This is a genomic window from Clostridia bacterium (genome assembly GCA_012841935.1).
Classification (GTDB): Bacteria; Bacillota; Peptococcia; order DRI-13; family DTU073; genus DUTS01.
Map to the genome: position 1 here is coordinate 1 of DUTS01000103.1, position 46,632 is coordinate 46,632.

At 37.9% G+C, this 46,632-nt stretch carries 46 protein-coding genes and 2 pseudogenes; 44 read left to right on the forward strand and 4 right to left on the reverse strand.

Annotated elements, in window-relative coordinates; translation table 11 throughout:
• Positions 1-686: 686 nt before the first annotated feature.
• Genes GX687_05540 through rsmI form a run of 5 tightly spaced genes read left to right on the forward strand, consistent with a single transcriptional unit; the run spans position 687 to position 3,972 of the window.
• Positions 687-1,142, forward strand: coding sequence for a YaaR family protein (locus GX687_05540; protein HHX96899.1), 456 nt, complete (start codon positions 687-689; stop codon positions 1,140-1,142).
• Positions 1,143-1,157: 15 nt separating this feature from the next.
• A complete protein-coding gene (gene holB, locus GX687_05545) occupies positions 1,158-2,117 on the forward strand; it encodes a DNA polymerase III subunit delta' (protein ID HHX96900.1) in 960 nt (319 codons plus the stop codon).
• Positions 2,110-2,778 carry a stage 0 sporulation family protein gene (locus GX687_05550; protein HHX96901.1) on the forward strand — a complete coding sequence of 223 codons (669 nt, stop codon included), beginning with the start codon at positions 2,110-2,112 and terminating at the stop codon, positions 2,776-2,778. The genes holB and GX687_05550 overlap by 8 nt, the downstream gene beginning before the upstream one ends.
• A 21-nt stretch (positions 2,779-2,799) precedes the next feature.
• The gene (locus GX687_05555; protein ID HHX96902.1) at positions 2,800-3,105 is read left to right on the forward strand and encodes a DNA replication initiation control protein YabA; all 306 of its coding nucleotides are present in this window, start codon (positions 2,800-2,802) and stop codon (positions 3,103-3,105) included.
• 12 nt (positions 3,106-3,117) lie between these two features.
• A complete protein-coding gene (rsmI, locus tag GX687_05560; GenBank protein HHX96903.1) occupies positions 3,118-3,972 on the forward strand; it encodes a 16S rRNA (cytidine(1402)-2'-O)-methyltransferase in 855 nt (284 codons plus the stop codon).
• A gap of 18 nt (positions 3,973-3,990) precedes the next feature.
• Here the strand turns inward: rsmI and GX687_05565 are convergent, their stop codons facing one another.
• Entirely contained in the window at positions 3,991-4,236 is a 246-nt protein-coding gene (locus GX687_05565) for an AbrB/MazE/SpoVT family DNA-binding domain-containing protein (GenBank protein ID HHX96904.1), read from the reverse strand.
• Between the two features lie 198 nt (positions 4,237-4,434).
• Here GX687_05565 and metG point away from each other — a divergent pair, with 198 nt between their 5' ends.
• From metG to GX687_05595, 6 genes are all read left to right on the forward strand, one after another.
• Positions 4,435-6,321 (forward strand): methionine--tRNA ligase, encoded by a 1,887-nt coding sequence (gene metG / locus GX687_05570; protein HHX96905.1) that lies wholly within the window; start codon positions 4,435-4,437, stop codon positions 6,319-6,321.
• Between the two features lie 4 nt (positions 6,322-6,325).
• Positions 6,326-7,102, forward strand: coding sequence for a TatD family hydrolase (locus tag GX687_05575; GenBank protein ID HHX96906.1), 777 nt, complete (start codon positions 6,326-6,328; stop codon positions 7,100-7,102).
• Entirely contained in the window at positions 7,086-7,913 is an 828-nt protein-coding gene (gene rsmA, locus GX687_05580; GenBank protein HHX96907.1) for a 16S rRNA (adenine(1518)-N(6)/adenine(1519)-N(6))-dimethyltransferase RsmA, read from the forward strand. Before GX687_05575 ends, rsmA begins: the two co-directional genes overlap by 17 nt.
• Positions 7,914-8,060: 147 nt before the next feature.
• Positions 8,061-8,663 carry a LysM peptidoglycan-binding domain-containing protein gene (locus GX687_05585; GenBank protein HHX96908.1) on the forward strand — a complete coding sequence of 201 codons (603 nt, stop codon included), beginning with the start codon at positions 8,061-8,063 and terminating at the stop codon, positions 8,661-8,663.
• A 113-nt stretch (positions 8,664-8,776) separates the two neighbouring features.
• Positions 8,777-10,135, forward strand: a complete 1,359-nt coding sequence (locus GX687_05590; GenBank protein HHX96909.1) for a class II fumarate hydratase — start codon at positions 8,777-8,779, stop codon at positions 10,133-10,135.
• Between the two features lie 16 nt (positions 10,136-10,151).
• Entirely contained in the window at positions 10,152-11,315 is a 1,164-nt protein-coding gene (locus GX687_05595) for an NADP-dependent malic enzyme (GenBank protein ID HHX96910.1), read from the forward strand.
• Here GX687_05595 and GX687_05600 read toward each other — a convergent pair.
• On the reverse strand, positions 11,298-12,089 hold the full coding sequence (locus GX687_05600; protein HHX96911.1) for a glycosyltransferase family 2 protein: 792 nt from the start codon (positions 12,087-12,089) through the stop codon (positions 11,298-11,300). The two genes, GX687_05595 and GX687_05600, sit on opposite strands and share 18 nt — an antisense overlap.
• Before the next feature lie 155 nt (positions 12,090-12,244).
• Between GX687_05600 and yabG the strand changes: the two genes are divergently transcribed.
• The 5 genes from yabG to spoIIR all read left to right on the forward strand — a co-directional run bounded on the left by yabG (position 12,245) and on the right by spoIIR (position 16,940).
• Entirely contained in the window at positions 12,245-13,132 is an 888-nt protein-coding gene (gene yabG / locus GX687_05605; GenBank protein ID HHX96912.1) for a sporulation peptidase YabG, read from the forward strand.
• Between the two features lie 127 nt (positions 13,133-13,259).
• Positions 13,260-13,553: a Veg protein gene (locus GX687_05610; GenBank protein ID HHX96913.1), complete on the forward strand. Its 294-nt coding sequence runs from the start codon at positions 13,260-13,262 to the stop codon at positions 13,551-13,553.
• A 734-nt stretch (positions 13,554-14,287) separates the two neighbouring features.
• Complete coding sequence (locus tag GX687_05615) at positions 14,288-14,647, forward strand: hypothetical protein (protein ID HHX96914.1); 360 nt, start codon at positions 14,288-14,290, stop codon at positions 14,645-14,647.
• Between the two features lie 88 nt (positions 14,648-14,735).
• Complete coding sequence (locus tag GX687_05620; protein HHX96915.1) at positions 14,736-16,283, forward strand: DUF3794 domain-containing protein; 1,548 nt, start codon at positions 14,736-14,738, stop codon at positions 16,281-16,283.
• A gap of 105 nt (positions 16,284-16,388) precedes the next feature.
• Complete coding sequence (gene spoIIR, locus GX687_05625; protein HHX96916.1) at positions 16,389-16,940, forward strand: stage II sporulation protein R; 552 nt, start codon at positions 16,389-16,391, stop codon at positions 16,938-16,940.
• 69 nt (positions 16,941-17,009) lie between these two features.
• Here the strand turns inward: spoIIR and GX687_05630 are convergent, their stop codons facing one another.
• The gene (locus GX687_05630; GenBank protein ID HHX96917.1) at positions 17,010-17,432 is read right to left on the reverse strand and encodes a L,D-transpeptidase; all 423 of its coding nucleotides are present in this window, start codon (positions 17,430-17,432) and stop codon (positions 17,010-17,012) included.
• A 25-nt stretch (positions 17,433-17,457) separates the two neighbouring features.
• Here GX687_05630 and GX687_05635 point away from each other — a divergent pair, with 25 nt between their 5' ends.
• The 12 genes from GX687_05635 (at position 17,458) to mgtE (ending at position 28,324) form a co-directional block, all read left to right on the forward strand.
• Positions 17,458-19,119, forward strand: a complete 1,662-nt coding sequence (locus GX687_05635; protein HHX96918.1) for a Na/Pi cotransporter family protein — start codon at positions 17,458-17,460, stop codon at positions 19,117-19,119.
• Between the two features lie 181 nt (positions 19,120-19,300).
• On the forward strand, positions 19,301-19,843 hold the full coding sequence (locus GX687_05640; GenBank protein HHX96919.1) for a Na+/H+ antiporter subunit E: 543 nt from the start codon (positions 19,301-19,303) through the stop codon (positions 19,841-19,843).
• 16 nt (positions 19,844-19,859) lie between these two features.
• Complete coding sequence (locus tag GX687_05645) at positions 19,860-20,138, forward strand: pH regulation protein F (protein ID HHX96920.1); 279 nt, start codon at positions 19,860-19,862, stop codon at positions 20,136-20,138.
• A complete protein-coding gene (locus GX687_05650) occupies positions 20,135-20,434 on the forward strand; it encodes a monovalent cation/H(+) antiporter subunit G (protein HHX96921.1) in 300 nt (99 codons plus the stop codon). The genes GX687_05645 and GX687_05650 overlap by 4 nt, the downstream gene beginning before the upstream one ends.
• 3 nt (positions 20,435-20,437) lie before the next feature.
• Positions 20,438-20,683, forward strand: a complete 246-nt coding sequence (locus GX687_05655; protein HHX96922.1) for a DUF4040 domain-containing protein — start codon at positions 20,438-20,440, stop codon at positions 20,681-20,683.
• Positions 20,680-21,432, forward strand: coding sequence for a hypothetical protein (locus GX687_05660; GenBank protein ID HHX96923.1), 753 nt, complete (start codon positions 20,680-20,682; stop codon positions 21,430-21,432). Before GX687_05655 ends, GX687_05660 begins: the two co-directional genes overlap by 4 nt.
• The gene (locus GX687_05665; protein HHX96924.1) at positions 21,429-21,794 is read left to right on the forward strand and encodes a cation:proton antiporter subunit C; all 366 of its coding nucleotides are present in this window, start codon (positions 21,429-21,431) and stop codon (positions 21,792-21,794) included. Before GX687_05660 ends, GX687_05665 begins: the two co-directional genes overlap by 4 nt.
• Positions 21,791-23,266: a monovalent cation/H+ antiporter subunit D family protein gene (locus tag GX687_05670; protein HHX96925.1), complete on the forward strand. Its 1,476-nt coding sequence runs from the start codon at positions 21,791-21,793 to the stop codon at positions 23,264-23,266. Before GX687_05665 ends, GX687_05670 begins: the two co-directional genes overlap by 4 nt.
• The gene (locus tag GX687_05675) at positions 23,266-24,783 is read left to right on the forward strand and encodes a monovalent cation/H+ antiporter subunit D family protein (protein HHX96926.1); all 1,518 of its coding nucleotides are present in this window, start codon (positions 23,266-23,268) and stop codon (positions 24,781-24,783) included. The genes GX687_05670 and GX687_05675 overlap by 1 nt, the downstream gene beginning before the upstream one ends.
• Position 24,784: 1 nt before the next feature.
• Positions 24,785-25,027: a hypothetical protein gene (locus GX687_05680; protein HHX96927.1), complete on the forward strand. Its 243-nt coding sequence runs from the start codon at positions 24,785-24,787 to the stop codon at positions 25,025-25,027.
• Entirely contained in the window at positions 25,020-26,738 is a 1,719-nt protein-coding gene (locus GX687_05685; GenBank protein ID HHX96928.1) for a Na(+)/H(+) antiporter subunit D, read from the forward strand. The genes GX687_05680 and GX687_05685 overlap by 8 nt, the downstream gene beginning before the upstream one ends.
• A 251-nt stretch (positions 26,739-26,989) precedes the next feature.
• On the forward strand, positions 26,990-28,324 hold the full coding sequence (gene mgtE / locus GX687_05690) for a magnesium transporter (GenBank protein HHX96929.1): 1,335 nt from the start codon (positions 26,990-26,992) through the stop codon (positions 28,322-28,324).
• A 27-nt stretch (positions 28,325-28,351) separates the two neighbouring features.
• On the opposite strand, the gene GX687_05695 is transcribed toward mgtE, so the two are convergent.
• Positions 28,352-29,605 carry a S8 family peptidase gene (locus GX687_05695; GenBank protein ID HHX96930.1) on the reverse strand — a complete coding sequence of 418 codons (1,254 nt, stop codon included), beginning with the start codon at positions 29,603-29,605 and terminating at the stop codon, positions 28,352-28,354.
• A gap of 327 nt (positions 29,606-29,932) precedes the next feature.
• Between GX687_05695 and GX687_05700 the strand changes: the two genes are divergently transcribed.
• The 16 genes and pseudogenes from GX687_05700 to GX687_05775 all read left to right on the forward strand — a co-directional run bounded on the left by GX687_05700 (position 29,933) and on the right by GX687_05775 (position 46,517).
• Complete coding sequence (locus GX687_05700; GenBank protein ID HHX96931.1) at positions 29,933-31,600, forward strand: S-layer homology domain-containing protein; 1,668 nt, start codon at positions 29,933-29,935, stop codon at positions 31,598-31,600.
• Between the two features lie 2 nt (positions 31,601-31,602).
• A complete protein-coding gene (gene trkA, locus GX687_05705) occupies positions 31,603-32,943 on the forward strand; it encodes a Trk system potassium transporter TrkA (protein ID HHX96932.1) in 1,341 nt (446 codons plus the stop codon).
• A 13-nt stretch (positions 32,944-32,956) separates the two neighbouring features.
• On the forward strand, positions 32,957-34,393 hold the full coding sequence (locus tag GX687_05710; protein HHX96933.1) for a TrkH family potassium uptake protein: 1,437 nt from the start codon (positions 32,957-32,959) through the stop codon (positions 34,391-34,393).
• Positions 34,394-34,445: 52 nt separating this feature from the next.
• The gene (gene ispE / locus GX687_05715; protein ID HHX96934.1) at positions 34,446-35,333 is read left to right on the forward strand and encodes a 4-(cytidine 5'-diphospho)-2-C-methyl-D-erythritol kinase; all 888 of its coding nucleotides are present in this window, start codon (positions 34,446-34,448) and stop codon (positions 35,331-35,333) included.
• Positions 35,326-36,012: a GntR family transcriptional regulator gene (locus tag GX687_05720; protein ID HHX96935.1), complete on the forward strand. Its 687-nt coding sequence runs from the start codon at positions 35,326-35,328 to the stop codon at positions 36,010-36,012. Before ispE ends, GX687_05720 begins: the two co-directional genes overlap by 8 nt.
• Positions 36,009-36,767 carry an NTP transferase domain-containing protein gene (locus GX687_05725; GenBank protein ID HHX96936.1) on the forward strand — a complete coding sequence of 253 codons (759 nt, stop codon included), beginning with the start codon at positions 36,009-36,011 and terminating at the stop codon, positions 36,765-36,767. Before GX687_05720 ends, GX687_05725 begins: the two co-directional genes overlap by 4 nt.
• 105 nt (positions 36,768-36,872) lie before the next feature.
• Complete coding sequence (gene spoVG / locus GX687_05730; GenBank protein ID HHX96937.1) at positions 36,873-37,127, forward strand: septation regulator SpoVG; 255 nt, start codon at positions 36,873-36,875, stop codon at positions 37,125-37,127.
• Between the two features lie 155 nt (positions 37,128-37,282).
• On the forward strand, positions 37,283-38,623 hold the full coding sequence (gene glmU / locus GX687_05735) for a bifunctional UDP-N-acetylglucosamine diphosphorylase/glucosamine-1-phosphate N-acetyltransferase GlmU (GenBank protein ID HHX96938.1): 1,341 nt from the start codon (positions 37,283-37,285) through the stop codon (positions 38,621-38,623).
• A gap of 1 nt (position 38,624) precedes the next feature.
• Positions 38,625-39,569: a ribose-phosphate pyrophosphokinase gene (locus GX687_05740; protein ID HHX96939.1), complete on the forward strand. Its 945-nt coding sequence runs from the start codon at positions 38,625-38,627 to the stop codon at positions 39,567-39,569.
• A 58-nt stretch (positions 39,570-39,627) separates the two neighbouring features.
• On the forward strand, positions 39,628-40,200 hold the full coding sequence (locus GX687_05745) for an aminoacyl-tRNA hydrolase (protein HHX96940.1): 573 nt from the start codon (positions 39,628-39,630) through the stop codon (positions 40,198-40,200).
• Positions 40,201-40,255: 55 nt separating this feature from the next.
• Complete coding sequence (locus tag GX687_05750; protein HHX96941.1) at positions 40,256-40,495, forward strand: anti-sigma-F factor Fin family protein; 240 nt, start codon at positions 40,256-40,258, stop codon at positions 40,493-40,495.
• 83 nt (positions 40,496-40,578) lie between these two features.
• The gene (mfd, locus tag GX687_05755; protein HHX96942.1) at positions 40,579-44,109 is read left to right on the forward strand and encodes a transcription-repair coupling factor; all 3,531 of its coding nucleotides are present in this window, start codon (positions 40,579-40,581) and stop codon (positions 44,107-44,109) included.
• A gap of 39 nt (positions 44,110-44,148) precedes the next feature.
• Positions 44,149-45,117, forward strand: a complete 969-nt coding sequence (locus GX687_05760; protein ID HHX96943.1) for a peptidylprolyl isomerase — start codon at positions 44,149-44,151, stop codon at positions 45,115-45,117.
• 179 nt (positions 45,118-45,296) lie between these two features.
• A pseudogene (locus GX687_05765) lies at positions 45,297-45,650 on the forward strand (site-specific DNA-methyltransferase).
• Between the two features lie 328 nt (positions 45,651-45,978).
• Positions 45,979-46,416 (forward strand): helix-turn-helix transcriptional regulator, encoded by a 438-nt coding sequence (locus tag GX687_05770; GenBank protein HHX96944.1) that lies wholly within the window; start codon positions 45,979-45,981, stop codon positions 46,414-46,416.
• Positions 46,413-46,517 (forward strand): annotated as a pseudogene (locus GX687_05775) (ABC transporter ATP-binding protein). The gene GX687_05770 and the pseudogene GX687_05775 overlap by 4 nt, the downstream one beginning before the upstream one ends.
• The last annotated feature ends 115 nt before the right edge of the window (positions 46,518-46,632 follow it).

Here is a 46,632-nt window from a genome sequence, read left to right on the forward strand (position 1 = left end):
TTGCAAATTGCCCTATTGTATATTGCTTCATTGTTTGTCACCTCCTGCTAATAATATAACACAAAAGTTATAGTTTAGCAAGCGGGTTCTATAATATTTTATAGTTTCATGTCAACAGCCCCTCGCCCCTTGTTTAAAATAATTATTTTTTTAAATAATGATGTACTAATTTGAAAAAGATATGTATATAGAGCAATTTTAATAAGATGCTACACAGAATATGCTAACACATTTTATTTGGAAAGTAAATTTTGAACTATCACTAGGCTATCCCTATAGTTCCTAAGGAAGATTGAAGGGCAATACTATTAATTTTTTTTAACTAGTAAGCCGCATTCGCTCGCTTCATTTTTGCAAGCATGGCTGTATGACATGCTTTGTTCACTAGTATAGACGTTTTACCTCCTTTAATATATATAATATATACTAAATATTGTCAATAGTATACATTTTAGGAGGAATGTAAAATGGAATCTGATGATATTAAGACTTTGAATGTATTTCTAAGCATTACGGTTGGCAAATCTATAAAATAGTCAAAAAGGAGAATTTGAGCTTCATTAATGAAGTGATTTTATGTTAGAATTAAAAGTAGAGAAAATTTGTTTGCACATCTTGTAATTTGCCCCTTAAAAATTATTTAATACTCATTTTTTTTAAGAAATAAATAATAGGGATGAAAAATTATGCGGATTCGTAATAAAAAAACAGAACGTGGTTTATGGGCAGCTGGAGAAAAAACAGTAGCAAAAAATAAGGCGGTTGCGGCTGCCCAGCATTCATTTAAAAATATTTTACAAGAGGAAAGTTCACTTTATTGGCAGGAACGTTTACAGCTATTATTGGAGAATTTAGATCAGCTGGGTCAGCGATTATTAAAAACTTTTTCCATTGAGGATTTATTAGTTTATAAACAATTACTTAGTAGTTTCCTAGATGAGGCTGTGGGGCAAATGTATGTTGTGAAAAAGGAAACTGGTTGGCTGCCATCTGGACGCCGTAAATTATATCAACGAGTGGAGCTATTGAATCAGGAAGTTGAAAAATTAACACAGTTAATTTTAGATGAACAAAAAGATTCAGTGCAATTAGTGGCTAAATTAGATACTATCCGCGGTTTGTTGGTCGATTTGTATTCATGAAGTAGGTGGTAAAATTTGAGTTTTGCCGATATTTATGGTCAAAAAAGGGCTATTAATTTATTACAAGCTGATTTTAAACAGGGGCGAGTTGGCCATGCTTATTTATTTTATGGTCCGGCAGGTGTTGGCAAATGTAAAACCGCCGCGGTTTTCGCAAAGCTTTTAAACTGTGAGCAACCGAAAAATCTTGAGCCTTGTGGTTTTTGTACGGCTTGTCGTAAGTTTTCTACTGGTAATTTCCCGGATCTTGCTATTGTAGAACCAGTTGGTCAATCCCTTAAAATCGAACAAATACGTGCACTTCAAGAAAAAATTTATTTAAAATCGTATGAGGGGAAATATAAGGTTATAATTATTAAAGAGGCGGACTTAATGACTAATCAGGCAGCCAATAGTCTGCTTAAGATTTTGGAAGAACCACCGCAAAAAACTGTTTTTATTTTATTGGTTTCTGATTTAAGTAAATTACCGGTTACCATTTGTTCTCGCTGTCAATTATTAGCATTCACTTATCTTTCTGATGAGATTTTAAGTAAGCTTCTTCAGGAAAAAGGTGAAAGGTCAGCTGCAGTTTTATTGTTGGCACAAGGTTCAGTAACTAAGGCTAGACAAATAATGCAAGCTGATTTTGGGGATAAAATAGAGAAAAGGTTTGAAGTTTTACAAAAAAAAGGCTATTGGGAATGGCTGCTTTGGGCTAAGGAATTGGCCGAGGATGAGAATTTAAGTGAATTTATGTTGGAATGGTTATTGATTGTTTATCATCAGAGATTGCTTGAACTTACGGTGGAAGAAAGGGAATTAGGCAAAATTAGTCAGGCTGTGGTTAAAGGCTGTTTTAAGGCCTTAGAAGAAATTAATCAAACTATATTTTATTTGCGTAATAAAGGAAATCGTCGTTTGGCTTGGGAAGTGCTGTTTTTAAAATTAAGTAAAATTGAGCAAAGTGAAGGGGGGGTAGCCCTTTATGGTTGAAGTAGTAGGAGTAAGGTTTCGACCTGTAGGGAAAATTTATTATTTTGATCCAATCGATTTTGTATTACCTAAGGGTACACCGGTAATTGTGGAAACAGTTCGTGGTGCGGAATTAGGGGAAGTGATTATAGAGAAACGCAGTGTCCTGACAGAGGATGTTATTTTGCCGTTAAAAAAGGTGCTTAGAATTGCTACCGAAAAGGACTTGCAGGACCTTGAGGAAAATCGGGCCAAAGAAGATTGGGCTGCTGAAATTTGTTTGGAAAAAATTAAAAAACATGGTCTACCAATGCACCTAGTGGATGTCGAGTATAGTTTCGATGCCAGTAAAATAGTTTTTTATTTTACGGCAGACGGACGCGTAGATTTTAGGGAATTAGTCAAAGATTTAGCCTCTGTATTTCGAACCCGTATTGAACTTCGGCAAATTGGGGTCCGGGATGAAGCTAAATTTTTAGGAGGGCTTGGTTCCTGTGGTCGAGAATTATGTTGTGCTACTTTTTTAGGTGATTTTGAACCAGTTTCTATTAGAATGGCCAAGGAGCAAAACTTATCATTAAATCCTTCCAAAATATCGGGAATTTGTGGTCGATTGATGTGTTGTTTAAATTATGAAAAGGTCTGTTATCAGGCTAAAGGAGAAACTGAAGAATCTAGTTAATTAGGAAGAGGTTGTTGTCAGATGAAATTAACGGAACGTTTAATTGAATTAGAAGAAAAACAGCAGGCTTTATTAGCTGAAGTAACTGCCTTAAAAATGTTAGCTTTTACTTTAGAAGAAGAAAATGAACGTTTGAGACGTTTGTTATGTAGTTATACTGATGAGGATAAAGCAGCTGTGGAAAAAAATGTGGCTAAAATTCAGGGCCAAGGTTATGATAACCTGCTTAAATTATATGAAGAGGGTTTTCATATTTGCCATCTGCATTTTGGGCAGGCCCGTCAAGAGGATTGTCTATTTTGTGTTGGTTTTTTACGTAAATTATAAGGAGCGGTTGTTTTGGGAAAAAATAAAAAGGGTACCTTATTTTTGGTAGGTACACCTATCGGGAATTTACAAGATATAACCTTACGGGCTTTAGAAACATTACGAAAGGTTGCTTTAATTGCTGCTGAGGATACACGGCATACTCAAAAATTATTAAATCATTTTCAAATTAAAAAACCACTGACTAGTTATCATGAACATAATAAAAATAGTAAAGGTCCCTATTTAATTGAAAAATTAAAATCCGGAATTGAACTTGCCTTGGTTTCAGACGCGGGTTTGCCGGGTATTTCCGATCCAGGTGAGGAATTAGTAAAATTATGTGTGCAAAATGAAATCCCGGTGATGGTTATCCCTGGTCCCACAGCCTGCCTTACGGCTTTAGTAGCTTCGGGTTTGGATTGTGGTAGTTTTGTTTTTCTGGGATTTTTACCAGTACAAAAAAAAGCAAAAGAAGAATTGCTCCAAGAACTAAAATGGGAAAAACGCACTCTTATTTTTTATATTGCTCCACATCATTTGTTAGCTACTTTAAAAACCCTAAAGGAATTTTTCGGGGAACGTAGGTGTTGTTTAGGTAGAGAATTGACCAAAAAATTTGAGGAATATCAATCTGGTTTTTTTGCTGATTTAATTAATTATTGGGAAAAACGTCCTCCCAGAGGGGAATTTACATTAATAGTTTCCGGGAGGGAAAATGTTTCTACACAGGAAATTACTCCTCAGGAAATTTGGGCAGTTTATTTGTTTTTTCGCCGTGAGGGGCTAAATCAAAAAGAAGCCTTACGGGAGGCCGCAAAGCTTCTAGGGGTTGCTAAACGTGAAATCTATAGGCTTGTTCATCAAAACAAAAATGGGGCTAAATAAGCCCCCATTATGTATTAATTATGCATTGGCAGACATGGCTTGTGCACATTCTTGGCAAACTAATTTGCCGCGGAAATATTGCACATTATCGGCACTACCACAAAAGACACAAGCTGGTTCATATTTTTTGAGAATAATTTTTTCTCGATCAACATAAATCTCCAGAGCGTCTTTTTCTTCGATACCTAAGGTTCGTCTTAATTCAATGGGAATGACAATACGTCCTAATTCATCTACTTTTCTTACGATACCAGTTGACCGCATCTCAGCATCTCCTTTCTTCGTCAAAATTCGACAATTGCACTCAGCTAAATGATAACAATTATGCCATTAAAAGTCAATGCTAAATATATTTTTTATTAATAATTTTGAGATTACCTCTTTTCTTTTGGGCTGCTTGACAAGCCCTGAAAAGGTTGCTTATACTGTTTGTAAAATAGTGGATGAGGAAGTGCTATTAAAATGGAAAAAGAAACATTTTATCTTACTACCCCAATTTATTATCCAAGTGCAGATTTACATATTGGTCATGCTTTAACAACTGTAATGGCCGATGCCTTGGTACGTTTCAAACGTTTACAAGGTTTTTCGACATATTTTTTAACTGGTTCAGATGAACATGGTTTAAAAATTGAGCAAAGTGCACGTGAAGCTGGAGAAGAACCACAGGAATATGTGGATAAAATTGTGGCTGGTTTTAAGGATTTATGGGAAAAATTAATGATTTCCTATGATGATTTTATTCGTACCACAGAAAAAAGACACCATCAGGTAGTACAAGCTTTATTTCGCAAAATATATGAACAAGGGGATATTTATCTTTCTACTTATGAAGGTTGGTATTGTACTCCTTGTGAAACCTTTTTTACACAAAGACAATTGCTTGCAGGCAATTTATGTCCAGATTGTCAGCGAGAAGTGGAATTAATCAAAGAAGAGGCCTATTTTTTTAGGATGTCAAAATATGCTCAGCCTTTATTGGAGCATATCCGTGAAAACCCTGAATTTATTCAGCCCATCTCGCGGCGTAAGGAGATGATTAATTTTATTACTAGTGGGTTGGAGGATTTATGTGTTTCGCGGACAACTTTTCAATGGGGTATACCGGTGCCCTTTAATCAAAAACACGTTATTTATGTTTGGTTTGACGCTTTAGTAAATTATATTAGTGCTTTAGGTTATAGCACTCGCGAAGATGAATTATTTCAAAAATACTGGCCAGCTGATTTGCATTTGGTAGGTAAAGATATTGTTCGATTTCATACTGTGATTTGGCCCACGATTTTGTTGGCAGCTGGTTTGCCTTTGCCGCGGCAAGTTTTTGGACATGGTTGGTTATTATTGGATTCTGGGAAAATATCAAAATCAAAAGGGAATGTTGTTGATCCACTAGTTTTAATTGAAAAATATGGTGCAGATGCTGTCCGTTATTTTTTGTTACGTGAAATGCCTTATGGCTCAGATGGTTATTATGATGAGGCAAATTTAAGGCGAAGATTTAATACTGATTTGGCTAATGATTTTGGAAATCTTGTTTCTCGGAGTATTGTTATGGTTGAAAAATATTTTGACGGTAAAATACCTATTCCTCAAGAACAGGATCTACTTGAACAGGAATTAGTGACCTTGGCTGCCCAAGTTACTAAAGAAGTAGCCCAATATTTTGATCGTTTGGATTTTGCTCGGGCTCTGGAACGGGTTAGTGATTTGGTAAAACGGGCTAATAAATATATTGATGAAACTGAACCTTGGGCTTTGGCAAAAATGGAGAATAAAAAAGGTAAATTAGCTACAGTTTTGTATCATTTAGTAGAGGTGATTCGGCTGGTCAGCGTGCTTTTATCCCCGGTAATGCCGGCTTTGCCAGGGAAGGTTTTTGCACAACTTGGTTGGGAAGAACAGCCAGAACTTACGTGGGAAGATACCCATTGGGGTAAAATTACGCCTGGGCAAAAAGTAGTAAGGGGCAAACCCCTTTTTCCGCGTTTGGAAATGAAACAGGAGAAGAAGGTTGAGAAATCTGTGCCGGAAATTAGTTTTCAGGAATTTGAAAAAATTGATTTGCGTGTAGCTGAAGTGATTACCTGCGAAAAAATAGAAAAAGCGGATAAGCTTTTGAAATTAACGGTAAAAATTGGTGAAAAAATAAAAACTATTGTTTCGGGAATTGCCCAAAACTATCAGCCTGAAGAATTAGTAGGTAGAAAGATTATTGTGGTTACTAATTTAAAACCGGTTAAATTGCGTGGGGTTTTATCGGAAGGAATGCTTTTGACAGCCTCCAATAAAGGGCGTTTGGAAGTATTAACCGTTTCGGAAGACTTTCCCGCGGGAAGTGAGGTTAATTAACTTAATGTATTTTGATACTCATGCACATTTAGATGATTCGCGTTTTAAAAATGATCAGCAGGAAGTAATTGAGCGGGCCAAAACTTCTGGTGTTAATTTAATTATGAATATTGGCTGTAGTGAACCTTCTACGTGGTATAATCAAGCCTTGATTGCAAAATATGATTTTATTTATGCGGCGGTGGGTTTACATCCTCACGATGCACGTAATTATAATCAAGAAACTGCCGCTCAATTATTTGAATTAGCCCAAAGACCGCGTGTGCGGGCTATTGGTGAAGTAGGTTTGGATTATCATTATGATTTTTCACCACGCCCCCAACAGCAAAAGGTTTTTCGGGAAATGATTTCACTGGCTCGGGAATTGGGATTACCGTTAATCATTCACTGCCGCCAAGCCCATCAGGACCTTTTGCAAATTCTTAAAAAAGAAAAAGGTAATCAGGTGGGTGGTGTTTTTCATTGTTATTCGGGCAGTTGGCCTTTGGCACAGGAAATAATTAAATTAGGTTTTAAGATTGCTTTAGGTGGTGTGGTTACTTTTCATAATGCCCGTAAGGCCGTGGAGGTGGCCCGTGAAATACCTTTGGAGCATTTATTATTGGAAACTGATTGTCCTTATTTAACTCCAGAGCCATATCGCGGCCAAAGGAATGAACCAGCTTATTTGGTTCAAGTTGCTAAAAAAATAGCCGCAATTAAAGGAATTACTGTGGCTGAAGTAGCTGAGGCTACGCGAATTAATGGAATGAGGCTGTTTGATATTGAAAAAACTACTTAAAAAACACAATTTTTATTATAAAAAAAAATGGGGTCAAAATTTTATTTTTGACTCCAATTTATTAGCCAAGATTGCTCGGGCTGCGGCAATAGTGCCTGGTGATAAGGTGATGGAAATTGGTGCTGGTATTGGTACCTTAACCCGAGAATTATTGACCAGTGGGGCCGAGGTTATCGCTATTGAAATTGATCCAGCTTTATGTGTTCTTTTGGAAAAACTTATGGTAGATGAAGCGGTCGTGCTTATTCAAGGTGATGTTTTAAAATTAAATTTAACGGAATTGGCTGCTTGTTATGGTTGGCAGGGTGATTACAAGGTAGTAGCCAATTTGCCTTATTATCTTACCACTCCTTTGTTAATTAAATTATTGGAAGAGGCCATTAATAGTCAAATTATGGTTTTAATGATGCAAAAAGAGGTAGCCGCTAGGTTAAAGGCTAAACCCGGTACTAAGGCTTATGGGGCTCTTACTTTAAAGGTTCAGTATCATGCTTGTGTGGAAATTCTTTTTACTGTTCCCCGAGATGTTTTTCAACCAGTACCGCGGGTAGATTCCTGTTTGGTACATCTAAGGCGTAGGAAAAAACCGCCTGTTGAGGTAAGGGATGAACAGCTTCTTTTTAAAATTGTTAAAGCGGCCTTTGGTCAGCGGCGTAAAATATTACTTAATTCACTGTTAACTGTTGAACCTACTTTAACTAAACCAAGATTGCACGACATATTATTAAAAGCCGCGATAAATCCTTCTCAAAGGGGGGAGGAATTGAGCCTGGAGCAATTTGCCGCTTTGGCAAATTGTTGGCAGGTATAAAAAAAGGAAAAACAGGGTACACTTACCCTGTTACTTTTTTTGGGTTTTTTTACTACTAGAACCCATTAGGGGAACGATTTATAATAACGGTGCGGCTGACAACTTACTACAAAAAAATGTATTTAAGTTGCCGGAGGAGGCGAAATAATGAGTCGAAAATGTTGGTTAGTAGGTTTATGTTTGTTGTTGTTTTTAGTAGCTTGGCCTTTACAGGCGGCAGTAACTCATCAGGTACAAAAGGGGGATACATTATATAAGTTAAGTCGTCATTATGGGGTTTCCCTTGCAGAACTAAAGAGTGCCAATGGTTTAAAATCAGATTTAATATTCATTGGACAAGTATTAAGAATTCCCACTAAGGGGGGGATTCGAGTATCACGTGCTGGTAGAGTGTTTACTCAGGAGGATATTGATTGGCTGGCCCGCGTAGTTTATAGTGAGGCACGTGGGGAACCTTATGCTGGTCAGGTAGCGGTTGCTGCTGTTGTACTTAATCGTGTCTTTGATTCGGGATTTCCCAATACTGTTTGGGGTGTTATTTTTCAACCTTTGGCTTTTACCGCAGTTGCTGATGGTCAGATTAATTTAACACCAAATGCTACTGCTTATAAAGCTGCACGTGAGGCCTTAGTCGGGGTTGATCCCTCTGGGGGTGCCTTATATTATTGGAATCCGGTTAAAGCCACTAGTAAGTGGATTTGGTCGCGAACAATAATTAACAGAATCGGTAATCATGTTTTTGGGATTTGAAATTATTTTAGCTGTAAAGCTCCCATTTCCTTGTTGTGGGGAAATGGGAGCTTTTTAATGGGGCTGGACTTAAAGGTTAATTTCCAGTATTCTTTTTACCAGGGGTGGTTGTAATGGGTTATCGGGTAGTTAAGGATTTTTTAGGGGAGGTATTGGTTCCTAAGGGGAAATTATGGGGAGCCCAAACTCAAAGAAGTTTGGAAAAATTTAAGATCGGTCAAGAAAAAATGCCTTTGGAAATAATTAGGGCCTTAGTGTTGATTAAAAAGGCTGCTGCTGAGGCAAATGCAGCTTTGGATTTATTGACTGAGGAAATTGCTGTGGCGATTGTGCAGGCTTGTCAAGAAGTTTTAGCAGGTCATTTTGCCGATAATTTCCCTTTAATGGTTTGGCAAACAGGCAGTGGTACCCAAACCAATATGAATGTTAATGAGGTCATTGCTTACCGGGCCAACCAAATTTTAGGTGAAAATTTGGTCGATCCCCATGACCACGTTAATTTGGGTCAGAGTTCTAATGATGTTTTCCCTACCGCAATACATTTAGCGGGAGTAGTGGCTGTGGAAGATCGCTTGATCCCGGTTCTAGAAAAATTAGAAAAAACCTTAAACCAAAAAAGCCAAGCCTATAATCAGGTGTTAAAATTGGGACGTACACATTTACAGGATGCTTTGCCACTTACTTTTGGGCAAGAAATAAGTGCATGGATGCTGATCTTTAGTAAGCATTTGAAATGTTTAAAAGAGAATTTGAATTGTTTGCGGGAACTAGCGATTGGTGGTACCGCGGTAGGCACAGGTTATGGTACACACCCGGAATTTGCCGCTAAAGTAGTGAGATTATTACAAAAAGCAACTGGAAAGAAATTAGCTGTTGCTTCTAATAAATTTTATGCCTTGACTAGCCAGTCCCCTCTGGTAATTGTACATGGAATTTTAAAAGCCTTGGCTGCCGATATAATGAAAATGGCCAATGATCTTAGCTGGTTGGCTAGTGGTCCGCGTTGTGGTTTGGGTGAAATAGAATTACCAGCTAATGAGCCTGGTAGTTCCATGATGCCGGGTAAGATTAATCCCACACAATGTGAGGCGATAACTATGGTTGCCTGTCAGGTAATGGGAAATGATTTAAGTATTTCCCTTGCTGCCAGTCAAGGTCAGTTGCAGTTAAATACCTTTATGCCGGTTTGTGCTTATAATTTCTTGCAATCTTTGGATTTATTAAGTAGTGGTTTAGCTTCTTTTGAGCAGCATTGTTTACGAGGTTTAAAACCGTGTGTGCAACAAATGCAATTTTATGTGGATAATTCCCTAATGTTGGCTACAGCCTTGAGTCGGCATTTGGGATATGAAAAAACGGCTGTGATTGTTAATAAAGCTATCCGGGAAAATTTAACTCTTAAAACTGCTGCTTTAGAGGTGTTAACTGAGGCGAAGTTTAAAGAATATGTTCAACCAGAAAAAATGGTTTAAAAAGGAGCGAAATCTAGTGGATTATCGGCAAAAAGCTTTGGAATTACATCAGCGTTTGCGGGGGAAAATAGGGATTTATAATAAAATTAATTTACAGAATGAAGCTGATTTGGCTTTAGTTTATACTCCTGGGGTTGCTGAACCTTGTAAATTGATAGCCCAGAATAAAGAATTGGCTTATCAGTATACTGCTAAAGGTAATCTTTTGGCGGTGGTTACTGATGGTACAGCAGTTTTAGGCTTAGGGAATCTTGGCCCAGAGGCAGCTCTGCCGGTAATCGAAGGTAAATGTTTTTTATTCAAGGAATTTGCTGACATTGATGCTTTGCCACTTTGTTTGGGGACAACTGATGTTGATGAAATTGTGGAAACAATTATTCATCTAGCCCCTACTTTTGGCGGCATCAATTTAGAAGATATTAGCAGTCCCCGCTGTTTTGCAATTTTAAGGAAATTAAAACAAAAATTAAGTATCCCCGTTTTTCATGATGACTGTCAAGGTACGGCTGTAGTCGTCTTGGCGGCTTTAATTAATGCTGCTCAGATTTTAAAGCGAGATTTAAGACAATTGGAAATAGTGATTAATGGTGTGGGAGCAGCTGGTATAGGTATTGCGGAACTTTTAAAAGCTGCAGGTTTACAAAAGTTAATTTTATGTACACGGGAGGGGGCCCTTTATCCGGGTTGTCCACAAAAATTAGATGAAGAGCAGTTTCGTTTAGTTAAAAGTACTAATCCGGAGCGAAAAAAAGGTAAATTATTAGAGGTGCTCAGTGGAGCCGATGTTTTCATCGGTGTCTCCGGGCCACAGGTTTTAAACAGAGAAATGATTCGCAAGATGAACTCACAGCCCATCATCTTTGCCTTGGCTAATCCTTTGCCAGAGATTAAACCTGAGGAAGCTTTGGCCGCTGGGGCCTTTATTGTGGGTACAGGTCGTTCGGATTATCCCAATCAAATTAATAATTTATTGGCCTTTCCCGGTATTTTTCGCGGTGCCTTGGCTGTGCAGGCTAAGGAAATTAATGAACTGATGCTTTTGGAGGCAGCACGGGCCTTAGCTCAAATAATTGTACCTAGTAAAACTAGGCTTTTGCCTAAGGTGTTTGATTCTCGTGTAAGTACTGTTTTGGCAGAGGCTGTGGCGGCAGCGGCATTTAAATCAGGAGTAGTGAGATAGAAATTGTTCAAGAAGATCGAAACGGCGCTGTCGGCGATAGGGGGTATGGTTTTGAGGGGTTTGCCAAATTTCTTTAAGAGGTGTACCTTCTAAATAGTGGAGGGCTTGTTGGCAATCTCCGATAATTGTGGCAGCAATATTTTGGGTATGGGTCATTGTCCGTAAGGGTGATCCTAATTGGTGGTGGGAAATGGTGGCCCCCAGTCCAATTCGGAATTTGTTTTCAGCAGTCCAAGCTAGGGCTAGGGGAGGAATGGCTAATGTTTTCAAGGGTATGGAAGTTAATAATTTTCCGGAAATTGCATGTGGGCCATGACTGGGAGTAGCTAAACCAATTTGGGGTACTAGCCCCAGTTTTTTATTGACTTTATAGCGATATTTTAAAACTAGGTTGGCTAGATCAGTGGTGGCGGGAGTAGGATAACAATTGGTTAAGGCTAAATCTAACCCTTGTTTAATTCCTTTAAGTAAATTTTGTAATGTAGAACCAAGTGGACCACACATATCACCATCAAGAAAAAGTAGGGCTGTGGGCTTGTATTGTTTAGCATATGCAGCTCCCACGGCCCTAGGTATATCTAAACCTAAGGGGACGGGAAAGGAGATTAAGTCAATGTTTTGCGGGGAATTTATTTGTAGGATTTTATTTTCGGTACAATCTGTACAGCCATTAGCCACAAAAATAAGTTGCTGTAAATTACAGGATTGTAAATTTTTAAGAACAAAGGCAATGTTTTTTGCCTCATTATAAGCAGGGATAACGGCTATTTGCATTTATTTTCCTCCTTTTGTGGTAGCTTGTTCTATGCTATGTATTGTAGACCTATGAGGTGCAATTTTTTAGAACCATATTTCCCTTTTAAACCTATAATGATAATGAAAGGACTAATTGTGCGGATTAATAAATCCGCAAGATGGGGAGATGACAAATGCGAGAACATTTGCAAATAGGCGATATTGTAGGCCGTAAATCCCATGGTAGTGATATTTTGTTTCGTATCGTTAAAATTGTTCACGAAGGTAATGAGGAAAAGGCTTTTTTAAGAGGTGTGGATATTAGGTTGTATGCTGATGCACCATTGTGTGATTTAGAGAAAAAAATTTTGTCCGAGATCAGCAGATATAGGCAGGAATATATTAAAAAAAATTCTGCCTGCTTGCGTCGTATTTTTGAACGCCGTTTGGAGGAAAAAACTAATTTTTTTTTGAAAAGAAGCTCTGATTTAAAAAAAAATCAACTTAATGGTTTTAGTTATTATGAAATTCCCGGTCGCGTTTTACATTTAGATGGTGATAAAGATTATTTGCAGTTATGTAAAACTACTTATGCACAATTAAACATTAAAATGGATGGATTTGAAGTACCAGAAAAAAAACAACCAGAATTAGTAGGAAAATATTTGGAAGAATATGCTCCCAATATTTTAGTTTTGACAGGTCATGATGGTTTCTTGAAAAATGCTACAGACTTTAAAGATTTGTGTAATTATCGTAATTCGGCTTATTTTTTTAAAGCAGTTCGCAAAGCCCGTGAATATGAACCGAGTCGTGATGATTTAATTATTTTTGCCGGGGCCTGTCAGTCACATTATGAGGCTTTAATTGCCGCTGGTGCTAATTTTGCTAGTTCACCTCAGAGGATTTTTATTCATGCTTTTGATCCGGTTTTTATTGCGGAAAAACTAGCCTATAGTTCTATTTACGAGACTATATGTGTTAAAGATGTTTTAAATAATACGATTACTGGTTTAGATGGAGTGGGAGGTATTGAAACAAGGGGGTGTTTGCGTTTGGGTTATCCCCAATCACCTTATTAATCTTCATTAATTTAAATTTTCTTGGAAAAAAATGATTTTTCGATTGACAAGCACTAAAGCGGTTTAGTATAATTATTAGTTTGTTTGACAAGGCTCTAGTCTCATGTTATAATTGGTTTGTTGATTAATGAAAGAGGGTGGTGTTTTGTCAGCAAAAAGGGTTTTCGCGGAAATTAAACGTGGTTTGGAGCCATTTGTCGGTAATAAAATTAAACTAAAGGCTAATCGCGGTCGTCGAAGAATTATAGAAAAAATAGGTGTCTTGGAAAATATTTATCCCAATATTTTTGTGGTTTGTGTAGATGAGAAACAGGTTAAACGCCGCATTTCCTTTACTTATGCTGATATCTTAACAGATACGGTACAAGTAACTGTTTTTGATGGTGACAAAAATATTAGAATAACCGCTGATGGTTTTTAATTATCAGCGGTTTTTTTAGTCATATTTTGCCACACCCCTTAAATTCTATTAAAAAGGGGTTTTTTTAATGTTTAAGCAGCTTCCCGCGGTGGGAAGCATCTTTAAGGAAAAGATTGCGGGTTTGTCTGGGGAGAAAACAAAGGCGTAAAATTAAGATGATTAATCTATTTAAGGGGGCGAGGTGGACGATGAAACAGCGTTTATTTAAAGGCCTGGGTTTCTTTTTGTTGGGGATGCTCTTTTTCTGCAGTTGGGATGTAATTCCGGTTTATGCCGAGAATTTAGTTTACCGCACCTTGGTACTTGGTAAAGATGTGGTGCAAATTCGTCCTAATGAAAAGGATCAAGAGGTTTATGAATTCTTGTTTAATGAACAAGTAGTAATGCGTTATCGTACGATGTCTCAGGGTTTAAGTGCCTCAGAACGGGCTTTGGTTCTTTGGGAAAGGGTAAATAATTTTGGTCAGGCGTTATCCCAGGGTGAAATTAAAGTAGCTGTTTGGCAGGGGAATTATGTAATTTTGCTTGATGAACAATTATTACTTACGGTAACCGCGGCTGATTATTTGGCTAATAATTCTACGGCTGAGGGTTTGGCCAATGTTTGGGCAACAAATTTTAAAAAAGCACGTCAAATTAAACCTCTGGTAGAAATAGTGCCGGAAATTTCACACAAGGAACCACTACTTCGGGATGAGGAAATTCCGGAAGTGGCGGACTCAGAAGAAATAAAAATGTGGGAATTGGTTAATGCGGAAAGGGCTAAGGCTGGTGTGCCGCCTGTGGAGTTTGATGAAGGCTTGGCAGAAGTGGCCTGTTTGAAATCAGCTGATCTGATTACTCATAATTATTTTAGTCATCATTCACCTACATATGGGGATCCTTTTGTGATGTTAAAATCATTTGGTATTACCTATAATTATGCTGGGGAAAATTTGGCAGGTAGCCCCACTGTAGAGATAGCTCATCAGAATTTGATGGCTTCACCTGGACATCGAAAAAATATTCTTAATCCTAATTTTACGCACTTAGGAATTGGGATTGTAAAGGGTGGGCCCTATGGCCAAATGTTTACCCAACTGTTTACTGGTTGAGACACAATAAAGACCGACTTTTCATATCATAAAGTAATAAAATAATTGTAAGGCACAGATATTTAGTTGAAAAGGAGGTCGTGTCAGCATGGATATTACCGTTGAAACGCGTCGTTTAAAGGTGGAAAATGTTGTTGGGGAAGCTGTTAAACAGGTGAATGTCGTTCGTAATATTACCTTGCCCGTAAAGGCGAAAAAGATTGAAAGTATTGATGCCAAAATTGAAAATGTGAAGCATAAGATTATTGATAATAAAATAGTTGTGGAGGCAGATCTTAAAAAACAGGTTTATTATGTAGAGTGTTATTCTGGGCATGTACAGGAATATACTGTACCTACGGAAAAGGTTACCGAATTTGTGCACCTAAAAGGTGCTGTACCGGGAATGGATGCAAGGGTAAGTGTTTCCATAGAATATTGTGATGTAGAAGGTGTTTATTTACGAGATAGTAAAAAATGTTATCGTCAGTTTCAGCAAACCTGTATTTTAAAAATAAAGGTAAGAGTAATTGAAATGGTTGAAATTGATGTAGTCACTAATGTGCTTGGGGAAGGGATTGAGCCTACCTTTGCCACGGTAACCATCGATAATATTATTGGGGTTGGGGTAAAACAGCATAATATTAGTGATAGTTTAGTGGAACTACCGGCAGCCACAAAAAAGATTAAAAGTATTGACGCAGAAATAGAAGATATTGAGGAAAAGGTTATTCCCGGGAAAGTTATTGTTAAAGGGAATTTGCACAAACAAATTTATTATGTACTTAGTCCTTGTGGTGAGGTAAAGGAAATGTCGGTTGATGTTCCTTTTACTGTTTTTGTACCAGTGGAAGGGGCACGTAAAGGAGCTAATATTTCTACTGATATTGAAATTGAATATATTGATAGTGAATTGATTACTAGAGACTGCCGCAAATTTGTTCGAGAAACCGTGGTTATTAAATTAAGAGCCAGTGTAAGTGAACGCCTGACTCTCAACATTGTTACCGCAGTATTAGGTGCTGAAGTAGATACCAGAACTTTAGTAATTGAAAATGCGATTGGTGTTGCGGAGCGGCAAGTTAATGTTTTGGCTAGTATTTTCACACCCACTGAAGCTCGTAAAATTAGCAAGGTAGACGCAGAATTAAGGGATTTAGAAGGTAAAGCCATACCTAACAAAATAATTGTCAAAGGGACACTTCATAAACAAATTTATTATGTTTCTTCTATGGATAATCAACTGCGGGAACTGTCCTTGGATGAACCTTTTACGGAGTTTATTCATTTGGACGGGGCTCAGGAAGGTGATGCCGTAAGTGTCTCTGGTCGTATCGAATATGTTAATGTGGAGGCTAAAGAAAAGACTCCCACCTGTAGATGGCGGCAGACGGCGGTTTTGGAAATTAGGGCTAGAGTTACTGCTTCGGAGGAAATTACCGTGGTAACCGCAGTAAGACCCCTTGAGGAACCGGCGATCTGTCCCCCTGGAGAAACTTTTGATTATGTAGTTCAAAGAGGGGATACACTCTTTACTATTGCCACACAACATGGGGTTACAGTGCAGCAAATTATGGCCGTTAATCCGGGAATTGCCGATCCTAATACACTTTCCGTGGGGCAAGTAATTAAAGTACCCTGTCCGGGTTTAGGTTAAAAAGAAACCAGTCACAATCAGGCTTTGACCTGAGGTGGCTGGTCTTTTTAATGATTAAAATGTTTTGAATTGGGTCAGACTAGAGGTAGAGAGAGGGTGGTGTTTGTGAAAAAAATCTTGCTCGGTTTTATTTTATTAGTAGGCTTGGGAGTGTTATTGCTGTGGCCAAGTACACCACCTGTGATTAGGCTGCATATTTTGGCACATAGTAATAGTGAAATTGATCAGGCCTTAAAATATCGGGTGCGGGATGAAATAATTTGTTTATTGCAAAAGGAATTAGGGGATTTGCAAGATTTAGGTGAGGCTAGGGAAACAGTGGTCAATCAGTTGCCAAATTTAATGACAAAAGCCCGTGAATGTGTTGCTCAAGAAGGTTTTAATTATTCGGTAGACGCTTTTTATGGTTGGTTTCATTTTCCGAAAAAAAGTTATGATTCTATTTTCTTGCCAGCAGGACGTTATGAGGCTTTAAGGTTGGTTTTGGGTGAAGGTCGGGGAGAAAATTGGTGGTGTATGCTTTTTCCACCTTTATGTTTTGTAAATGGAGAGCAGAGTTTATGTTTGGAAATAGAGGAAAAGGCAGGATTGGAAGAAATACAAATTAAACCTGCTTTGAAAATAGTGGAGGTTTTTAAGGATGTTTTAAATAAATAAGTGAGTTTTAAAGCCTATTTTGTGATATAATTCAAACTGGCTAGTGTTAATTACTAGCCAGTTTGAATTTTAGATGATGTACACTATGGTGCCTAAAGACACTAAAGGGAAAATAATTTCAATATCTCGATTATACATGCGAATACATCCTAGAGAAACGGCTTTACCGATACTAGACGGATTATTGGTGCCGTGAATCCCATAATGTGGTTTGCTGAGGCCCATCCATCTAGTACCAAAGACTTGCCGTCCATCCATAATTTTTTTGTTAATAATTTTCCAAGTGCCAATGGGTGATGGTGTACTGGGTTTACCAATGGCGATCGGATAAGAATTGTAAAGTTGTGCTCTGCGATAAAGGTAAAGCCGTCTTTTATGGAGAATAATTTTGATAGAGACTTTGCTAGTAAGCAAAAAAATCACCTCTTTTGAAATACCTGTTAATCTTAGTTTATTGCCCAATTTTAAAGATGTTGCTGGGAAATTTAATATTAAAGGAGTATTATATTAAATGGTTATTGATTATCGACAGATGCTTTTTCTAGCTTTAGGTGGTTTGGCTTTTTTCCTTTTCGGTGTTAAATATATGTCTAATGCTCTGCAAAACGTGGCTGGGGATAGATTGCGTACCTTTTTGGAACAAGGTACTAAAACACCTCAGCGTGGTGTGCTTTTAGGGGCTTTGGTGACAGCGATTATTCAAAGCAGTTCGGCGACCACGGTTTTAACAGTAGGACTTGTCAACTCTGGACTTTTAACCCTGCATCAGGCCATTGGTGTAATTATGGGGGCTAATATCGGAACTACGGTGACTGCTTATTTGATTGGTTTTAAATTGGAACAATATGCTTTGCCAGTTTTAATTTTGGGTGTTTTTCTGTTGTTCTTTTTCAAGAATAGGAAAGTAATTAATTTGGGGCAGGTGCTTTTTGGGTTGGGTATGCTTTTTTACGGCATGCAGACTATGGGCCAGGGTTTTGCACCTTTACGTGATGCCGATTTTTTCCATAATTTGATGATTAGTGTAGAAAATAGGGCGATTTGGGGTGTTTTGGTAGGTACTACTTTTACCGCGTTGGTGCAAAGTAGTAGTGCTACCATTGGTGTTTTGCAGGAATTAGCTTATCAAGGGGCATTAACCTATAATCAGGCAGTGCCCATTTTGCTGGGTGATAATATTGGAACTACCATTACTGCACTTTTAGCTTCTATTGGTACTACCGTAGCGGCTCGTCGTACCGCAATTTCTCATTTTTTGTTTAATTTTTTGGGTACCCTAATTTTTTTACCTTTATTTTTATTAGGTATCTTCCCGGTAATGGTTCGTTTATTTACTAATTATATTTGTTTTTTATTACCCGGCTTTGGTGGTACATGGGAAATAATAAATGTAAAAATGCAGTTGGCACAAACACATGGAGTTTTTAATGTTTTAAATACATTAATACAGTTGCCCTTTGTGTCTGTTTTGGCAGCTATAGTGACACGTATAATTCCCGGTGAAGGGGTTTTGGCCAAATTTGAACCTGAATATTTAGAGCCGCGTTTATTGACAAATCCTTCTGTGGCCTTGGGACAAGTAGGGCGTGAGGTTGAGCGGATGGGTGATTTAGCTACAGAAGCATTGAAGCATACATCAGCTTATTTTTTTACCGGGGTGAAAGCCGAAGCAGAAAAAACTTTGCAGTTTGAAGAAATAATTAATAATTTACAAAGGAAAATCACTAATTATATTGTACGAATCTCTAAAGAAAAATTATCTGATGAGGATAACCAACGTGCCTATATGTATCTACAGACCATTATTGATATTGAAAGAGTAGGAGATCATGCGGAAAACATTGTGGAGTTAACGGCTACTCGGATTGAAAAAAACATTGTTTTTTCACAAAATGCCATTGATGATATTCAGGGTATGTTTAACAAGACTATTTCTTTATATGCTCAGGCGGTAGAATGTTTGGAAAATCGGGATCCGTGGTTGGCCCGGGAAATTATTAAAGGGGATGACTTGATTGACCAGATGGAAAAGGAGCTGCGTCGAGCACATATTGATCGATTAAATGAAGGGGTTTGTAGTGGTGAGGCTGGTGCTATTTATTTAGATGTTTTAAGTAATTTGGAGCGGATTGGTGATCATGCGGTAAATATTGCTCAATATGTTCTTGGAAGGCGGTAAAGTGGGGATTTGTGGTATTATTTGGTTGTAGTGCCTAAAAGTACTTTGTGGATATTGTATTCATTTGAAAAAAATGTTGAAAAGACATGATTGCGGCGTTATAATAACATTGAAATAATATAAAAATTTTAATTTTGCTAAAAAAAGAAATAAAGCTTGTAATATAAGGTGGTTTGTTTTGATGAATGTGAATACTAATCAAACTAGAATTAAGCAATACAAGCAATTATTTATTCCGCCGTTGGTTCTCTTTGTTTTTTGGTTGATTTTAACAGGTAGTTTTACTGCAAGTAGTTTAATAATGGGCTTTTTGGCGGCTGTGATTATTTCCTGGTTGTGTGCACCTCTTCTTAATTTTCCGGCAGTGCATACACCGGGGAAAAGTTATGCCGCTTTTGATTTGCCTTATTTTAAACTATTTTTTTATTTACTCTGGCTGCTTTGGGAAATTTTTAAGGCAGATGTACGAGTAGCTTTAATTGTTTTAAATCCCAAATTGCCGATTGATCCGTGTGTGGTTACTTTTAAAAAACGGGCAGATAACCCCATTGCACTTGCTTTATTAGCTAATTCAATAACCATAACCCCGGGAACGGTTACTGTAGATATTAAAGATGATCTTTTTACGGTTCATGCTTTAACCAAAGATATGGCTTTATCTTTGGCACCAGAGGAAGGTGTGGGAGAAATGCCTCAACGTGTGGGGAATCTTTTTAAAGAATAAAATGAGGTGAGAGTGAATGAGCCCAGAACAGATCTTTCGAATTTTTTTGGGTATTGAATTTCTTGTGGTTTTTCTAATGCTCTATCGAGTTTTAAAAGGACCTACAGTTTTTGATCGTTTAAATGGTTTGGCGGTTTTAGGTACTAATACTATTGTCATTTTGTTATTATATGGTTTTTTGGAAAAACGCGTGAATATGTTTGTCGATATAGCCATTTCCTATGGTATTTTAGGGTTTGTAACTTTGGTTGTTCTGGCAAAATATTTTGAAGGAAAGGAAGATATTGAGTCATGAATAAAATAGCCCTATTATTAATGTGTGGCGGTCTTTTTTTTCTAATTTCGGCTGCTGTGGGTGTCTTGCGTCTTCCCGATTTTTATACGCGTTTACATGCTACTGGTCAAGGTGATACTTTGGGTATAGCCCTATTTGTGTTAGGACTTGCGGTTTATCATGGTTTTAATTATGTTAGTTTAAAGTTATTGTTAATTGCGGTTGCTTTTTTTGTTGCCGGTCCGATTGGGGGACATGTTTTAACTAGGGCTGCTTATCATGCTGGTTTAAAACCCTGGACAAAAAAGGAGGAATAAATAATGCCGGGAGCCTTTTTTCTTACTATTTTAGTCTTATTAATGATTATAACTGGGGTGGCAGCTCTTTTTGCACGCGATTTATTAGTTTCTATTATTTTATTTAGTGCTTTTAGTTATTTTGCAGCCTTGACTTATTTGACTACTGGTGCACCTGATGTAGCTTTTACAGAAGCAGTGGTGGGTGTTGTTTCTACAACCTTTTTTATTGTAGCTCTTAAACAATTAAGAAGGGGGAGTTCGCGATGAAATTTATGCGTGTATTCGCCTTTGTGATTGTTTTATCTATGCTGGGTTTTTTGTTTTTGAATGTCAGTGGTTTACCCACACTTTATGATCCACAGGCCCCGGCTTCTCTACATGTTTCTGATCGTTATATTGAAAAAGCTTTAGAGGAAACCGGCACTTTAAATTATGTGGCAGCTGTGTTGGCTGATTATCGGGGTTTTGATACTTTAGGGGAAACAACGGTAATTTTTACGGCCGGGTTGGCGGCAGTGACACTTTTGCGTTCGGCTCAAAAAAGGCAAAAAGGTTTTTTGCCTTTGACAGAAACGAGTATGGATGAGCAATTTGGTACCGTGGCTTTAGATCTTGGGGCACGTTATTTGCTATTTTTGATCGCTCTTTTTGGATTTTATGTTTTTATTGGAGGTGCGGAAGGTAATCCGGGAGGCGGCTTCCAGGGAGGTGCGGTTTTAGCTATTTCCGTTGTAATCAGTCGTATTATTTATGGTGAAAAAGCGTCTTTTAATATTATGGGGGATTTAGCTTTAATTTTAGCTGGAATGGGAACCTTCATTTATGCCTTAATTGGGATTTTAACCTTATTATGGGGAGGCAATTTTTTAGAATATGGGGTATTTCCTTTAATGATACCTGCTGCCGAAAAGCATGCTTGGGGTATAGACGGTATTGGAGTAGGTGTAACTTTGTGTGTGATGGCAACGATTATTGCTATCTTGGATGCTTTGGCTAGAAGGGAAGGGATCGAATGAGCAGCTTTCTGACGGAATATTTAATTTATTGGTTAATCTTATTTTTGTTTATGTTAGGACCATATGGCTTAATCTTTAAGAAAAATTTGGTGAAAAAATTAATGGCCATGAATATTATGCAGGTGGCCGTGATTTTGTTTTTTTTAGTTTTGGGCCTAAAGGTTGGTGGTACGGTGCCTATTGAACTACCTGGTTTGACAGGTGCCGCTCATTATATTAACCCTTTACCTCATACCTTGATGTTAACTGCGATTGTGGTTAGTTTGGCTACTTTGGGTGTTTCTTTGGGTTTGTTATTAATCATTCAGCGGAATTATGGTACTTTAGAAGAAGATGAGGTGCTGCGGAGGATGAAGCGATGAGAGAGCAATTACCAGCTTTAATAGTAATTACACCTCTAGTGGTGGCTTTATTATCACCATTATTAGCCTATTTTTCGCGCAAATTGCTGCGGGGTTTTTCTTTGCTTGCTTTGGCGGTTTCTTTCTTTAGTGCTGTAGGAGTATTAAAGCAAGTTTTGGAAACAGGTCCTTGGCACTATGCCTTTGGTAATTGGGCCCCACCTTGGGGAATTGAATACGTAATTGATCCTCTTTCTGGTTTTTTGGCGACTTTGATTGCCACACTAAGTTTTTGGGTACTGGTCTATGCTGCGGAATTTTTTAAAGCCGAAAAATGGTATAAAGAGGGAGGCGGTTATGGCCTTCATTTATTGGCTACTGCTGGACTTTTAGGGATGTCGGTATCTGGAGACGTTTTTAATTTATATGTCTTTTTTGAAATATCTTCTTTAGCTACTTATGGTTTGATTGCTTTAGGGGGACGGCAGGCCGTAGTGGCGGCTTTTAAATATTTGGTATTAGGTACCATGGGTATCTCCTTTTATTTACTAGGAGTAGGCTATTTATATGCTCTTACTGGTACTTTAAATATGCAGGATTTAGCGGTAAGAATCCAACCTGTTTTAAACTCATCTGGAGTAATGATTGCCCTAGCGTTAATGACTATTGGTTTACTTTTGAAAATGGCCCAATTCCCTTTACATGGCTGGCTGCCTGATGCACATACTTTTGCACCTGCACCTTTATCGGCTTTAATGTCGGGTATTGTGATTAAGGCTCCTGCTTATGTCTTATTTAGAATTTATTTTGGAATTATCGGTAGTGGTGCACAGGCAGTATCCAAACTATTAATGATTTTGGGAATTATAGCGGCTTTAGGTATGATTGCCGGTTCTTTGATGGCTATTGCCCAGTCAGAATTAAAACGCATGTTAGCTTATTCTAGTGTGGCTCAAATAGGTTATGTGGTTTTGGGGATTTCTTTAGGTAATAGTTATGGTTTTATTGGGGCCTTATTGCATATGGTTAATCATGCCTTTATGAAGGGTTGTCTCTTTTTTGTGGCTGGTGCCTTTATTTATAAAACTGGGGAATATTCACTAGATAAATTGAAAGGCATGTATAAACAAATGCCTTTAGCAATGGGTTCTTTTAGTTTGGCTGCTTTTTCGATGATTGGTATCCCGCCTTTAGCTGGTTTTTTTAGTAAGTGGTATTTGGCTTTAGGTGCTATTAAGGCTAATTTGTGGCCATATGTGCTGGTGATTATCATCAGCAGTTTATTAAACCTGATTTACTTTTTCCGGGTTATAGAAAATGTTTATATGTCAGGTGAAGGGGCTGTGGTGAAAAGAAGTAAGGGGTTGGAATTACCTTTAAGTATGCTTATTCCTATAGTGGTGTTGGGTGTTGGTGTTTTGGTTTTAGGTTTAACCAATGAACAAATTGTTACACGGGTTCTACAAAATGCCCTTTTAGGGGGTGGATTTTAATGGCGGCGGAAATACTTTTTGATTATCGACCTTTAGCAGCGGTTTTAGTTTCTTTGGTTGCGGCCTTGCTGATTCTGCTCACTAGTAAAAGGCCTAATTTGCGTGAGTTTTGGACTTTTTCCGCGGCTTTTGGTAAAGCGTTAATTGTCTTTTCGATGCTGCCAGCGGTTTTAGCTGGTCAGATTTTGGAAATAGCTCCTTTTAAAATAGCTCAAGGGGTGAGCTTACATTTGCGTGCTGATCCCGCGGCAATGGTATTTGCGGTTTTAGCGGCATTTTTATGGATTGCTACTTCCTTTTATTCGGTCGGTTATCTGCGGAAATTAAAGGAGGAACATCAAACCGGCTATTTTGCTAGTTTTGCGGTCTGTTTATCAGCTACCATGGGGATTGCTTTTGCAGCTAATTTATTAACCTTTTTCATTTTTTATGAAATATTGACCATTGCTACTTATCCTTTGGTAGCTCATCATCGTGATCAGGAGGCCATCAAGGCTGGCCGAAAATATTTAGTTTATACCATGTTAGCTGGTCAAGTATTTTTAATTGGTATTCTCTGGGCTTATTTTCTGGCAGGTCATGGTGATTTTCAACCAGGTGGTTTTTTAGCCGGAAAAACAAGTAGTGTTAATTTACAAATCATTTTTTGGCTGATGATTTTGGGTACTGCTGTTAAAGCAGGGGTAATGCCTTTTCACGGCTGGCTGCCTTCGGCGATGGTGGCTCCTACACCTGTAAGTGCTCTTTTACATGCTGTGGCGGTGGTTAAAGCCGGAGTGTTTGGTATCGTACGGATTGTGGGTTATGTTTTTGGTCCTTTAATTTTAAGTTCTTTAGGAGCAGCACAAATATTGACGTGGTTAGCGGCATTAACCATTATTGTTTCTTCCCTAATTGCTTTAGCTCAAGATAATTTAAAAAGAAGATTGGCTTTTTCCACTATTGGTCAGTTATCCTATGTTGTTTTAGGGGCTGCAGTATTAACTCCTTTAGGTTTGTTAGGCGGACTTTATCATATTGCAGCTCATGCTGTGATGAAAATTACTTTATTCTTTTGTGCTGGGGCTATTTTTGCCACCACTGGTTTAACTAATGTTAGTCAGTTAAATGGTTTAGGCAGGGCAATGCCTTATACCATGGGGGCCTTTGCCATTGGTTCCATAGGTATAACCGGAATGCCTTTCTGGGTAGGCTTTATTAGCAAATGGAATTTGGCTTTGGGTGCTCTGCAGCAGGGGCAAATGCTTTATGTGTTTGTGCTTTTAATTAGTGGTTTATTGAGTACAGCCTATTTTCTACCGATAGTTTATGCCGCTTTTTTTAAAAAGCCTACTCTTGAAATAGCTAGACAGCACCGGGGAGAGGCGGAAAAAATGATGTTATTGCCTTTGCTTTTTACAGCAGTGATTTCGTTAGTTTGGGGTATTTTCCCCAATGCCGGTTGCGGTCTTTATGATTTGGCGGTGATGTCGGCACAAAGTATTTTTGCTGGTCAATTTCTAGGAGGCGGGTGGTAAAGTGTCTATCAAAAAAACCGTAATCAAAGGCATTTTTGTTTTTCTTTTATTACTCGTTCTGGAAATTTCCTTTGTTGAACACCATGTTATTTATTGGTGGCATGCTCTTGTTGGTTTCGATTTTCTTTTCGGTTTATTAGGTGCAGTGCTGTTGATTTTTTTGGCTAAAGGTTTTTTGAATAAATTAGTGATGCGCAATGAAGACTATTATCAGCCCAAAGGGGGTGAGGATGGCCATGTTTGAGTTTCATCCTGGTTTTATTCTAATTCTGGGTGGTTTGTCTTTGCTGCTTTTGCCGCGTCGTTTACAAAAATTTCTAATGCTTTTCTTCCCTTTATTGGCTATTGGGGCTACCTTTGGTTTAGCAGCAGGCCAGATTTGGTCTATTCCCTTCATTAATCAATTGGAATTAATAGTTTTAAAAGTGGATCGTTTAGCGTTGTTATTCTCTTTTGTTTTTACGGTATTGACTTTTTTGGCTAGTATTTTCGCTCTACACGTAAAAAGACCTGGAGAAATGGCTGCTGCTTTTTTATATGCTGGTAGCTCATTGGGAGTAGTTTTTGCCGGGGATTGGCTAACCTTAATTTTCTTTTGGGAGATGATGGCTCTAGCTTCCGTTTTTCTTATTTGGTACCGCCGCCGTCCTGAATCCTGGCGTGCTGGTTTTCGTTATTTATTGGTTCACTTATTAGGTGGCAGTCTCCTTTTGGCAGGTATTTTTCTACAAGTGGGCAAGGGGCAATTTACGGTAAGTACCTTGACTGGGATAGGTGGTTGGGGTCCCTGGTTAATTTTAGCCGGGATAGCCATTAATGCTGCTATTCCACCTCTACATGTTTGGTTGACAGATGCTTATCCCGAAGCTACATTGACTGGTAGTGTTTTCCTCTGTGCTTTGACTACTAAAACGGCGGTATATGCTTTGGTGCGCATTTTTCCAGGTGAATCTTTATTGATCTGGTTAGGTGTAATTATGGCAATTTATGGTGTCCTTTATGCTATTTTGGAAAATAATATTAGGAGACTCTTAGCTTATCATATAGTAAGTCAGATCGGTTTTATGGTTGCTGGTATTGGTATCGGTACTGAATTCGCTTTAAATGGAGCCACTGCTCATGCCTATTCACATATTCTTTATAAAGCACTATTGTTTATGGGGGCAGCGGCAGTTATTTATGCTACTGGTAATGAAAAATTAACTTCTTTAGGGGGCCTTTATCGTAAAATGCCTTTAACAGCTTTCTTTTTTAGCATTGGTGCCTTTTCTATTTCTGGTGTCCCCTTATTTAATGGTTTTATTAGTAAATCCATTATTGTTAGTGCTGCTTCGATGGAGGGGCTGCCGTGTGTGGAACTTCTTTTGAATTTGGCAAGTGTGGGGACTTTTCTTTCTATTGCTTTAAAACTTAATTATTTTATGTTTTTTGGTCCGGCTCGTACAGTAAGGGTTAATAAAATTCCGGGAAATATGATGTTAGGGATGGCGGGCTTAGCCGCTTTATGCTTCCTTTATGGAGTTTTCCCGCAATTATTGTATAGAAGGCTGCCTTTCCCTTTAGATTATGCACCTTATTCACTTAGTCATCTTGTTTCTACATTACAACTACTTTTAGCGGTATTTTTAGTTTTTTGGGTAATGCGTCCGCGTTTGCTGCCCAGCAAAGCAATAGCCTTAGACTTTGACTGGTTTTATCGCCGACCTTTTAAAGTTTTAATTTGGGGTTTGGTAAAGGCTATTGTTGGATTCCAAAATAGTTTTGGTGTTCAAGGTACGAAAGTTCTTACCAAAATAATTCCCTTTTTCTATAATCCGGTACGTTGGCTGCCTCGTACTACAGATAGTCCACCTCTGGCAGTTTATGATAGTGCACAATATCGTTTGCCGATAGGTGCAACCGCTTTTTTAGGTGTATTTATCTTTGTAGTAGTTTTTTCCATTATTGGTTTGTAGGTTTTGGTAGGAAGCAGATAAAAAGGCCACTTTAAATTGTAATTAAGAAGTGGCCTTTTATTATCCCAGATTTGCTTTGCAAAGTAGGGTTTCTGGTATATAATATACAAGGTAAAACTTGGAGGTGATTAATAAATGGATAGTATACCTAGGCGAAAGTTTAGGGGCGAAATGGGGATAACTTATTAGGGGGGTCTTGTGAAATTCCGCAGGCCTCCTGGATTAATAATGGAAAAAAGGGAGGGATAGTTGTGGATTTCACAAGAATGCAGGAATTATTGCAGTCTCGGCAATATTCCTTATTGAAAAAGGAGTTAAGTAAAGAACAAAATGTAGACATCGCCGAATTTTTGGATGAGCTTGATGCTAGGTGCACCTTATTGGTTTTTCGGCTGTTACCTAAGGAAATTGCGGCAGATGTCTTTAGTCATTTGTCTGCGGAAAGTCAGGCACAGTTGTCTGTTTTGGTTAATGAACAGGAACTGCGGGATATTCTGGATGATTTAAAGTTTGATGATAAAATTGACTTTTTGGAAGAAGTGCCGGCTAATGTTGTTAAAAGGATTTTAAAACATTCTACGGAAACAGAACGAAAATTAATTAATAAGTTTTTAAATTATCCAGAGGATTCCGCGGGCAGCCTTATGGCTATAGAGTTTGTGGAATTAAAAAAAGAGATGTTAGTTTCTGATGCTTTGGTAAAAATTAGGCAGGGTGCCCCTGGCAAAGAAACTATATATATTTGTTATGTTACAGATAAAAGTCGTCATTTGGAAGGTGTACTTTCGTTAAGAGAATTGGTGATTGCTTCCCCGGAGCAAAAAATAGAGGAAATTATGAACCGGGAAGTTATTTATGTGCATACTTTAGATGATAAGGAAGATGTAGCAGATTTAATTCAAAAGTATGATTTATTGGCTTTACCGGTTACTGATAATGAAAATCGTTTAGTAGGTATAATCACTGTTGATGATATTGTGGATGTCATTGAAGAAGAAAGTACGGAAGATATTCACAAGATGGCTACAGTGGGGAAATTAGATGTAAATTTATTAGATGCCAGCCCTTTTTTATTGGTTAGGAAACGTTTACCTTGGTTGTTAGTTTTAATCTTTATTAATGTTTTTTCTGGTGCTTTTATAGCCTATTATGAGGCTACTATTCAAGCTGTAATTGCTTTGGTTTTTTTCCTACCTTTATTAATTGATAGTGCGGGTAATGCTGGTTCACAATCAGCTACCTTGATGATTCGTGCTTTAACTGTCGGAGATGTGGAATTAAGAGATTGGTTTAAGTTGTTTAGAAAAGAATTTATTATTTCCCTTGTTCTAGGTATTTTTATGGGGCTGGCTGTTTCGGTGATTGGAATTTTCCGCGGGGGAATCGATGTGGCCATTGTGGTTTCCTTGACGATGTTGGTTATTGTTTTGGTGGGCAGTATGCTTGGTATGTCTCTGCCATTTTTATTTAGTAAATTTAAAATTGATCCAGCTGTAGCTAGTGGTCCATTAGTAACCTCAATAGCTGACATCGCGGGTGTTTTAATTTATTTTTCTATTGCCAGTTGGTATTTGGGAATTCAGTAAAAATCCCCTGTGGGTATTTGGTTAGGTCTAAATTTGACTGCAATCCAAATAGCCCTGACCTTGTGTGTAAATATCGATCGCATTTAGGGGATGACAATTTTGTAGGAGCTTTGCTTTTATTTTGGTAGGTGTGAGGGTGGGATTGTTCTCTAGTAAAAGAGCAATTATGCCGGCACAGAGGGGTGTGGTCATGGAAGTGCCGGAAAGGGCTGTATACCATTTGGTGGGACTAGGTAGTTTTTTGTCTAAAAGCGAGCCCTGGGCATGTGTGCTCATGAGGTTATTGCCGGGAAGTAAAAAATCGGGTTTGGGTAAACCATCACGTGTAGGTCCTCTTCCGGAGAATTCCGAAACAGTAGTTAAATTATCTAAAGAACCTGTAGTTATAAAATCGGGATGAAAGCCAGGTGAGGTGATACTGCCTTTTTCCGGTCCGCCGTTGCCAGCAGCAGTACAAACTACTATTCCCGCCTGCCATATTTTTTCCAAGGCTTGACATAAGGGATCTTCTTGATAAGTTAAAGTAGGTTTGTAGCCAAAAGATAAGGATACTATTTTTATTTTATAGATTTTTTGATTGTCTAAAACCCATTCTAAAGCGGTGATCGCTGTAGAAATTTTCCCTAATCCCATTTTATTTAATATTTTTAAACTTACTATTTGAGCTTGATAAGCCGGCCCTTTATATTTACCCTCTGAGAGGTAGCCATTGCCGGCGGCAAGACCAGTACAGTGGGTACCATGTCCGTTGTCATCATAAGGTGTTGAGATTTGGTTGACGAAATCGCGAAAAGCTAGTAAGCGTTTTTGGGGTAAAAAAAAGTCTGGATGAGGAGCTAAACCTGTATCTAAAATAGCTAGTGTAATCCCTTTACCGGAAAGATTATTATCCCAAAGGGTAGGAACATTGGTGATAGGAACAGCTTGGTGCAGTAGTGTGCTAATTTCATGGTCTAAATATATTTTTTTTATGAGGGGATGAGGAGTTATTTTTCGTAATTTTTGTAGGCTGAGGGTTGTGGAAAGACTGTTAATGATCGTTAATTTTTGATGTTTTCTAAATTGGTCTTGGAGATTCTTAATTTTTTCGTAGCTGCGTGTAGGTGCTAATTGAATGATTATTGGTAAACGGCAGAGCCGATACTGAAAAAAACGGTAAATTCTTTGTAAAAAACAGGGTATTCTTTTTGAGCGGCGATAATGATCAAACAGGCTATCCTTTAAGGCCGGGTCCAGTTTATTTGAAAAAGTACGTATCCAGCGTAATTCGTGAATATCCATAGTAAGGCTCCTTTTCAAATTTAATACATCATACGAAAAGTGAGCCACAAGGGTGAATATGACAGACTGTTGGGAAAACTTTGATAAAATATAAAAGAAATTGCCCCACGGAAGGGACAATTCCTTTTATGGAAAGAGGGAGTATAGTTAAAAAAGGAACTTACAACTTATTATAACACGGGCAAGTTGTCGAAGCAAGAAAAACTTACCGTTTTTATTGAAAAAGTTAAATAAATTTTTCACCCGAATTCTAAATAGTAGCGAATGCTTTAAAAACTGTTTAAATATGTTACAATTGGAATAGTATAAAACATGGGGGATGAAATAATGGACTTAAAAAAATTAAGTTGGCTGGGAATGCTTTTTTTTATCATTGGTTTGAGTTTCTCTCAAGTTGTCATGGCTGATGGATTCCCTGATATAAAAAATCATTGGGCCGAAGAATCGATTGAGGTTTGGTTGGCTCGCGGCTATGTAAATGGTTATCCAGATGGCCATTTTCGACCAGATGATTTTATTACTCAGGCGGAATTTTGTGCTTTATTTAATCGGGTTTTTGGTTTTAAAGTAGGTGCAGATTATCCCGGTAAAGATGTACCAGAAGGCAAATGGTATACCGCTGAAATGAAACGGGCGATTGCTGCTGGTTATTTAAGTAGTGATGGTAAGTTAGATCCTCAAGGAATAATTACTCGTAAGCAAGTAGCCATAAGTTTGGGTAGAGTTTTGTCCTTATCTGCGGTACCGCGTGATCATTATAGCCAATTTAAGGATTTAGGAGAAATTGATTTAGCTGCAGCAATGGCTATTAATACTGTTCTGGATAAAAAATATATGGGAGGTCAGCTTGGTAATTGTTTTTATCCAGAACAAGGCATTACCAGAGCTGAGTTGCTTGCAGTTTTGGACCGGGTGGCGGGTAAATTGTATGATCGGCCGGGTGTTTATGGTACACCTTATGATAAATTGGTTATTGAGGGCAATGTCTTAATTAATACTCGTAATGTAACTTTACGTAATGTGGCTATTAATGGTGATTTAAATATTGCTCCTGGTATTGGTGATGGTTCTGTTACTTTGATTAATGTTACTGTAAGGGGAGAAACTAAATTTGGTGGAGGAGCTATTATTAATGATTGTACCTTGGGGCAAGTTGTGGTCACTTCCCCCTATAAACATAAAATTCGTTTGTTGGCTCAAGGTACTACTGTGATTGGTCTTACTAAGGTGCGAGTGCCGGTAATTCTCGAAGAAGCTAATTTGGTGGGACAGGGGTTTAGTGAGGTTACCTTTAATGTAGCACGCGGTAGTGAACTTGATTTACGAGGAAATTTTAAGCGAATTGTTTTGGAAGGAGTAGACGTAAAATTAAATTTGGGGTGTGGTAAAATTGATTACCTTTCACTGCCATTAGCTGCACAGGGTGTCCGAGTAGATTTGGCGGAAGCGGTAGATCTAAAAAAAGTGGAAGTGGTTTGCCGGGCTACTTTTACTGGTTGGGGAAATATTAACCAGGCTTTTGTGTATGCCCGCGGTGTTAATTTTGAATTATTTCCGGAAAAGGTGACTGTGGCTCCTGGAATAACGGCTTTGGTTTGTGGACGTGTTGTATCTGGTACTTATACAGGTGAAGTAAGGCGGGATGTGTGGCCTTATTTTAAAAGCAATTATCCGCAAATTTGGCAGGTAGGAAGTTCGGGCTTTACTTTGTCTTGTAAAACCAATACAGCCTGTCAGGCTTATTATGTTGTCTGTGAGGCTGGGGATGATTCACCATTGGCTTCTCAAATAATTAAGGGCTTAGATGCATTTGGCCGCCGTTTGCCGGTGGAATATCGGGGAGTAATTAATTTAGAAGCAAATCAAGAAAAAAGTGTACGTATAGGTAGTTTGGAATCAGATTTATGTTATAATGTCTTTATTGTTTTAAAAAAACAAGGGGTGAACATGGAGCCTGTTGTTTATAAACAAAAGGTTACAACAAGGAGAAAATAAAAATGCTAGTAATTATCGTCGGAGCAGGAAAAATAGGATTTAATTTAGCAAAAATTTTAGCTAGGGAAGATTATGATGTAGTCTTAATTGAAAAGGAAAAAGCTGAGGTAGAAAATTTAGAAGAGTATTTGGATATACAGGTTTTGATCGGTGATGGTGTAAAAAGAAGTGTGCTAGAAAAAGCGGGAGTGCAAGCTGCTGATTTGTTTATTGCTGTAACCGCGAGTGATGAGGTTAATTTGGTGGCCTGTATGGTAGCTAAAACTTATGGATCTATAAAAACAGTGGCACGGGTAAGGAATCCGGAATATGCTTATCTAAGTAGACGTAAAAAAGAAACTTTTCCTGGGGTGGATTATTTTATTAACCCCGAATTGATTTTAGCCAAAGAAATAATTAAATTAATTGATGTCCCCGAGGCTTTGGACGTTGTTTATTATGCTGAAGGGAAAATACAACTTTTAGAGTTGAAGATTACGGCTGAGGCTCCCATTGTCAAACGACAAATTAAAGATTTGAAAGCAAGTAATGTTTTTTTGATCGCGGCTATTGTACGTGATGAACAAGTAATTATTCCCCGCGGGGAAGATTTTATTTATCCTGATGATACTATTTTTGTATTGGCTAAAACTAAAGAAATGATTGCCGTAGAGCATTTTTTGGGCACCAAGCGGACACAAGTGGAACATATTATGATTTTTGGGGGTAATTATACGGCATATCATTTAGCCTCTATTTTGGAAATACGGGGTTATCAGGTTAAAATTATTGAACCAGATTATCAAAAAGGGGTGGAACTGTCTCAGCAGTTGCAAACAGCCATGGTTCTGCATGGTAATCCTACTGACCTTAATTTTTTAGCTAATGAAGGTATAGATAATATTGATGTTTTTGTTAGTTTAGCCACTGATGATCAACTCAATCTTTTAGTTAGTCTAATTGTTAAGGATTTGGGGGTACGGCGTACTGTTGCCCGGGTGGGGCGAACAGATTATTTGGCTTTATTGGAAAAAGTGGGTTTGGATATTGGGATTAGTCCTTGGGTTTTAATTGCTAATCGAATTTTACGTTTTATTCGTCATGAACATGATCTGCTTTCTATTACCCTGTTGGGTAATGAGCATGCTGAAATGGCCGAATTGCTTGTTACTGAAAATTCACCAGTGGCCTATCGACAATTAAAAGTTTTGGATTTTCCTAGAGGTTCATTGGTTGGTTCTATTTACCGAGAACGGGAAGTTATTATTCCGCGAGGAGATGATTTTTTAAAACCTGGTGATCACATTACTCTGTTTGCTTTACCGGATGTAGCAGCAAAAGCGATAAAATATATTACTGGATAATGAAGGTGTAGCTATGAATTGGCAGCAAATTTCTTATTCCTTAAGTTCTCTTTTAATTTTGACGGGTATAGCTATGTTGTGGCCATGGGGTTGGTCATTATATTATGGGGAAGCAGACTCCTCGGCGTTATTGGGGGCTGCATTGATAACATTATTGGTCGGCTTAAGTTGGCGAAAAAGCACTAAACCGATTGGTGAATTATATAATAAAGAAACTTTTTGTTTAGTTACTTTTGCCTGGCTATTGGTTTCTTTGGTGGGTACATTACCTTATTTATTTACGGGGACTTTTACTACTTTCGCTGATGCATTTTTTGAATCATTATCTGGTTTTACGGCTACTGGGGCTACTGTTTTAAATGACCTTGAAGTTTTATCTCATGGTGTTTTGTTTTGGCGTAGTTTGACTCATTGGTTAGGCGGCTTGGGTATCATTGTCTTATTTTTAATTCTAGTTCCATCGGCAAATTTAGGTGGAGTGCGGATTTGGCAAACCGAAACCCCCGGGGGCAACATGACGGCTAAGTTTAGGCCGCGGGTGCGGGAGACTGCCAAAATGCTTTGGTTGATTTATTTATTAATGACCATCGCGGAAACGGTTTTCTTGTGGATTGGGGGTCTGTCTTTTTTTGATGCTTTATGTCATTCTTTTGGCACTATAGCTACTGCGGGTTTTTCTACTAAAAATGCTAGTATCGGGGCTTATAATTCGGTGATTCAATGGATTATTATTATTTTTATGTTTCTAGCCGGCACCAATTTTGTCCTATATTATCAGTTTTTTTTAACCAGGCGGATTAGTGTTTTTACACGTAATAGTGAGTTTAAATTATATCTTTTTTTGGTAGGTATTGCGACAAGCGTTATTTTTATTGGCAGTTATTCACAAGTTGGGCTAACGTTTCGGGAAGTTGTTTTTCAGGTAGTTTCCTTATTAACTACTACTGGCTATAGTACGGCGGATTTTGCCCTCTGGCCAAGTTTTGGACAGGTAATTTTAGTGGTGTTGATGTTTATGGGGGGTTGTGTAGGCTCAACAAGTGGTGGCCTTAAAATTAGAAGAGTCCTTATTTTGCTTAAACAAGTACAATTGGGTTTAAAGCAAACCCTTCATCCTCAAGCTATTTTAGATTTAAAAATTGACGGAGAAAGCATTTCACCAAAAGTAGTGGTGAATGTACTGCGTTTTTTCTTTCTTTATTGTCTCTTAATTTTTTTGGGGACAATGAGTTTAACACTGGAAGGACTTGATTTAGTAACTGCCTTTACTGCCGCAGTAGCTAGTTTGGGTAATATTGGTCCAGGACTTGCTGGGGTGGGTCCAAGTCAAAATTATGGTTTTTTATCTGCTGGAGGAAAGTTTTTATTATCTTTTATGATGCTTTTGGGTCGTTTGGAACTTTACGCGGTTTTGGTTTTACTACAGCCCTCCTTTTGGCGTCGGGGCTAGAGTAAGCAAATTAGGTTAAAACATGATAGAATTAGATTAAAGGTAGAGGTCTATGTTTAAAATTATTTGTAAGGCTTATGGGAAAATTAACTTAACTTTAGATGTTTTGGGGCAAAGGGATGACGGCTATCATGAAATTATTACCCTTTTACAGGGTATTAATCTTTATGATTTGGTTCATTTAACTCCTCAGGCAGTCGGGATAGAAATAACCTGTAATTTACCTGCTTTAGCTTCCAAAGAAAATTTGGCTTATCAAGCTGCTAATTTGCTAACAAAGAATTATCCGCAAATTACGGGTTTGCGGATTCATTTGGAAAAAAATATTCCTTTGGCAGCGGGTTTAGGTGGTGGCAGTGCCGATGCAGCCATGGTTCTCTGGGGCTGTAATTATTTATTTGATTTGGGATTATCATTAAGTGAATTAGCTTATTGGGGTGCCTGTATAGGTTCTGATGTGCCTTTTTGCCTTTATCCACTTACGGCTATTGGCACTGGTCGGGGTGAAAAGTTAACTTACCTTCCCCCCTGCCCTCAATTGGAATTACTGTTATTAAAACCACCTTTTTCAGTTTCTACTCGAGAAGTATATCAATATTTAGCGGCTGTAGACATAAAAAAGCGGCCGCAGATTAACACTGTTATTAAGGCTTGTCAAACAGCTAATAAGGCACAAATTTATGCTGGCTGTGGCAATGTTTTACAAAAGGCCACTTTTGCATTATATCCGCAATTAAAGGAATGGGTCAGACAAATTGAAGATTTGGGGGTTGAAAAAGTAATCATGGCTGGTAGTGGACCTACTTTAATTGTTTTTGAGGAAGAAAAAGAGAAAATAGCAAAATTAATAACCCGGTTCTCCAAACCCGGTTGGCAGGTGGAGGTAGTGCGTACATTAAATAGCAAGGACTTACGGGGGAGGATGATTATTAGTGACTGAACGGCGTTTTCAAGTATTAAAATTAAATAATTTTAAACCTTTACGTGAAGTAGTTTTTGAAACTTTACGAGAGGCCATTATTAAAGGAGTGTTAAAACCTGGAGAGCGTTTAATGGAAAAGCAATTGGCGGAAAATATGGGAGTTAGCCGTACTCCGGTACGGGAGGCTATTCGTAAATTAGAATTAGAGGGTTTTGTCAGGGTGATTCCACGTAAAGGAACCTATGTTTCCGAAATATCCTTTACTGATGTACGGGAGATTTATGAAATAAGGGCTTCATTGGAGGCTTTGGCTTGTGGGTTAGCGGCCCAAAGAGCTGCTCCCGAACAAATAGAGGAAATGAAGCGCTACTTGGCCGAAGAAAAGGATTATTTAGTTATTGAGGATTTGAGTTTGACGGTAAAAACAGATGTCGGTTTACATGAATTAATTTATCAGGCTACTTCTAATGAAAGAATTATGGGGATCATGAATAATTTAAAAAAGCATTTATACCGTTTACGCAGTACTTCACTTGCTTATCCGGGACGTAAGGAAAAAAGTTTAGAGGAGCACCAGGAAATCGTGCAGGCAATTGCCAAACGTGATGTTGAATTAGCACAAAAATTGGGGAAGGAGCATATTTTACGAGCCCAGGCCACAATGTTTGCTTTATTAAGTAAAGGGGAATTTAAATGACGGTAGCCCTTGTTTTGGCCGGAGGCCTAAAACCAGAACTTAGTCCTGGTGAATTAAAGGCTGAGGCTTTAATTCAAATTGGTGAGAATTATATGGTAGAATATGTGGTTGAGGCTTTGGCTGCTCTTGACGAAATTAAGCAAATTGTTATTTCTGGCCCGCGTGAAATTGAAAAACTTTATACTACCTCTACTATAAAAGTGGTGCCGCGAGGAACTACTTTGGTAAAAAGTTTTACTAAGGCTTATCAAAAAGTACCTTTGGATACACGGCAAATTTTAGTGGTAACAGGTGATCTGCCCTTATTATCGCCCCAAGCTGTCCGGCATTTTTTACATACTTGTCATTATTTGAACGGGGATTTATTTTATCCTTTGATTAAACGTGAGGATTGTGAAGCTAAATATCCGGGGATGGAAAGAACCTATATTCGTTTTCGGGAAGGAGTTTTTACTGGTGGTAATTTACTGTTAATTAAATCAGCGGTAGTAGAGCAGTGTTTGCCTTTGGTGGAGGATTTTATTTATTTGCGAAAAAAACCTTGGGCGATGGTGGTCCGTTTAAATCGAAAATTATTATGGGCTTTACTTTTAAAAAGGCTTTCGCTCCAGGATGTAGAAAAAGAAGCAGCTCGTTTATTGGGTGGTGTGCGGGGTGTAGCTGTTTGTTCACCTTTCCCGGAAATAGGTTTTGATGTGGACAAAGCGAGTGATTTGGCATTAGTGAAAAAACTGTTATCAGCACGAAAAAACTAAATTATGGGAAATTTCTCAAAGAAAAGCAGGAAATAACATTTTTGTGACGAATAAGAAGTAGATGAACGGGATGTATTTGTCTAGGGAAGGTGGTGAAATAGTTTGTTGAATATTACGGATATACGGATTAGAAAGATAAATTATGAGGGAAAAATGAAAGCAATTGTTTCCATAACGTTTGATGATGCCTTTGTAGTTCATGATGTTAAAGTGGTAGAAGGGAATAATGGTTTATTTGTGGCCATGCCTAGTCGCAAAATGCCTGACGGGGAATTTCGGGATATCGCCCATCCCATTTCTTCTGAGGCACGGGAAATAATTCAAACCGCTGTTTTAAAGGCTTATGAAGAAGCCATTTAGTGAGTACAAAGGGGGAGCTGTTAAGTAGGCTCCTTTTTTGTTGGGGGAAATTTTGGGGATGACTCTAGAGGTAAAGATATGGTATAAATATAATAGAGGGAAAGGGGGAGAACATTTTGTCATTAACAACAGTCGCTGTTATTTTAGCCGCGGGTATGGGTACTAGAATGAAGTCAACTCAGCCTAAGGTCCTACATAAAATTGCCGGTGTTCCTATAATTAAGTATGTTTTAGAAGCTGTGGAAGCCGCTGGGGTAAAGGAAATTATTATTGTTTTGGGCCATCAAGCCGAAAAGGTTAAAGAGGAATTGGGTGAAGCTTATCATTATGTTTATCAGCGCAAACAATTAGGTACTGGTCATGCCCTAAGGCAAGCACTGCCCTTATTGGAGAAATATGCACAGGGTAATTGTTTAGTTCTTTGTGGGGATACCCCTTTATTATCTGGAGAAACTTTGCGGAATTTACGGGAAAAACATTCGGAAGCTAAGGCTAAGGCTACTGTCTTAACCGCAATTTTGGAAAATCCTAGTGGTTATGGCCGCATTATTAAAGGGGTGCGGGGTATTGAAAAAATTGTAGAAGAAAATGAGGCTTCCCCTTTGGAAAGTGAAATTAAAGAAATTAATACTGGGGCCTATTGTTTTGCTTTGGATGTTTTGCAGGAAGGGTTAAAAAAATTAAGCCCGGTAAATTTGCAGGGTGAATATTATCTTACCGATATAATTAAATTTTTGGTAGAAGAGAAGGAAATTGTAGAAACTTACGTATTGCCTGATTCCCGGGAGGCTTGGGGGATTAATACTCGGGTTCAATTAGCAGCAGCTGAAGCTGTTGTTCAACAAAAGATTTTAAATGAACATTTGTTAAATGGGGTGACTATTATTGACCCTGCTCACACCTATGTTGCCCGGACGGTAAAAATAGATCTGGATACAATTTTATATCCAGGTACAATTCTTGAAGGAAAAACAAGTATTGAGGCTAATTGTTTAATTGGACCTTATACTAGAATTGCGAATTCTTTTATCGGGGCTGGTACTCGGATTGAAAATTCTACTTTAGATATGGTTACTGTAGGTAAAAATTGTTTTATTGGACCTTATAGTTATTTAAGACCGGGAACTAGATTGGCTGAAAATGTAAGGATTGGGGGTTTTGTAGAGGTCAAAAATACATTTGTGGGGAAAAGTTCAAAAATTCCTCATTTAAGTTATGTAGGGGATAGCCTGTTGGGAGAAGATGTTAATATTGGGGCAGGTACAATAACTTGTAATTATGATGGAAAAAAGAAAAGTCGTACTTTTATAGAGGATCAGGCTTTTGTGGGTAGTAATACTAATTTTGTAGCCCCGGTAAAGATTGGCAAAGGGGCTTATATTGGTGCTGGATCAACAATTACCAAAGATGTTCCCCCTGGGGCATTGGCTTTGGCACGTGGTAAACAAAAAAATTTAGTAGATTGGTGTCAGAAAAAAAATAAAAGGGAGGATTAATGTGGCTAAATATAAGGCACTAAAAATCTTTACCGGTAATGCTCATCGTAAATTAGCTGAAGAAATTGCGGAATATTTGGGAGTAAAGGTTAGTCAAGCTGAGGTGAATACTTTTAGTGATGGGGAAATTTGTGTAGGTATTAATGAAAGTGTGCGCGGTACCGATGCTTTTGTTATTCAGCCAACTTGTGCACCGGTAAATAATAATTTAATGGAACTCTTGATTATGATTGACGCTTTGCGCAGAGCTTCGGCTCGCCGCATCACTGCTGTCATCCCTTATTATGGTTATGCACGACAAGATCGTAAGGCCAAGGCTCGTGACCCTATTACGGCTAAACTTATTGCTAATTTATTAACTGCGGCTGGGGCAAGAAGGATTTTATCTATTGATTTTCATGCTGGACAAATTCAAGGTTTTTTTGATATTCCGGTAGATCATTTGTGGGGACAGCCTTTAATTGCCGAGTATTTCTTGAATAAAGGAATCGATGACTTTGTGGTAGTTTCGCCAGATTTAGGGGGAGTTACCCGGGCTAGAGGGTTAGCAGAGCGTTTGCAGGCATCTTTAGCTATTATAGATAAACGCCGTCCTTGTCCTAATGAAGCTGAAGTGATGAACATTATCGGTTCTGTGCAGGGGAAAAATGTGGTGATGATTGATGATATTATTGATACTGCTGGAACAATAACTTTAGGGGCAGAGGCCCTTAAGAAAAGTGGGGCTCGTGATGTCTATGCCTGCTGTACACATCCGGTTTTATCTGGACCGGCAATTCAACGCTTAGAAAATTCAATAATTAAGGAAGTAGTTGTTACTGATACTCTCCCTTTAAATACGGAAAAAAGAATTCCTAAAATTAAAGTTTTATCCACCGCTCCTTTGTTAGGTGAAGCTATAATTCGTATTCACGAAGACCTTTCGGTAAGCAAACTTTTTAGTTAGGAAGAGGGCCCCGGCGGTGTTTCCGGGGTTTTCTTTGTAGATAAGGAGTGCATAATTGATGAAGTTAATTGTTGGGTTGGGTAATCCCGGGCGGTGTTATGCTTTAACACGCCATAATCTTGGTTTTATGGTACTTGATGCTTTGGCCCGGGAAGAGCAAATAGCAATTAAGCATAAGCAATTTACGGCTTTGTGTGGTCAAGGTTTAATTAATCAGAAAAAAATTCTTTTGGTAAAACCTCAGACTTATATGAATCGAAGTGGTGAAGCGGTTTGGGAGCTTTTAAATTATTATCAAGAGCAAATAGAAGATTTAATTATCGTTCATGATGATTTGGATTTAGCTTGGGGAAATTTAAGATTTAAAAGAAGTGGTGGTAGTGGGGGTCATAATGGTTTAAAATCAATAACTAGAATGTTAAATTCTGATCAATATAGTCGATTAAAAATTGGTTTAGGGCGTCCTCCGGCAGGCTGGACATCGGAAGCTTATGTGCTTGCTGCTTTTACCTCAGGGGAAAAAAAAGATTTAGAATTAATTATTCAAGGGGCAGTACAAGGCTTAAAAGTTTGGTGTGAGAAAGGCTTGGAGGAGGCTATGCAAAAATTTAATTCTTTTGGTCTCGCATAAAGGGCTCTTTTTGGGGAAAGACTAACAGTTAGTTTAAAAAAGCGAGGGCCATTTAATGCATTTTATTTATTTTTGTAAACAATGTCATAATTGTGTAGGTGAAATAAAATTAACTAATTGGAATGAAACAATGTTGGGATTTGATCTACTGACAGCAGCCGAAAAAGAGGAAATGTTAATTATGGATTTACAAAAAGGTCAAGGTATAGTAAAAGTTATTTGTGAAGCTTGTTTTCAAAAAGAACTGGCTCAACCTTTTCTTTTTCGGGAAACAAGCTCAATTGGGCTGCATTAAAGAATGTTATATGGATAGTTAAAGTAGATATTTAATAAGCTATAATAGAGAATATTTTTAGATAAGGGGAACTAAAAATGTCATTGGCCATGATATTGCATTATTTGAAAACTTCTTTTGAATACAAGTATTTAGTAGAAGAGGTAAAAAAACAAAAAACAAATCATTTTTACGGGATTAGTGGTTCACAAAAAAGTCTTTGGGCAGCACTTTTAGTGGAAATACAGCAGCGGCCTTTACTTTATCTTGTGGAATCTGTAGTTAAGGGAAAAGAGATTTTTGATGATTTCGTTAATTTATTTTCTCCTGCGGAAGTACAGTTTTTTCCGGCTTGGGAGTCACTTCCTTTTGAAGTTTTGGCCCAAAGCCCGGAGACACGGTACCAGCGTTTAAAAGTTTTAGAAGGATTATTATCTGGTAAAACCAAAGTGGTAGTTACTACTTGGGAAGCCTTTAGTAAAACACTGCTGCCTCCTGATTGCTTTCGTCAAGCTAGACGGCAATTAAAAGTTGGTCAATCAGTGGAATTGGATGAATTAATTGCTTATTTGGATACTTTGGGTTATCAGCATGTGGAAAGGGTAGAAGAAGGGGGGCAATTTTCACGCCGCGGTGGTATTCTAGATATTTTCCCGCCGGGCTTGGATGATCCCTATCGATTAGAATTTTTTGATTGTGAAATTGAATCTATTCGTTTATTTTCTCCGGAAAGTCAGCGATCAAGGCAAAAGGTATCGGAAATTATCCTGATGCCTGCTGGTGAGTTTTTTATCTTAAAAGAAAAAAAAGAGTCGGCTTGGGCTAACTTGGAAAAAGAAGCTGACGTCTTTTTAAATAAATTAAAACAGAAGGGCTGTAAAGAAGCCTTTCATAATTTTACAAATAAACTGAAAACCGCGCGAGATTTTATTGAGCAGGGAAATTTTTTCCACGGAAGTGAACAATTATTGCCCTATTTTATTCAAGAAAAATATATGTTGTCAGACTATTTTTTGCAAACACCACTGTTAATTTTTGATGAACCCCATCGTCAAAAACAAAGTTGTCAGGTGCGTGAAAAGGAAATGCGAGAAATCTATTTATCACTTTGGGAAAAGGGAAAAGTATTACCAGGACAAATTGATAATTATTTGGGATGGCGGCAAATGGAGCAATTATGGTACCAAAAAAATGTTTACTTTTTTTCATTACTACCGCAAAAAGTAGCTACTTTGCCGAAAGTTCGGTCATTTGGAGTAGTGGCTAAATCAACTAATTTATTTTTAGGTAAATTGCATTTACTAGCCGATACTTTGAAGGTCTTAAAAGCACAAAAATATTTAGTTGTGATTTTGGTAAATTCTGAGGAAAGAATAAGACGCCTTAAGCAGGGTCTTTGGGATATGGGTTTGGAGACAACTATTAGTGAAAGGGATTTAGTTTTTCAGGCTGGTCAAATTTATTTAACAACAGGTTATTTAACTAATGGATTTGAATTAACTGATTGGAAAATAGTCGTCTTCACAGAGCATGAATTGTTTTATCAGCCCAAAAAGAAAGCTCCGCGGCGAATGTTTCAAGATGGTAAGCGAGTTACCTTTTTAGAGGATTTACAAGTAGGTGATTATGTAGTTCATTTAAATCATGGTATTGGTCGTTATTTAGGTATTGAAAAATTAGCTGTTGCTGATATGGAAAGAGATTATTTAGTGATTAAATACCGGGGAGATGACAAATTATATGTACCGACTACTCAGGTAGGACTTTTGCAAAAGTATTCTTATCAAGAGGGACTGCGGCCCAAATTGTCTAAATTGGGTGGTAGTGAATGGAGTAAAATTAAAAGCAGAGTAAAAAGCAGTGTTCGGGATTTGGCCCAAGATTTGTTAAAATTATATGCGGCTAGACATGCGGCACGCGGTTTTCCCTTTGCCCCGGATACTCCCTGGCAAAGGGAATTTGAAGATTCTTTTCCATATGAAGAAACTGAAGATCAGCTGCAGTGTATTGCGGAAATAAAAAAGGATATGGAAAAACCGCGTCCCATGGATCGTTTGTTATGTGGTGATGTAGGTTATGGTAAAACTGAAGTGGCCTTAAGAGCTGCCTGTAAAACAGTTTTTAATAATAAGCAGACTGCAGTTTTAGTTCCCACTACTATTTTAGCTGAACAGCATTACAGTACTTTTTTGGAAAGATTTAAAGGTTTACCGGTAAATATTAATGTTTTGAGTCGTTTTCGCTCTCCTAAAGAACAGCGGGAAATTGTGGAGGATTTAAAAACAGGTAAAATTGATATTATTATTGGTACCCATCGTTTGCTTTCCTCAGATATTCAGTTTAAAGATTTAGGACTTTTGGTAGTTGATGAGGAACAGCGTTTTGGTGTTTTGCATAAGGAAAAAATAAAACAATTGAAAAAAACGGTAGATGTGTTGACTCTTACTGCAACACCTATTCCGCGTACATTACAAATGTCTATGGCCGGGGTTAGGGATATGAGTATCATTGAGACCCCCCCTGGGGAAAGGTATCCTGTACAAACCTTTGTAGTGGAATATAGTCCACAATTAGTACAAGAGGCATTAAGAAGGGAGTTAGGACGCGGTGGGCAAGTTTATTTTGTTCATAATCGGGTCGAAGATATTGAAACTGTGGCCACCGAGGTACAAAATTTAGTCCCCGAGGCTAAAATAGGTATAGCTCACGGTCAAATGCCGGAAGTTTTATTGGAAAATGTTATGTTTGATTTTTATGAAGGACATTATGATGTTTTAGTTTGTACAACAATTATTGAATCTGGTTTGGATATTGCTAATGTAAATACATTAATTGTTAATCAGGCGGATAAATTGGGACTTTCACAACTTTATCAATTACGGGGCCGGGTGGGGCGTTCAAATCGTGTGGCCTATGCCTATTTAACTTATCAAAAAGATAAAGTCCTTTCAGAAGTAGCCGAAAAAAGATTAAGTGCGATTCGTGAATTTACGGAATTGGGTTCTGGTTTAAAAATTGCCATGCGTGATTTGGAAATTAGGGGAGCTGGTAATATTTTAGGTGCAGAGCAAAGTGGTCAAATAGCCGCAGTTGGCTTTGATTTATATTGTCAGCTGTTAGAGCAAGCTGTACGTGAAGCCAAGGGGGAAAAAGAGCCCCCGGAAAAAACGGTATTGGTTGATTTGCAGGTAAAAGCCTATATTCCCCAAACTTATATTGCTGATCATGGGGTTAAAGTTAATTTTTATCAGCGGATTAATGCTGTTAAACAAGAAGTTGAGTTACAGCAATTAGCTGAGGAATTAAAGGATCGTTTTGGTCCTTTGCCTGAAGCGGTTCTTAATTTATTACAGATTGCGAAAATTCAATTGGCTGCTTCGGCTTGTAAGATAGAAGCGATTTTTCAAGAAAATAAAATTATTAAAATTAAATGGGAGCCTGAACATGATTTAACCGGACCGGCTTTAATGCAGTTGGTGAGGCGTTATCGGCGTAAGGTCAGTTTTAACGTGGCTGAGGGTTTAGAGTTGAAGATTAATGTGGGTAATTTGGCTGCCTCAGAGCGGTTGGGCTTTTTGGAAGAAATTATTGCGGAAATATCTTCACTTGCTTCCGCGGAACAGGTTTTGATATAATGAACTTATCTTTGGAGAAAAGGAAAGAGAGGAAAAATAATGAAAAAGTACAGAAAATTAGCAGTGTATGTGTTAATTTTCGCTTTTTTATTAACCGGCTGTGGGGATCAAGTTATTGCTAAGGTTAATGGAGTGAAAATTACGGAAACAGAGCTCAGTGATGAGGTTGAACGTATTGCTGTGATGCATGGTTATGATTTGGATGGTGAGCATGGGGCTTTAATGAGAAATGTTTTGGAAGAGCAAACCCTAGAGGCCTTAATCATGAAGAATTTGGTATTACAGGAAGCCAAGGCTAGGAAAATTACGGTTGACAAGAAAAAAATTAAAGAGGAAATTCAGAACATCAAGGATAATTTCAGTTCCAAAAAAGAATATAAGGAGTTTTTAACAGCAAATAAATTAACAGAAAAGGAATTGTTTAAGACTTATGAAACTATGTACATTTACGAAGCACTTTTTGATGAAATTACCAAGGATATAACTGAGCCTTCAGAAGACCCCGCAGAATACTATAATGAGAATACTGAGGAGTTTTTTCGCCCGGAAATGGTACAAGTTCGTCATGTTTTAGTAGATACAAAGGAAGAAGCCGAAGCTATTTTAGAGGCTTTAGCAAGTGGAGCGGATTTTAAAGAATTGGCCTTGGAAAAATCGACTGATCCTAGTGTGACTCAAAATGAAGGTCTCATGGAATATTTTCCCCGTGGTGGTTATATGGTAGAAGAATTTGAAGAAGCAGCTTTTGCTTTATCTGAGATTGGGGAATATACTCAGGAGCCTGTTAAAACTGACTATGGTTTTCACATTATTAAGCTTGAAGGACGTCAAGAGGAAAAACAGATGACTTTTGAGGAAGTAAAGGAGCAATTAATAGAAAGATTATTGGCACAGGATAAAAGTGAAAAATTTAGGGTTTTTGAGGATGAATTATTGGCTAAAGCTGAAATAGAAAAATTACTTCCAGAAGATGAAACAGAAGATTTATCCGAGGAAATGGACGAATAAAAAAAGTAAACACATTAAGAATTAGCAAACTTTAGACCACATTGGAGAATAGAATCTCTAATGTGGCCTAAGTATTTTTCAAAAGATATTAAGATCATCTGCATTGGTAGTTCCTATCAGAATTTAAGAAAGAAATGGTTATAAATAGGGGATTCACAATTGGGAGGGGATAATCTGTGATGGAAACAAAATTAGATGGTAAAACCCTCGACATAGAAGGGGAAAATATTGAGAAGCTTAAAACCATATTCCCGGAGGTCTTTACGGAGGGGAAGGTGGACTTTGAAAAGCTAAAGCAGGTATTAGGCAATTATGTGGAAGATAGCAATGAACGCTATAACTTTACCTGGAATGGTAAGGGGCAAGCTCTCCGCCTATCTCAAACACCTTCACTGGGAACCCTTAGGCCCTGCAAGGAAGAAAGTAAAAACTGGGATACCACAGAGAACCTTTACATAGAGGGAGATAACTTTGAAGTATTGAAACTCTTGCAAAAGAGTTACTATGGCAAGGTGAAGGTGATTTATATTGATATAATCTTACAGAGATTGATACAATTTAATTACCCTAAAAGTTATTGTGCTTAGGGGTGTGCAAACTCAAAAAGAGGTGTGCAGAAGAGAAGTCGAGGAATACTCGGCTATTTTTTAACTCTATTTTTACCCAAGAATGCAACTTGAGGTTTGCAGATGTAATTTTAAATTGCAATAGATAGACACATTCTTTTTCTATAGTATAAAATAATAAAAACCTGAAAGATATGTTCCTACAATGTAAACCTAAAGTAACACATTATGTTATCTTAGGTTGGTGTATTATTTTATAATTTGTTGTATACTGCTTATAAAGGATGTGAGAAATATGATAAGTATGAATTTGAAAGAATTACGAGAAAGACATAAATACACTCAAGAGGAAGTTGCTGAAAAAATCGGTGTTTCAAGGCAAGCTGTTGCCAAATGGGAAAGTGGTAAAACAGTGCCAGATATCAATAATTGTATAGCTTTGGCAGAGTTATATGAGGTGGAATTAGATGCTCTGGTAGGTTATTCCAAAGATGATGAAAAAATAGGCCTTAAGCCAAAAGGAAAACACATATTTGGAATGGTAAAGGTAGGAGAACGAGGCCAGATTGTGATTCCCAAAAAGGCCAGAGATATATTTAAGATCTGTCCTGGAGATTCCTTGTTGATTCTAGGCGATGAGTCACAAGGGATTGGGATTATGAAAAGCGAGGGCTTTCTGCAGTTTGCACAGGAAATTTTTGATGCATATGAATATCAGGAGAAAGATAAATGATTGCTATAGAAACAACAAAGTTAACCAAGAAATTTCAAACAAAAACTGCTGTAAATTCTCTCAATCTTTCTATTAAACAAGGCGAGCTTTTCGCTTTACTAGGTAGAATGTCAGCCATAGATTTTAAGAATCTTATTGGAAGGGTCGGACGAATAGAATATAACCTCTATGGCAATGTATTTCTCATGCGGCCAGAAGAAAAAATAAAATCAGAAA

Excerpts from the sequence above, each read along its gene's own strand:
- GX687_05665 (HHX96924.1), top strand. The coding sequence starts at position 21,429 with ATGAGCAGCTTTCTGACGGAATATTTAATTTATTGGTTAATCTTATTT.
- GX687_05710 (HHX96933.1), top strand. The coding sequence starts at position 32,957 with ATGAATTGGCAGCAAATTTCTTATTCCTTAAGTTCTCTTTTAATTTTG.
- GX687_05660 (HHX96923.1), top strand. The coding sequence starts at position 20,680 with ATGAAATTTATGCGTGTATTCGCCTTTGTGATTGTTTTATCTATGCTG.
- GX687_05640 (HHX96919.1), top strand. The coding sequence starts at position 19,301 with ATGAATGTGAATACTAATCAAACTAGAATTAAGCAATACAAGCAATTA.
- GX687_05645 (HHX96920.1), top strand. The coding sequence starts at position 19,860 with ATGAGCCCAGAACAGATCTTTCGAATTTTTTTGGGTATTGAATTTCTT.
- GX687_05725 (HHX96936.1), top strand. The coding sequence starts at position 36,009 with ATGACGGTAGCCCTTGTTTTGGCCGGAGGCCTAAAACCAGAACTTAGT.
- metG (HHX96905.1), top strand. The coding sequence starts at position 4,435 with ATGGAAAAAGAAACATTTTATCTTACTACCCCAATTTATTATCCAAGT.
- GX687_05615 (HHX96914.1), top strand. The coding sequence starts at position 14,288 with ATGTGGGAATTGGTTAATGCGGAAAGGGCTAAGGCTGGTGTGCCGCCT.
- GX687_05750 (HHX96941.1), top strand. The coding sequence starts at position 40,256 with ATGCATTTTATTTATTTTTGTAAACAATGTCATAATTGTGTAGGTGAA.
- GX687_05655 (HHX96922.1), top strand. The coding sequence starts at position 20,438 with ATGCCGGGAGCCTTTTTTCTTACTATTTTAGTCTTATTAATGATTATA.
- yabG (HHX96912.1), top strand. The coding sequence starts at position 12,245 with ATGCGAGAACATTTGCAAATAGGCGATATTGTAGGCCGTAAATCCCAT.
- GX687_05700 (HHX96931.1), top strand. The coding sequence starts at position 29,933 with ATGGACTTAAAAAAATTAAGTTGGCTGGGAATGCTTTTTTTTATCATT.
- GX687_05745 (HHX96940.1), top strand. The coding sequence starts at position 39,628 with ATGAAGTTAATTGTTGGGTTGGGTAATCCCGGGCGGTGTTATGCTTTA.
- GX687_05565 (HHX96904.1), bottom strand. The coding sequence starts at position 4,236 with ATGCGGTCAACTGGTATCGTAAGAAAAGTAGATGAATTAGGACGTATT.
- GX687_05770 (HHX96944.1), top strand. The coding sequence starts at position 45,979 with ATGATAAGTATGAATTTGAAAGAATTACGAGAAAGACATAAATACACT.
- trkA (HHX96932.1), top strand. The coding sequence starts at position 31,603 with ATGCTAGTAATTATCGTCGGAGCAGGAAAAATAGGATTTAATTTAGCA.
- GX687_05675 (HHX96926.1), top strand. The coding sequence starts at position 23,266 with ATGGCGGCGGAAATACTTTTTGATTATCGACCTTTAGCAGCGGTTTTA.
- GX687_05620 (HHX96915.1), top strand. The coding sequence starts at position 14,736 with ATGGATATTACCGTTGAAACGCGTCGTTTAAAGGTGGAAAATGTTGTT.
- GX687_05650 (HHX96921.1), top strand. The coding sequence starts at position 20,135 with ATGAATAAAATAGCCCTATTATTAATGTGTGGCGGTCTTTTTTTTCTA.
- GX687_05540 (HHX96899.1), top strand. The coding sequence starts at position 687 with ATGCGGATTCGTAATAAAAAAACAGAACGTGGTTTATGGGCAGCTGGA.
- GX687_05575 (HHX96906.1), top strand. The coding sequence starts at position 6,326 with ATGTATTTTGATACTCATGCACATTTAGATGATTCGCGTTTTAAAAAT.
- GX687_05685 (HHX96928.1), top strand. The coding sequence starts at position 25,020 with ATGTTTGAGTTTCATCCTGGTTTTATTCTAATTCTGGGTGGTTTGTCT.
- GX687_05610 (HHX96913.1), top strand. The coding sequence starts at position 13,260 with ATGAAAGAGGGTGGTGTTTTGTCAGCAAAAAGGGTTTTCGCGGAAATT.
- GX687_05600 (HHX96911.1), bottom strand. The coding sequence starts at position 12,089 with ATGCAAATAGCCGTTATCCCTGCTTATAATGAGGCAAAAAACATTGCC.
- GX687_05590 (HHX96909.1), top strand. The coding sequence starts at position 8,777 with ATGGGTTATCGGGTAGTTAAGGATTTTTTAGGGGAGGTATTGGTTCCT.
- glmU (HHX96938.1), top strand. The coding sequence starts at position 37,283 with ATGGGTACTAGAATGAAGTCAACTCAGCCTAAGGTCCTACATAAAATT.
- ispE (HHX96934.1), top strand. The coding sequence starts at position 34,446 with ATGTTTAAAATTATTTGTAAGGCTTATGGGAAAATTAACTTAACTTTA.
- GX687_05585 (HHX96908.1), top strand. The coding sequence starts at position 8,061 with ATGAGTCGAAAATGTTGGTTAGTAGGTTTATGTTTGTTGTTGTTTTTA.
- GX687_05670 (HHX96925.1), top strand. The coding sequence starts at position 21,791 with ATGAGAGAGCAATTACCAGCTTTAATAGTAATTACACCTCTAGTGGTG.
- GX687_05555 (HHX96902.1), top strand. The coding sequence starts at position 2,800 with ATGAAATTAACGGAACGTTTAATTGAATTAGAAGAAAAACAGCAGGCT.
- GX687_05695 (HHX96930.1), bottom strand. The coding sequence starts at position 29,605 with ATGGATATTCACGAATTACGCTGGATACGTACTTTTTCAAATAAACTG.
- GX687_05550 (HHX96901.1), top strand. The coding sequence starts at position 2,110 with ATGGTTGAAGTAGTAGGAGTAAGGTTTCGACCTGTAGGGAAAATTTAT.
- GX687_05760 (HHX96943.1), top strand. The coding sequence starts at position 44,149 with ATGAAAAAGTACAGAAAATTAGCAGTGTATGTGTTAATTTTCGCTTTT.